We start from the raw sequence: 49,121 nt of genomic DNA on the forward strand, positions 1-49,121 counted from the left end.
GGCGGCCTGGCGGTCGCGCTCGCGTTCGCGCTTGTCGCGGGGCTGGGACGGCGGGCCGCGGTAGGGGCCGGCGCCGCGCGGAGGACGGTTGTCGTTCATGCCGCCAGTCTAGCGGACGGCCCGGGGTCCCGGGCCGCCCGCGCCGGCTCAGGCGTGGCCGCCGACGACCGGGGTGTCGCGTTCGAGCTGCTCGAGCTTGCGCGCCACCGCGTCCGGCGAACGCGTGTAGGGCGCCAGCAGGGCATAGAAGGCCGGCACCACGAACAGCGACAGCAGGGTCGAGAAAGCCACGCCCGAGATGATGACGATGCCGATGGTGGCGCGGCTGGCCGAACCCGGGCCGCCGGCCACGACCAGCGGCACGGCGCCCATGATGGTGGCGATGGAGGTCATCAGGATCGGCCGCATGCGCACCGACGCCGATTCCAGGATGGCGTCGCGGATGGCCATGCCCTCGTCGCGCAGCTGGTTGGCGAACTCGACGATCAGGATGCCGTTCTTGGCCGCCAGCCCCACCAGCATCACGATGCCGATCTGGCTGAACAGGTTGAGCGAGCTGCCGAACAGCCACAGGCCGATCAGCGCGCCCAGCACCGCCAGCGGCACCGTCAGCATGATCACCAGCGGGTGCAGGAAGCTTTCGAACTGCGCCGCCAGCACCAGGTAGACCACCAGCAGCGCCATCGCGAAGGTGAACAGCACCGCGCCGCCGGCGCGCTGGTATTCGCGCGACTCGCCCTTGTAGTCGAGCTGGGCGCGGTCGGGCAGCTCCTCGTCGGCGGTCTTGCGCACCCACTCCAGCGCCTCGCCCAGCGTGTAGCCGGGCGCCAGCGCCGCCGAGATGGTGATCGCGCGCAGGCGGTTGAATCGGTTGTACTGGCCGGGCTCGGCGAGCTCGCTGAGCGTCACCAGGTTCGACAGCGGCACCAGCTCGCGGGTCGTGGTGGAGCGCACGTAGAGGTTGTTGAGGTCGGCCGGGGAACCGCGGTCCTCCTGCTGCGCCTGCAGGATGACGTCGTACTCCTCGCCGTCCTCGACGTAGGTGGTGACGCGGCGCGAACCCATCATGGTCTCGAGTGTGCGGCCGATTTCCTGCACCGGCACGCCCAGGTCGGCGGCGCGGTCGCGGTCGATTTCCACGCGCAGCTGCGGGCGGGTTTCCTTGTAGTCGGAGTCGGCGGCGAACAACCTGGGGTTCTCCTCCATGCGCGCCAGCATGCGGTCGCGCCACTCCGCCAGTTCCTGGTAGTCGGGGCCGCCCAGGACCACCTGCAGCGGCTGGCCGCCGCTGCGCACCAGGCCGGTGCGCACCTGCGGGCGCGCCACCACGCCGGGCAGCGCGGCCAGGTCGGCGCGCACCTTCTCCACCAGCTCGGCCGTACTCTCCTGGCGCTCGTTCCAGGGCTTGAGCAGCACGATGGCCTGGCCGGTGTGCATGTCGCCGCCCGGGCCGAAGCCGCCGGGCACGCGGGTGTTGGCGCGGTCGATGGCCTGGCCTTCGCCGATGTACTTGAACAGCTTCTGCTCCACCTGCTGCATCTGCTGCACGGTGTAGTCGAAGCCCGCGCCCTCGGGGCCCGACACGCTCACGAAGAAGGCGCCGCGGTCCTCGGGCGGCGCCAGCTCGGCGGGAATGCGCTGGAGCAGGAAGAAGGACGCGCCCAGCGTACCCAGCAGCACCAGGCCGAACAGCAGCGGCCGGCCGACGGTGCGCGCCACCGCGCCGCGGTAGGCGCGGCCCAGCGAATCCAGGTGCCCCTGCACCCAGGCGTTGAACCCCTTGGGCGCCTCGTGCGGCCGCACCAGCAGCGAGCACATCATCGGCGTCAGCGTCAGCGCCACGAAGGCCGAGATGATGACCGCGCCGGCCAGCGCCACCGAGAGTTCCCGGAACAACCGGCCGGTATTGCCTTCCATGAAGCCGATGGGCAGGAACACCGCCGCCAGCACCGCCGTGGTGGCGATGACCGCGAACGCCACCTGCTGGGTGCCGCGGCGCGCCGCCACCAGCGGGGGTTCGCCCAGGTCGGCGCGGCGCTGCACGTTTTCCAGCACCACGATGGCATCGTCCACCACCAGGCCGATGCACAGCACCAGCGCCAGCAGGGTGAGCAGGTTGATGGTGAAGCCGAAGGCCCACAGCGCGATGAAGGCGGTGACCAGGCACACCGGCACGGTCACCGCCGGGATGAGCGCGGCGCGCACGCTGCCCAGGAACAGGTAGATCACCACCAGCACCAGCAGCACGGCTTCGGCCAGCGTCCAGTACACGCGGTCCACCGCCGCGTCGATGAAGATGGTGCTGTCGAAGGCCACGAAGATGTTGGTGCCCTCGGGCAGCGTGGCCTGGATGGCCGGCAGCGCCGCCTTCACCGAGCGCGCCACGTCCAGGCTGTTGGCGGTGGAGGTCTTGATGATGCCCAGGCCGATGTTCGGCTGGCCGTTGCCGCGGAAATAGGCGCGGCGCTCGGACGAGCCGCGCTCCACCCGCGCCACGTCGCCCAGGCGCACGAGGTAGCCGTCCTCGCCCTTGGCCAGGGTGAGCTGGGCGAAGTCGGCGGGCTCCTGGTAGCCGCGCATCACGCGCAGGGTGAAGTCGCGATCCTGCGATTCGATGCTGCCGGCCGGCAGTTCGACGTTCTCGCGGCGGAGCGCGTTCTCCACGTCGTTCACCGTCAGCCCGCGCGCGGCCAGGGCCTCGCGGTCGAGCCAGACGCGCATCGAATAGCGCTGCTGGCCGCCGACGCGCACCTGGGCGACGCCGTCGACGCTCGACAGGCGGTCCACCACGTAGCGTTCGGCGTAGTCGCTGAGCTCGAGCGTGTCGAGCCGCTCGGAGTTCATGTTGAGCCAGAGGATGACCTCGGCGTCGGCCTCGACCTTCTCGATTTCCGGCGGGTCGGCCTCGTCCGGCATGCGGTCGCCGACGCGGCTGATGGCGTCGCGCACGTCGTTGGCCGCGGCCTCGATGTCGCGCCCCAGCGAGAACTCGATGGTGACGCTGGCCTCGCCGTTGCGGCTGCGCGATTCCACCGTCTCGATGCCCTCGATGCCGGCCACGGCGTCCTCGAGGATCTGGGTGATGCGCGTTTCCACCACCGCCGCCGAGGCGCCGGGATAGGCCACCTGCACCGAGACGATGGGCGGGTCGATGTTGGGCAATTCGCGCAGCGTGAGCCGGGTGAAGGCGATCAGGCCCAGCACCACCAGCAGCAGGCTCATGACGGTCGCCAGGACCGGGCGCTTGATCGAGATGTCGGACAGGACCATGGGCGGCCTCCGGGATCAGCCGGCGTTGCCGGCGGCAGGCTCGGGCGCCTTGGCGGCGGGCGGCGCTTCGGCCACCTTCTGGCCGGGGCGCAGCTTGACGGTGCCGTCCACGACCACGCGGTCGCCGGCCGACAGGCCCTCGAGCACTTCCACCTCGCCGCGGCGGCGCTGGCCCAGGCGCACGTCCACCTGCTCCACCGTGCCGTCGTCCTTCACCCGGAACACGTGCGCCTGGCGCGCGACCTGGATGACCGAGATCTCGGGCACCACCAGCGCCTGGCGCTCGGGCTGGAACACGCGCACGGTGAGCAGCATGCCCGGGCGCAACTTGCGCTCGGGGTTGGGCAGCATGGCGCGCACCGTCACCGCGCGGGTGACCGGGTCGACGCGCGAGTCGAGCGTGGCCACTTCGCCGGTGAATTCCTCGCCCGGGTAGGCGGCGCTGTGCGCGGTGATGGCCTGGCCGGGGGCCAGCACCGACAGGAAGGCTTCGGGCACGCTGAAATCGAGCTTGATCACCGACACGTCGTCGAGGCTGGCGATGGTGGTGCCGGGCGTCACCAGGGTGCCGGGGCTGACCTGGCGGAAACCCAGCACGCCGGCGAAGGGCGCGGTGATCACGCGGTCGGACAGGCGGGCGCGGGTGGCGTCGAGGCGGGCGCGGGTGGATTCCATGGTGGCGCGCTGGGCGTCGAGCTGCCCGGCCGGGATCAGCTTGCGGGTGGCCAGCTGCTGCTGGCGCTGGTACTGGGCCTGGGCCTCGCGGTAGGCCGCGGCGGCTTCTTCCAGCCCGGCCAGTTCGGCGCGGCCGGAAAGGTCCACCAGCACCGCGCCCGCCTCGACCAGGTCGCCGTCCTCGAAATTCACCCGCACCACGGTCTCGGTGACCTTGGCCGTGACCAGCACCGATTCGTTGGCGCGGGCCGTGCCCAGGGCCTCGAGCGTGTCGCTCCAGGGCCGGCTGGCCACCACCGCCGTGGTGACGGTGGCGGGCGGCGGGGCGCTCCCGGCGGCCGGTTCGTCGCCACAGGCGGACAGCAGCAGGGCGAGCAGGAGCGGGAGCAGGATTCGACGGCCGGACGTCATCTCGGGGGCATTCCTTCAAGGGGTGGCGGCGCCGCGCGCGCGGAGTGGCCTGACAGGGACCGGGCGGATCGGCGAAAGTTCGCCGGGGCACGGCCGGCGCGAACCGGTTCATGATTGTATGCGCCGGGCGTCATGCGTGTGTGCAGGGGATGTCGCGACGGGGGGACGGGGGCATGAAGGCGATCAGCAGGGACGACGGCACCGGCCTGGCCGGCATCCTGGGGGCGAACGCGCTGACCCTGGTGCTGGCCCTGTGGCAGGACTGGAGCGTGGCCCTGCTGGCCTGGCCGTTCTGGCTGCAGAGCGTGGTGATCGGCTGGTATGCCCGCCGCCGCATGCTGGCGCTGAAGGACTTCAGCGTCGAAGGCTTCCGGGTCAACGGCCGCCAGGCCGAGGCCACGCCGGAAACGCTGCGCAGCACCGCCAACTTCTTCCTGATGCACTACGGCTTCTTCCACCTGGGCTACCTGGTGTTCCTGCTGGCCGAGGGCGACCGGCTGGCGCCGCTGGACATGGCGCTGGTGGCCGGCACCACGGTGGCGTTCTGGCTGGGCCACCGGCGCTCGCACGAACTCAACCTCGAGGCCGACACCCGCAGCCGGCGCAACCTGGGCGCGCTGATGTTCCTGCCCTACGTGCGGGTGGTGCCCATGCACCTGGCCATCCTGCTGGGCGCGGCCAGCGGTGATTCGGCCTGGGCGCTGGTGTTCTTCACCGGCCTCAAGACCGCCGCCGACGCGGCCCTGCATGCGGTGGAACACCGCTGGCTGCGGGCGCCGGCGAAAACCTAGGCCCGGAAACGGAAACGCCGGCGCGAGGCCGGCGTTCCGATGATGCTTTGGCGCGCGGGCGCCCCGGCGATTACGCTTTCTTCCACTTGCCCAGCGCGGCCAGGCCGTTGTCGCGGGCGCGGGCGTAGACGGTCTGCTGCGCGGCGGCGACGTTGCCCACCAGGTCCTTGGACCAGATCTTGAGCGCGGCCGACTGCATGGCGCGGCCGTAGCTGAAGCTCAGCGGCCACGGGTTCGGGCCCATCTGGTTCATGGCGTTGAGGTGCGCGGTGGCGTCCTCGTCGCTCTGGCCACCCGACAGGAACACGATGCCCGGCAGGGTGGCCGGCACCGACGACTTCAGGCAGCGCAGGGTCATCTCGGCCACTTCCTCGATGCCGGCCTGCTCGGCGCAGTCCTTGCCGGACACGACCATGCTGGCCTTGAGGATGGTGCCCTCGAGCATGATGTTGTGCTCGTACAGCGAGCCGAACAGCGAGCGCAGGGTGACTTCGGTGATCTCGTAGCAGGTGTCGATGTCGTGGCTGCCGTCCATCAGCACTTCCGGCTCCACCATCGGCACGATGCCGGCTTCCTGGCACAGCGCGGCGTAGCGGGCCAGGGCGTGGCAGTTGGCCTCGATGCAGGTGCCCGACGGCATGTCTTCGCCGATGGTGATGACGGCGCGCCACTTGGCGAACTTCGCGCCGAGCTTGGCGTATTCCTTCAGGCGGTCGCGCAGGCCGTCGAGGCCCTCGGTGACCAGCTCGCCGGGGAAGCCGGCCAGCGGCATGGCGCCCTTGTCGACCTTGATGCCCGGCAGGATGCCGTTGTCCATCATGACCTTGGTGAAGGGCACGCCGGCCTTGGTGGACTGGCGCAGGGTCTCGTCGTACAGGATGGCGCCGGAGATGTAGTCGCCGAGCTTCGGGGTGGTGAGCAGCATCTCGCGGTAGGCGCGGCGGTTCTCTTCCGTGCACTCGATGCCGACGCCGTCGAAGCGCTTCTTGATGGTCGCGTTGGACTCATCGATGGCGATGATGCCCTTGCCGGCGGCCACCATGGCCTGGGCGGTTTCGGCGAGTTGGTCGATGCTCATGGCGGGATCCCGGGGGTTGTGGCTGGGTAGCTTTCCATTATAGCCCATCCGGTTTTTCGCGCCGGGATCGGCCTTGGCGCCGGGACCGGTCCTGGCGAGGGGCCGCCGCAAGCAAGCGCCCATGCCTGGGACGCCGTGAACCCATCCATGGGGGCTTTTCGAAAACGTCCCTGTTTTCGAAACCCCGGCATGGGCGCTTGCTTACGACGGCCCCCGGCGGGATGTCAGGACCGGAAGATCGACTTTGAGGAACTCGCGAGCCGAGAAATTTTCAGCCCTCCCCGCCCCGGGCTGCCCGCCACTCCCGGGCTGGCGATTCCCCAGCCGAATGCCATCAACCGGCCCATACAAGTCGGAGGGTCGTCGTGCGCGAGGGCGCGTGCCGGGGTTTCGAAAACAGGGATGTTTTCGAAAAGCCTACATGGACGTATCCACGGCGTCCCCGGCACGCGCCCTCGCGCGCGGCGACCCATCGCCGGGAACGATCCCGGCGCAGAAGCGCCAACCACCAAGGTCAGAGTTCGCCCAGGCCTTCGGCCTTGCCGCCCGGGCCCACCTGCAGCAGGCGCAGGGTGTTGGTGGCGCCGTGCAGTTCCATGTGGTCGCCGCTGGTGATGATGACGCGGTCGCCCTCGGCCAGCAGGCCCAGGTCGAACAGGTGGCGGATGGCGCCGCGGGCGGCTTCGCGGGTGGCCTGGCCGGCGCTGTCGTAGTTCACCGGGAACACGTCGCGCACCAGGGCCATGCGCCGGCGCGCGCCGTCGTGGCGGGACAGGCCGTAGATGGGCACCGCGGAGCGGAAGCGCGACAGGTAGCGCGCCGTGCCGCCCGACTCGGTGAGCGCGATGATGGCGCGCACCTGGATGTGTTCGGTCAGGAACATGCTGGCCATGGCGATGGCCTGGTCGGCGCGCTCGAGGTTGCGCGGCGCCTTTTCGAAATCGGTGTCGTGGTCGAACTGGCGCTCGGCGCCCAGGCAGATGCGCACCATCGCCTCCACGGCCTTCACCGGGTAGCTGCCGGAGGCCGTTTCCGCCGACAGCATCACCGCATCGGTGCCGTCGATGACCGAGTTGGCCACGTCCAGCACTTCGGCGCGGGTCGGGATGGGGTTGTCCACCATCGACTGCAGCATCTGCGTGGCGGTGATGACCGTGCGGTTGAGCTCGAGCGCGGTGCGGATGATCTTCTTCTGCAGGCCGGGCAACTCGGCGTCGCCGATCTCCACGCCCAGGTCGCCGCGCGCCACCATCACCACGTCGGACGCCAGGGTGATTTCCACCAGGTTCTCGATGGCTTCCGCGCGCTCGATCTTGGCCACCATGAAGGCGTCGGAACCCGCGGCGCGGGCCAGTGCGCGGGCTTCTTCCATGTCGGCCGCCGAGCGGCAGAAGGAGACCGCGATGAAGTCGACGCCCAGGCCCGCGGCGATGCGGATGTGCTGCTTGTCCTGCTCGGTCAGCGCGCCCAGCGACAGGCCGCCGCCCAGGCGGTTGAGCCCCTTGCGGTTCGACAGCGTGCCGTCGGTGAGCACGCGGGTGCGGATGTTCGCGCCCTCGATGGCCAGCACTTCCACCGCCATCAGGCCGTCGTCGAGCAGCAGGGTGTCGCCGGCGTGCACGTCGTTGACCAGGCCCAGGTAGCTCACGCCCACCTGGCGCGCGTCGCCGTCGGGCGCGTCGGCGCGGCAGACCAGGGTGAATTCCTGGCCGGCGGAGAGCAGCACCTTGCCCTCCTCGAACTTCTCGATGCGGATCTTCGGGCCCTGCAGGTCGGCCAGGATACCGACCTCGCGGCCCAGCTTCGCCGCCGCCTCGCGCACCGCGGCCACGCGCGCGGCGTGGTGCTCGGGGCTGCCGTGGCTGAAGTTCAGGCGCACCACGTTGACGCCGGCGCGCACCAGCTCCTCGAGCACGCCCGGGGCGTCGGTGGCGGGGCCGAGGGTGGCGAGGATCTTGGTGCGGCGAAGCGTCTGGCTCATGGCGTGTCGTGTGGTCCGGATGGCGACACGCTAGCACACCGCTGTGGCGGCGAATCAGCCGAAAAGCGCGGCCAATTCCCGCGGCGCGGCGGCCAGCCGGGTGGCGCCGGCCCCGCGCAGTTCGGCCTCGCCGCCGAAGCCCCAGAGCACGCCCACCGACGGCATGCCGTGGTGGCGGGCGCCGTGGATGTCCATGTGGCGGTCGCCGATCATCCAGCAGCCGTCGGGCGGCAGGCCCAGGCGCGCCAGGGCTTCGCCGATGAGTTCGGGCTTGTGGCTCAGGCGGCCGCAGGGCGTGGCGCCCACCACGTCCTCGAAATGGTGGCCGAACGGCAGGTGGCCGATGATGCGGCGCGCGTGCGGTTCGTTCTTCGCCGTGACCACCGCCAGGCGGTGTCCGGCCGCGGCCAGGCCGGCCACGGTTTCGCCGATGCCTTCGTAGACCTCGTGCTCAAGCCAGCCGTGCGTGTCGAAACGCTCGCGGTAGTACTCCACCGCGCGTTCGGTTCGGCCGGCGTCGCCCAGCAGCGGCCCGAAGCTGTCGCGCAGCGGCGGGCCGATCCAGCGGCGCAGCTCGTGTTCGGCCGGCACCGGTTCGCCCAGGCGCTCGAAGGCGTGGGCGACGCAGCGGGTGATGCCGACGGCGGAATCGATCAGGGTGCCGTCGAGGTCGAAGAACAGGGTCGCCACGTCAGGCCGCGCGCGCCTTCAGGGCCGCCACCGCCGGCAGTTCCTTGCCCTCGCAGAATTCGAGGAAGGCGCCGCCGCCGGTGCTGATGTAGCTGATGCCGGCTTCGACGCCGTACTTGTCCACCGCCGCCAGCGTGTCGCCGCCGCCGGCGATGGAGAACGCGCTGGACGCGGCGATGGCGCGCGCCAGGGTTTCGGTGCCCTTGCCGAAGGCGTCGAATTCGAACACGCCGACCGGGCCGTTCCAGATCACGCTGCCCGCCTTGGCGATCATGGCCGCGTAGGCGGCGGCCGTGTCCGGGCCGATGTCGAGGATCATGTCGTCGGGGCCGACCTCGGAGACCTTCTTCACCGTGGCGGGGGCGTCGGCGGCGAAGGCCGGGGCCACCACCACGTCGGTGGGCAGCGGGATGTCGGCGCCGCGGGCCTTGGCGTCGGCCATGATCTGGCGCGCGGTGTCGAGCAGGTCGGCTTCGCAAAGCGACTTGCCCACCGGGTGGCCCATGGCCGCGATGAAGGTATTGGCGATGCCGCCGCCGACGATCAGCTGGTCCACCTTCGACACCAGGTTCGACAGCAGCTCGAGCTTGGTGCTGACCTTGGAGCCGGCGACGATGGCCATCAGCGGCCGCGCCGGCGCGTGCAGGGCCTTGGCCAGGGCGTCGAGCTCGGCCATCAGCAGCGGCCCGCCGCAGGCCACCTTGGCGAAGCGGATGGCGCCGTGGGTGGAGGCCTGGGCGCGGTGCGCGGTGCCGAAGGCGTCCATGACGAACACGTCGCAGAGCGCGGCGTACTTGCGGGCCAGGGTTTCGTCGTCGGACTTCTCGCCGACGTTCATGCGGCAGTTTTCAAGCAGCACCAGCTGGCCCGGCTGCACCTGCACGCCGTCCACCCAGTCCTTCACCAGCGGCACCTCGCGGCCCAGCAGCTCGGACAGCCGCGCGGCCACCGGCGCCAGCGAATCCTCGGCGGTCCAGGTGCCCTCCTTCGGGCGGCCCAGGTGCGAGGTGACCATCACGGCGGCGCCCTTCTCCAGCGCCAGCTTCATCGTCGGCAGGGCGGCGGTGATGCGCTGCTCGGAGGTGATGTGGCCGTCCTTGACCGGCACGTTGAGGTCTTCGCGGATCAGCACGCGCTTGCCGGCCAGGTCGAGGTCGGCCATGCGGAGGATGGACATGGGGGGCAGCTCCGGAGCGGGAAAGCCGGCATTTTCCCCCGCCCGGGCCGGCGGCGGCAAACGCCGCGGCCGCATGGGAGAATGCCGGCATGTCCACGCCCCCGCTGCCCACGCTGGAAAGCCCGCGCCTGCGCCTGCGCCCCTACCGCCAGGACGACGCCCGGGCCATCTACGCCCTCTACAGCGACCCGGTGGTGACGCGTTACTGGAGCTTCCCGGCCTGGACCCGGCGCGAACAGGCCAGCGACTACCTCGCCGCGCGCATGGCGCTGGAAACCCCCGCGGTCTACGCCTGGGCCCTGGCCGAGCGCGAATGCGACCGGCTGATCGGCACCACCACCCTGTTTTCGCTCAGCGGCCCGCACAAGCGCGCCGAGATCGGCTATTCGCTGCTGCCGGCCCGCCAGGGCCAGGGCCTGGCCACCGAGGCGCTGCGCACCGTGCTCGGACACGCCTTCGGGCCGCTGGGCCTGGAACGCATCGAGGCCGACGTGGACCCGCGCAACGAGCCGTCCTGGCGCCTGCTGGAAAAACTCGGCTTCCGCCGCGAGGGCCTGCTGCGCAACCGCTGGCGGGTGGACGGCGAGGTCTGCGATTCCTTCCTGTACGGCCTGCTGCGCGAGGATTACGTCGCATGAACGCGCGCACGGAACTCGACGAGGCCCTGGCCGCGCTGCGCCGCGGCGAGGCCATCGGCCTGCCCACCGAAACCGTGTACGGCCTGGCCGCCGATGCCTCCAACGCCGCCGCGGTGCGCCGCATCTTCGCGCTCAAGGGCCGGCCGGCCGACCACCCGCTGATCGTGCACGTGGCCGGCGCGGAGGCGCTGGACGACTGGGCGCGCGACATCCCGCCCGCGGCGCGCACCCTGGCCGCCGCCTGCTGGCCCGGCCCGCTCACGCTCATCCTGCGCAAGCAGCCCCGGGTGCCCGACGAAGTAACCGGCGGCCAGCCCACCGTGGGCCTGCGCTGCCCCGACCACCCGCTGGCGCTGGAACTGCTGCGCGCCTTCGGCGGCGGCCTGGCCGCGCCCTCGGCCAACCGTTTCGGCCACGTCAGCCCCACCCGCGCCGCGCACGTGCGCGCCGAGTTCGGCGAGGCGGTGCCGGTGGTGCTCGACGGCGGCGACTGCGCGGTGGGCATCGAGAGCACCATCCTCGACCTTTCCGGCGCCACGCCGCGCATCCTGCGCCCCGGCATGCTGCCGCGCGAGCGCATCGAGGCGCTGGTCGGCCCGGTGGAAATGGGCGTGGCCGGCGACAGTCCGCGCGCCTCGGGCACGCTCGACGCGCACTACGCGCCGCGCACGCCGCTGCTGCTGCTGCCGCGCGCCGCACTCGTGGCCGAAGTGGCGGAGCAACAGGCGCTGGGCAAGCGCGTGCAGGCGCTGGTGCTGGGGCAACTGCCGGAGGGCGTGGACGGCCTGGCGCTGCCGGCCTCGCCGGCGGGTTATGCGCACGACCTGTACGCCGCGCTGCGCACGCTGGACCGGCGCGGCGCCAACCTGCTGGTGGCGGAGCGGCCGCCGGAGTCCGGCGACTGGGTGGCCATCCACGACCGGCTGCGGCGGTCGGCGGCGGGCGCTGGGCTGGACGCCGAGGCAACCTGAAAAGCAGAAGCCCCGGCGGGGCCGGGGCTTCTGGTCGCGGCTGAAGCCGCTCCTACGGGGGAGCGGCGGGGCCGCAGTTCCGCATCAGCGGATTACTTGGCGGCCACCAGCGCCAGGGTGGTGTCGAGCATGCGGTTCGAGAAGCCCCACTCGTTGTCGTACCACGAGCAGACCTTCACCAGCGTGCCGCCCATGACCTGGGTCAGGGTGGAGTCGTAGACCGAGCTGTGCGGGTCGTGGTTGAAGTCGATCGACACCAGCGGCTTGTCGTTGAAGCCCAGGATGCCCTTGAGCGCGCCCTCGGAAGCGGCCTTCACCACGGCGTCGATCTCGGCCTTGGTGGTTTCGCGGGCGGCGACGAAGGACAGGTCGACGACGGACACGTTGATGGTCGGCACGCGCATCGAGAAGCCGGTGAGCTTGCCGTTGAGCTCCGGCAGCACCAGGCCCACGGCGGCGGCGGCACCGGTCTTGGTCGGGATCTGCGACATGGTGGCCGAACGGGCGCGGCGCAGGTCCTTGTGGAAGACGTCGGTGAGCACCTGGTCGTTGGTGTAGGCGTGGATGGTGGTCATCAGGCCGTGCACGATGCCGATCTTCTCGTGCAGCACCTTGGCCAGCGGCGCCAGGCAGTTGGTGGTGCAGGACGCGTTCGAGATGACGGTGTCGCTGCCGCGCAGCACGCCGTGGTTCACGCCGAAGACGACGGTGTTGTCCACGTCCTTCTCGCCCGGGGCCGAGATGATGACCTTCTTCGCGCCGGCGGCGAGGTGGGCCGAGGCCTTGGCCTTGGAGGTGAACAGGCCGGTGCACTCGAGCACCACGTCCACGCCCAGCGCGCCCCAGGGCAGCTTGGCCGGGTCGCGCTCGGCGCAGACCTTGATGCGGTCGCCGTTGACGATCAGGTCGCCGCCGTCCACCGACACGGTGCCCGGGAACTTGCCGTGGGCGGTGTCGTACTGGGTGAGGTGGGCGTTGGTCTCGGCGTCGCCCAGGTCGTTGATGGCCACCACCTGGATCTCGTGGGTACGGTTGGACTCGTACAGGGCGCGGAGGATGTTGCGACCGATGCGGCCGTAGCCGTTGATGGCGACCTTGATGGACATGACTGCTCCTGGAGACCGGCCCTGGCCGGATAGGGGGTGGGTGGAAACCCCGCATTTTAGCAACCCCGGGGCCCCGGTCCCAGCCGGTGGCCGATTTGACCATTCTCAAGGCCGGGCCCGCGGACCGGGGGGAGACTGTGCCCAGTTTCCCGACCCTCCAACGGAGTTCCAACATGCGTACCGCCCTGCTTGCCCCGCTCGCCGCCGCCGCGGCCCTCGCCTTCGCCACCCCCGCCCTGGCCCAGGAGGCCGGTGACTGGACCTTCTCGGTCGGCGCCCACGTGGTGGCCCCGAAGTCCGGCAACGGCAGCCTCGCCGGCGGCGCCCTGGACGCCGACGTGGGCAACGACTGGAAGCCGACCATCACCGCCGAGTACTTCTTCAGCCCGAACCTGGGCCTGGAGATCCTGGCCGCGCTGCCGTTCAAGCACGACATCGAGCTCAACGGCGCCAAGGCCGGCTCCACCAAGCACCTGCCGCCGACCGTGACCCTGCAGTACCACTTCCGCAACGACTCCAAGGTGACGCCGTTCGTGGGCGCGGGCGTGAACTACACCCGCTTCTTCTCGACCGACTCCACCGGCCCGATCGACGGCACCGACCTCGACCTGTCGAGCTCGTGGGGCCTGGCCGCCCACGCCGGCCTCGACTTCGCGATCGCCGACAACAAGTGGATCCGCGTCGACGCCCGCTACATGGACATCGACACCGGCGTGAAGGTGAACGGCGCCGACGTCGGCACCGTCAACATCGACCCGATGGTGTACGGCGCGGCCTTCGTCTGGTCGTTCTGAACCCCGTGATGGCGAAGTTCATGGCCGCTGGCGTAAAGTCCGCGGCCATGAACCGCAGCCTCCTTGTTTCCGCGCTGGCGCTCGCGCTGGCCACCCCCGTCGCCCACGCCTGGAGCCGCCAGGGCCACCAGCTGGTGGGCGAACTGGCCGAGCGCCAGCTCACGCCCGAAGCGCTCGCCGAAGCCCGCGACCTGATGGAAGGCGAAGCCGATCCGAACCTGGCCGGCGTCTCCACCTGGGCCGACGAAATCCGCGCCGAGGAAAACGAGCTCGGCAAGCTCAGCAAGCGCTGGCACTACGTCAACATCCCCGGCAAGCACTGCGACTACGCCCCGGCGCGCGACTGCCCGGACGGCGAATGCATCATCGGCGCCATCAACGCGCAGGCCGCCGTGCTGGCCGACCGCGGCCAGCCGCGCCAGAAGCGCCTGGAAGCGCTGAAGTTCGTGGTGCACTTCGTGGGCGACGCGCACCAACCCATGCACGCCGGCTACCCGCACGACCGCGGCGGCAACGACTACCAGCTCAACTACCGCGGCAAGGGCGCGCCCGACGGCCAGGGCACCAACCTGCACGGCACCTGGGACTACTGGCTGCTGCAGAGCGCCGGCCTGGACAATGCCGCCTACGCCGACCGCCTGATGGCCCTGCCGCCGCCGGCCGACACCGCCACCGGCGCCGAAAACCGCCCGCTGGCCTGGACCCTGGAGTCCTGCCGGCTGATCCATTCCCAGGCGCTCTACCCGCGCGGCCACCGCATCACCGACGCCTACCTCGACCAGCACCGCCCGCTGGCCGAAGCGCGGGTGCAGCTTGCCGGCGCGCGGCTGGCGGCGCTGCTGAACCAGGCGCTGGCACCGGGCGGCTGACGCCGCCTGCACGGCGCCGGAAGATATACTCCCCGGGGTACCCATCGGAGCCAGGCCATGCGCCATCCCCTCGTCCAGCCCTACTACCACGATGAATCCGGCACCTGGAGCTACGTGGTCAGCGACCCGGAGACCCGGCGCGCGGCCATCATCGACCCGGTGCTCGATTTCGACCCCAAGGCCGGCCGCACCAGCACGCCCACCGTGGAAAAGCTGCTGGCCGACGTGCGCGCCGCCGGCCTGCAGGTGGACTGGATCCTCGAGACCCACGCCCACGCCGACCACCTCAGCTCCGGCCACTGGCTCAAGCAGCATTTCCCGCAGGCGCGGCTGTCGATCGGCCAGGGCATCCGCAAGGTGCAGAAGACCTTCCGGCCCATCTTCAACCTCGGCGACCACTTCCCGGTGGACGGCTCGCAGTTCGACCACCTGTTCGCCGACGACGAGATCTTCGCGGTCGGCGACATTTCCGCGCGCGTGATCCCGGTGCCGGGCCACACCAACGACAGCGTCGCCTACCTGGTCGGCGACGCGCTGTTCGTGGGTGATTCGCTGTTCATGCCCGACGGCGGCACCGCGCGCTGCGACTTCCCGGGCGGCGACGCGGCCACGCTCTACCACTCCATCCAGCGCCTGTACCTGCTGCCCGACGAGACCCGCGTCTTCGTCTGCCACGACTACGGCCCGGGCGGCCGCGAGCCGCGCTGCGAAACGACCATCGGCGAGCAGAAGCACAAGAACATCCACGTGCGCGTCGGCGTGGACGAGGCCGCGTTCGTGAAGATGCGCACCGAGCGCGACGCCACCCTGTCCATGCCCGTGCTGATCCTGCCGGCCGTGCAGGTGAACATGCGCGCCGGCGAACTGCCGGAGCCCGAATCGAACGGCGTGCGTTACCTCAAGCTGCCGATCGACGCGCTATAAGGGCGGCTCGCCGCCGCCCGGCGAGGGCCGCTTGGCGAGCTTTCGCTGCAGGGTGCGGCGGTGCATGCCCAGGGCACGGGCGGTGGCCGCCACGTTGCCGCCGTGTTCGGCCAGCACGCGCTGGATGTGTTCCCACTCGATGCGGTTCCAGGGAATCGGCCGCGGCGCCCCGGGCGCCGGGGCCTGCGCTTCGGCGTCGGCCAGGCCCAGCGCGCGCAGCACGGCGGCGGCATCGGCCGGCTTGGCCAGGTAGTCGTCGGCGCCCTGCTTGATGGCTTCGACGGCGGTGGCGATGCTGGCGTAGCCGGTGAGCAGCAGCACGCGCAGGCCCGGCGCGCGTTCGCGCAGGCGGCGCATCAGGCGCAGGCCGTCGTCGCCGCCGCCCAGCATCAGGTCCAGCACGGCATGGGTGGGCGTCGCTTCGGCGCAGGCGGCCAGTGCTTCCTCCGCGCCGCCGACCGCGCGCGCCGCGAAACCGCGCCGCTGCAGCGAGCGCGCCAGCACCTTGCCGAAGCTGGCGTCGTCGTCCACCACCAGGATGTCCACGCGCGGGCTCACGCGCCCTGCCCCAGCCGCGCCACCGAAAGCGTGGCTTCGACGCCGCCCGGCACCGGCGCCAACGCGCCGCCATGCTGTTCGCACACGCGCGTCGCCAGCGCGAAGCCGAGGCCCAGGCCGCCGGGTTTGTCCGAGCGGAAGCCGGGCGGGCTTTCGGCCAGGCCCGGGCCTTCGTCCAGGAATGCCAGCGCCAGGACATCGCCGCGGCGCCGCACCCGCAGCGCCACGCGGTCGCTCCCGGCCGAGCGCGAGGCGTCGGCGGCGTTGTCGAGCAGGTTCAGCACCAGGTAGTCGAAACCGCGGTCGGCGGTGACGGGCAGCGCGGCCGCGTCATCGGCCACGTCGAGCCGGGCCTCGAAGCCGGGGCGCAGCAGCTGCCAGCGCGCGAGCGCCTGCCCCAGGCGCGCGTCAAGCCGCGACGGCGGCACGCTGCCGGCATCGGCGCGCGCGTCCGACACCAGCTGGCCCACGGCGCTGCGGCAGGCGTCCACCTGCGCGGCCATCAGGGCCAGGTCGTCCTGCAGCGATTCCCGGTCGAGCCCGGCGACGCCGTCGCGCAGGTCCGACAGCACCACCGACAGCGTCGCCAGCGGCGTGTTGAGCGCGTGCGCGGCGCCGGCGGCCAGCGTGGCCACGGCCATCAGCCCTTCGTCGCGCGCGCCGCGTTCGCGTTCGGCCGCCAGCGCCGCGCGCTGCCGCGCCAGCTCCGCCGCGATGCGCGTGCCGAAAAAGGCCAGCACCGCCGCCGTGAGCAGGAAGTTGAGCCACATGCCGAACAGGTGCAGGTCGAATTCGCCGTGCACGTGCGGCAGCGGCTGGTGGCCCAGCCAAAGCAGGCTGTAGGCCAGCACCGCCAACGCCGCGGTGGCCAGCACGCCGCGCGCCGGCAGCAGCGACGTGGCCAGTGCGATCGGCACGATGAACAGCGACACGAACGGGTTCGCCGGCCCGCCGCTCCAGTACAGCTGCCAGGCCAGCACGGCGATGTCCACGGCCAGGTGCCCCAGCACCGCGGCGGGCGACGCGGCGCCCGCACGACGCCGTGCCCAGAGGTTGAACGCGAGCAGCGCGGCCACGCCCGCCGCCATCGGCGGCCAGGGCAGGTGCAGCGGCAGCGCCAGCGGCACGCCCGCGATCGCCAGCGCCTGGCCGGCGACCGACAGCCAGCGCAGGCGCACCAGCGTCGCCAGCGCGCCCGGGTGCGACATCTTGTCGCTCCCGGCCAGCGGCCCCGCTTCCCTAAGCTTCGCGCCCGACGCCACGCCCGCCTCCTTCCCCTGCTTCGCGTGCATTGTCGCGCAGCCGCGGGCGGGGCGTCGCCTTCCCCACTTGCCGGAGCCGCCCATGCTGTCGTTCGCCATCGCCGCCGCCCTCGCCGCCCAGGGCGCGGACCTTCCGCCGCAACTGCCCCAGGTCGAAGTGATCGGCCAGCGCATCGACGTGCCCGGCGAGGAAGCGGTGGCGGGCGACGACCTGCGTTCGCCCGCGGCCGGCGACCTGGCCGAGCTGCTGCGCGACGTGAACGGCGTGTCCGCCGGCCGCATGGGCGGCCACGGCCTGGAGCCGGTGATCCGCGGCCAGTCGCAGGGCCAGCTCAATGTCCGCACCGACGGCGGCCTGGTGGTGGGCGCCTGCCCGAACCGCATGGACCCGCCCAGCGCCTTCACCGTGGCCGCGGCGGTGGACCGGGTCATCGTGGTCAAGGGCGTGCAGAGCCTGGCCCATGGCACGGGCGGCACCGGCGGCACGATCCTGGTCGAACGCGAACTGCCGTGGTCGGCGACCGCGGGTGTTACCGGCCGCGCGGGTGCCGGCGCCGGCGACAACGGCCTGGACTGGCGCGCCGATTCGCAGCTGCTGTGGCGCGGTGAACGCGCCGCGCTGCGCCTGGACGCCAATGCCGCCGAGTACGGCGATTACGTGGACGGCGACGGCGAAGCCGTGCGCAGCGGCTTCCGCCGCCGTTCGCTGCACGCCATGGCCGGCCACGACTTCGGCGACGCGGGCGTGCTGGAAGTCGGCGTCGAACGCGCCGAAACCCTGGACGCGCGTTTCGCCGGCGCCGGCATGGACGCGCCGCTCGACCGCATGACCGGCGCCCGCCTGGCCTGGCGCCGCGAACTGGCCGGCGGCGACTTCTCGCTGCGCGCCTGGCGCAACGAGGTCGACCACGTGATGGACAACTTCAGCCTGCGCCCGCAGCCGGCGATGGCCATGCGCGTGCCGGCCGAATCCGACACCCAAGGCGGCGACCTGCGCTTCGAAACCATCGTCGGCGCGTGGTCGCTGACCACCGGCCTGGACATCAGCGCGAACCGCCGCCAGGCCACGCGTTACGCCGGTCCCAACCCCGCCATGCTGTCGATGGTCAACGCCTTCCTCTGGCCCGATGCGCGGCTGGACCAGGCAGGCCTGTACGGCGAAGGCAGCCGTGCGCTCGGCGACGGCACGCTCACCGCCGGCCTGCGCGTGGACCGCTTCCGCGCCGAAGCCCGCCGCGCCGACGTGCGCCCCTCGCCCATGGCGATGGCGCCGTCCGCCTTCTACGCGATGTATTACGGCGGCACCGACGAACGCTGGGACGACACCGGCGTGTCCGGCCTGCTGCGCTTCGAGCAGCCGCTGGCCGAAGGCCTCACCGCCTTCGCCGGCCTCAGCCGCACCGTGCGCGCCGCCGACGCCACCGAGCGTTACCTGGCGTCCCCGGCGGCGATGCCCTCGGGCCGCTGGATCGGCAATCCGTCCCTCGCGCTGGAAAAGCACACGCAGCTCGACCTGGGCCTGGCCTGGGAAGGCGAGCGCGCCACGGCCAGCGCCGTGGCCTTCGTCGACCGCGTCGGCGACTACATCCTGCGCGACCGCGCCCGCGGCCAGGACGGCGTGCTGCTCGCCGACGGCGCGTCCGTCTACCGCAACGTGGACGCCAGACTGCACGGCCTCGAGCTCGAAGCGCGCTGGCAGTGGACGCAAACGCTGTCGCTGGAGGCCGAGGCGGCCTGGGTGCGCGGCCAGAACCGCAGCGACGACCGACCGCTGGCGCAGATGCCGCCGCTCAACGGCGCGCTGGCGCTGGCCTGGGACACCCGCGCCGGCGAATGGACGGCGCGCCTGCGCGGTGCCTCGCGCCAGGACCGCGTGGACGCCAGCGTGCTCACCGGCAGCGGCCTCGACGCCCGCAGCACGCCCGGCTTCGGCGTGCTCGACCTGGGCTGGAGCCGCCCGTTCGGCGCGCACCGCCTGCGCCTGGACCTGAAGAACGTGTTCGATCGCACCTATGCCGAACACCTCAACCGCGCCAACCTCGACCCCTTCAACCCGGACCCGGTGCAGGTGAACGAGCCCGGCCGCGGCGTGTTCCTGGCCTGGGAGTGGACCCCGGCCGGCTGAACCGCCCCTCGCCCGGGACCCCGGGCCCCGCTTGCGCGTCGGCCCGGGGAGGCGTAAAGATAGTAATCACTTACTTTTTTTCAGCCCCGCCATGGCCATGCCCAGCGCCAAGTACCTGCCCGCCGAAGCCCGCCGCGCCGAAACCGTCGAGGCCGTGGTCGCCCTGGCCGCCGAGCAAAACCCCGGCGACATCACCACCGCGGCCATCGCCAGCCGGCTGGGCCTGACCCAGGGCGCGCTGTTCCGGCACTTCCCGAACAAGGACGCCATCCTCGAAGCCGTCATGGCCTGGGTGTCCGACCGGCTGCTGTCGCGCGTCGACACCGCCATGGCCGGCGCCACCACGCCGCTGGCCGCCATGGAGGCCGCGTTCCTTGCGCACGCGGCCTTCGTCAGCGAACACCCCGGCGTGCCGCGCATGCTGTTCGGCGAACTGCAGCGCAGCGAGGACACCGCCGCCAAGCGCCTGGTTCGCACCCTGCTCGGACGCTACCGCGAGCGGCTGGCGCGGCTGGTCGAACAGGGCAAGCGCGAAGGCAGCATCGCCGCCGACGTGGACACCGGCGTCGCCCTGTCCGGCTTCATCGGTACGCTGCAGGGCCTGGTGATCCAGTCGCTGCTGTCCGGCGAACCGGGCCGCATCCGCGAGGGCGCGCCGGCCGCGTTCGCACTTTACCGTCGCGGCATCGGGAGCCAAGCATGAAACGTTCCCCGCTTCCCCGCTCGCTGCTGGTCGCCGCGGCCCTGGTGCCGCTGGCCCTGCTGCTGGCCTACGTGGCCCTGCGCGCCGGGCCGCTGGCCCCGGTCGAAGTGACGGTGGCCGAAGTGCGCACGACGGAACTGACGCCGGCGCTGTTCGGCATCGGCACGGTCGAAGCCAGGCAGCGCCACCGCATCGGGCCGACGCTGGCCGGGCGCCTCGCCAGCGTGGACGTGGACGTCGGCGACGCCGTCACTCGCGGCCACGTGGTCGCGCGCCTGGACCCGGTGGACCTGGACGACCGCCTGCGCGCCGCCGCGAGTGCCCTGGATCGCCTGGCCGCCGAGCGCCGCCAGGCCGAATCGCGCGCGCGCACCGCGCGTTCGCAGGCACGGCGCTTCGAAGCCCTGCGCGAGCGCCAGTTGGTGGCCGAAGACGCCGCCCAGGCCCGCCGCGAGGAGGCCACCGCGGCCGATGCCGCCCTGGCCGCCACCACCGCCGAGGCCGCGCGCCTGCAGGCCGAACTCGACGCCCTGCGCAGCCAGCGCGACAACCTCGCACTGGTGTCGCCGATAGACGGCCTGGTGATCAGCCGCCTTGCCGACTCGGGCACCACCCTGGTCGCCGGCCAGGCCGCGCTGGAAGTGATGGCCGCCGACGGCGCCTGGGTGCATGCGCGCTTCGACCAGGCCACGGCCCTGGGCCTCGGGCGCGGGCTGCCGGCGGAAATCACGCTGCGCTCCGCGCCGGGGGAACGCCTGCCGGCCCGCGTCGCCCGCGTCGAGCCGGTGGCCGACGCCGTCACCGAAGAACTGCTGGCCAAGTTCGCCTTCGAACCTGCGCTGGCCTCGCCGCCGCCGATCGGCGAACTGGCCGAGGTCACCGTGCGCCTCGCCACGCTCCCCGCCACGCCGGTGATCGACAACGCCAGCGTGTTCCATGTCGCGGGCGAAACCGGCGCCTGGCGGATCGTCGACGGCGAGCTGGCCTGGACACCGGTCAAGCTCGGCCGCGCCGACCTCGATGGCCACGTGCAGGTGCTCGAAGGCCTGTCGCCCGGCGACACCGTGGTTCGCCACGCCGCCGCACCGCTGCGCGCGGGCAGCGCCGTGGACGTGGTGGAAACGCTCAAGGGCCGCCAGCCGTGATCAGCCTCGCCGGCCGCGACATCCTGCATGCCTGGGGGAAGTTCGTGTTCACCGGCGTCGGCCTCGGCCTGCTCATCGGCGTGACGCTGACCATGGCCGGCGTCTACCGCGGCATGGTGGACGATGCGCGGGTGCTGCTCGACAACAGCGGCGCCGACCTGTGGGTCGTGCAGAAGGACACCCTGGGCCCCTACGCCGAACCCTCGAGCGTTCCCGACGATGCCTGGCGCAGCCTGCGCGCCCTGCCCGGCGTCGCCGAGGCCGCCAACATCACCTACCTGACGATGCAGGTCGGCCATGCGGGGCGCGATTTCCGGGCCATGGTCACAGGCATCGCCGATGGCGGCCCCGGTACGCCGGGCTGGCCGCCGCGTCTCGTGGCCGGGCGGCACCTGACGCGCGGCCACTACGAAGTCGTCGCCGACGAAGCCTCCGGCCTGGCGCTGGGCGACGTGGTGCGCATCCGCCGCAACGACTACCGCGTGGTCGGCCTGACCCGGCGCATGGTGTCCTCGAACGGCGACCCGATGCTGTTCATCCCCTTCCGCGACGCCCAGCAGGCGCAGTTCCAGAAGGACAACGACGCGCTGCTGGCCCAGCGCCGCCGCACCGCGCTCAACCCCGCCTTCGACCGCCCCGGCGTACCCGGCCTGCGCGAAGCCGTGGACGCGCTGCAGTCGGGCAACCACCAGGCCAACGCGGTGCTGGTGCGCGTCGCGCCCGGCACCGCGCCGGCCGAACTGGCCGCGCGCATCCGCCGCTGGACCCACCTGGGCGTGCACGACCGCGCGCAGATGGACGCCATCCTGGTCGGCAAGCTCATCGCCACCGCCGCGCGACAGATCGGCATGTTCCTGGTGATCCTGGCGGTGGTGAGCGCGGCGGTGGTGGCCTTCATCATCTACACGCTGACGATGGGCAAGGTGCGCGAGATCGCCGTGCTCAAGCTGATCGGCACGCGCGACCGCACCATCGCCGGCATGATCCTGCAGCAGGCGATCGCGCTGGGCCTGATCGGCTTCGCGGTGGGCAAGATCGTGGCCACGTTCTGGGGCCCGCATTTCCCGAAGTACGTGCTGCTGCTGCCGCAGGACGCCGTGACCGGCCTGCTGGCGGTGGTCGCGATCTGCACGCTGTCGAGCCTGGTGGCGATCCGCGCCGCCCTGCGCGTGGACCCCGCGGAGGCCATCGGTGGCTGAGCCCCTGCCCGGCGGCATCGTGATCGAGGGCCTGCGCAAGCGCTACGGCCACGGCGACACCGCGGTGGACGCGCTCAAGGGCGTGGACATGCGCGTGGCGCCCGGCGAGGTGGTCGGACTGGTGGGACCGTCGGGCTCGGGCAAGACCACCCTGCTCAAGTGCCTGGGCGCGGTGATCGAACCCACCGCCGGCCGCATGACCATCGGCGACCGCCTGATCTACGACGACCACTGGAAGATCCGAGACCTCCGCGCGCTGCGCCGCGACCTGATCGGCTTCGTGTTCCAGGCGCCCTACCTGATCCCCTTCCTCGACGTGACCGACAACGTGGCGCTGCTGCCGATGCTGGCCGGCGTGCCCAATGCCGAGGCGCGGCGGCGGGCGCTGGAACTGCTGGACGCGCTGCAGGTGGCGCACCGCGCCAAGGCCATGCCTTCGCAGCTTTCAGGGGGCGAGCAGCAGCGCGTGGCGATCGCGCGCGGGCTGGTCAACCGCCCGCCGGTGATCCTGGCCGACGAACCGACCGCGCCGCTCGACAGCGAACGGGCGCTGGCGGTGGTGCGCATCCTCAACGACATGGCGGCGCAGTTCCGCACGGCCATCATCGTGGTCACCCACGACGAAAAGATCATCCCGACCTTCCGCCGCATCTACCACATCCGCGACGGCGTGACCCACGAAGAGCCCGGCGAAGGGCGGCTGCCCGCGCCGGCCTGAGCGGTTCAGGCGCCGGCGTCGGCCGGCGGCGCCAGTTCGTCGAAGGCACGCAGCGCCTCGGAGGCGTAGATCATCGACGGGCCGGCGCCCATGTAGATCGCCATCGAAATGGTCTCCAGCACTTCCTCGCGGCTGGCGCCGGCGCGGATGGCGGCCTTGGCGTGGAAGCCGATGCAGCCGTCGCAGCGGGTGGCGATGGCGATGGCGATCGCGATCAGTTCCTTGGTCTTGACGTCGAGCTGGCCCGGCGCGAGCGCCTCGCGCGCCAGGCCGCTGAAGGCCTTCATGGTGCCGGGCGCGCCGGCGCGCAGCCGGGCGATGGCGGCGTTGAGGTCGTCGATCAGTTCGGGGTAGGACTGGCTCACGGGAACTCCCTTTCTCGGCGGGCGCTCAAGCGCCCAGGTGTTGGCGGGTCCAGCGCACGATGCCATTGGCATCCATGGCGCCGGACTGGCGCGCGATCTCGCGGCCCTGGCGCATCAGCACCAGGGTGGGAATGCTGCGGATGCCGTGGCGCTGGCCGAGCGTGGGCTCGACCTGGGTGTCCACCTTGGCCAGGCGCACCTGCGGCTCGAGCATGGCCGCGGCGCGCTCGAAGTGCGGCGCCATCATCTGGCACGGCCCGCACCACGGCGCCCAGAAATCGACCAGCAGCGGCAGTTCGCTGCGGTCGGCGTGGGCGGCGAAATGGTCCACGCCCAGCGCCACCGGATGGCCGGTGAACAGGGGCTTGTGGCAATGGCCGCAGTTGGGCTGGGCGGACAGCCGCTCCGACGGCACGCGGTTCATGCCGTGGCAGTGCGGACAGGCCAGGACGAGGTTTTCGCTCATGGCGTGGTTCCCGGGTTGGCGGGCACTTCGGCCCAGATCAGTCCGCGCAGGTCGCCTTCCTTGAAGCCGGTGGCGCGGTCCCCCGGGTAGTGTTCGGCCAGGCGGGCGGCGATTTCGGGGGCGATGTTGTCGCCGTGGCACATCAGGCAGGCGGCCTCGACGCGGATGCCGCGCGCCATGCGCAACTCGATGCCGGGCGGCACGTCTTCGCGCAGCACGGCCACCTGCGCCTCGGGCGCGCCGCCGGTGTCCACCGCGGCCTGGAAGGACACGGCCAGTTCCTGCAGCCAGCCCTCGGCCACGTTGCCGGGATTGCGGTTGCGGCCGGGCACCGCCACGCGGCCCAGGCGCACGCCGTGTTCGGCCATCACCTGTTCGGCGATGCGCGGCGCCTCGAGGTGGCAGAAATCCACCGCGGCCGGCGCGCCGTCGCGGGTCATGGCCTCGCGCAGCCGGCCGCGCAGGCGTTCGGCGAAGTCCTTCATCGCGGCCTGGGCGCGGGCCTGGGCATCGGGCGCCGCGACCACGGTCCCCGGGGCCGGCGCCGTGGCCTCGGGCGCAGTCTCCGGCACCGGACCGGGTTCGACGGCGACCGGCGCCGGCGCGGGCTCGCTGCCGCACGCGGCCAACATACCCAAGGCAAGCGCCGGGGCGAAACGATGGCGGGTCTTCATGCACGGGCTCCCTGTTTGCCGGCGCGGGCGTTGAGCAGCACGAAATACAGCAGCGGGATCACCACCAGCGTGAGCACCGTGGAGACCAGGATGCCGAAGATCAGCGCGATCGCCAGGCCGTTGAAGATCGGGTCGTCGAGGATGAAGAAGGCGCCGGCCATGGCCGCCAGGCCGGTCAGCGCGATCGGCTGCGCGCGCACGGCGCAGGCCTCCACCACCGAATCGGCCAGCGCATGGCCCTCGGCGATCGACTGGTTGATGAAGTCCACCAGCAGGATGGAGTTGCGCACGATGATGCCCGCCAGCGCGATCATGCCGATCATGCTGGTGGCGGTGAACTGCGCGCCCAGCAGCGCGTGGCCCGGCATCACGCCGATCACGGTGAGCGGGATCGGCGCCATGATCACCAGCGGCACCACGTAGTCGCGGAACTGCGCCACCACCAGCAGGTAGATCAGCAGCAGGCCCACGGAATACGCCAGGCCCATGTCGCGGAAGGTTTCGTAGGTGATCTGCCACTCGCCGTCCCACTTGAGCGAGAAGCCCTGGGTGGCGACGGGCGCGGACAGGAAGCGCTGCTCCACCTCGGTGCCGGCCAGCGGCGCGTCGCCGACCTGGCCGACCAGGTCGAACATTCCGTACAGCGGGCTGTCGATGTCACTGGCCTCGTCGCCGGTGACGTAAACCACCGGCAGCAGGTCCTTGCGGTAGATGACCGGCTCCCAGGGCAGGCGCTGAACCGTGACCAGCTCCGACAGCGGCACCAGGCGGCCGTCGCCGGCGCGCACGCGCAGCGTGAGCAGCTGGTCGAGGCTGGCCTGGTCGCCGGCCGGCAGGCGCAGGCGCACCGGCACCGGGTACTTGGAGGCGCCGTCGCGCAGGTAGGTGGCGTCGCGGCCGCTCACGCCCAGCTGCAGCGCCTGGGCGATGGCGGCCTGGCTCACGCCCAGGCGCGCGGCGCGGTCGCGGTCCACCAGCACGAGCTCGCGCTCGGCTTCGGCCTCGACCGTGCTGTCCACGTCCACGATGCCTTCGGTGGCGCTGAAGCGGGCCTGCAGGTCGCGGGCGATCTCGCGGGCGCGCGCCAGGTCGGGGCCGTAGATCTCGGCCACCAGCGGCGCCATCACCGGCGGGCCGGGCGGCACTTCCACCACCTTCACCGAGGCGCCGTAGGCCCGGCCGATGGCGGCCAGCGCGGGGCGCACCGCCAGCGCGATCTCGTGGCTCTGGCGGTCGCGCTCGTGCTTGTCCACCAGGTTCACCTGCAGGTCGCCCACGTTCGCGCCCTGGCGCAGGTAGTACTGGCGCACCAGGCCGTTGAAGTTCACCGGCGCCGAGGTGCCGGCGTAACCCTGGATGTCCATCACTTCGGGCACGGTGGCCAGCGACTGCGCCAGCTCCAGCAGCAGCGCGTTGGTGCGCTCGAGCGGCGTGCCCTCGGGCAGGTCCACCACCACCTGGAATTCGGACTTGTTGTCGAAGGGCAGCATCTTCAGCACCACCAGCTGCACCACCGCCAGGCTGGCGGCGGCGAGCACGGCGATGCCGATGCCCAGGAACAGGCTGCGCCGGCGCTTGCAGCCCTTGGCCGGGTCGAGGAAAGGCCGCAGCACGCGCTCGAACAGGCCGCGCACCTTCGCCGACAGCGCCGATTCGTGGCCGCCCTCGCCCGCCGGGTGCGCATGGTGCGAAAGCAGCTTGAGCGACAGCCAGGGCGTGACGGTGAGCGCGATGGCCAGCGAGAGCAGCATGCCCACCGAGGCGTTGATGGGGATGGGCCGCATGTACGGGCCCATCAGGCCCGACACGAAGGCCATCGGCAGCAGGGCCGCGATGACGGTGAAGGTGGCCAGGATGGTCGGGCTGCCCACTTCGTCCACGGCCGGGGGAATGGCCTCGAGCAGGGTCTTGCCGCCCAGGCGCATGTGCCGGTGGATGTTCTCGACCACCACGATGGCGTCGTCCACCAGGATGCCGATCGAGAAGATCAGCGCGAACAGCGACACGCGGTTGATGGTGAAACCCATCGCCCAGGAGGCGAACAGCGTGATGGCCAGCGTCAGGATGACCGCGCTGCCGACCACGATGGCCTCGCGCCAGCCCAGGGTGAACAGCACCAGCAGCACCACCGACAGCGTGGCGAACACCAGCTTCTGGATCAGCTTCATCGCCTTGTCGTTGGCGGTGTAGCCGTAGTCGCGGGTGATGGTGGCGCGGATGCCTTCGGGAATGACGGTGGCCTTGAGGCCCTCGAGGCGGTCGGCGATGGCCGTGGTGATGTCGGCGGCGTTCGAGCCCGGCTTCTTGGCGATGGCGATGGTGACCGCGGGCGCGACGCCGCCGTCCGGGCGCACGCGGCCTTCCGGCGCGGTGTACCAGGCGTACTGCGTGGGCAGGTCGGCGCCGCGGCGGATGTCGGCCACGTCGGCCAGGTAGAGCGGGCGGCCGCCCTGCAGGCCGATGACCAGTTCGGCGACCTGCTGGGCGTCGGCCAGGTAACGGCCGGCGGTGAGCGGGCGCACGCCGTCGGCGGCGACGCGGTCGCCGGCCTGGGTGACGAGGTTCGCCGCGCCGAGCGCACCGGCCAGGTCGTCTGCGGTCATGCCGTAGGTGGCCAGGCGGTTGGCGTCGAGCTCGACCACCACCGCGCGCTCCGGCGCGCCAATGGTGTACACGTCGCGCGTGCCGGGCACGCGCTTGAGTTCGGACTCCAGCGTGTGCGCCACTTCGGCCAGTTCGACGCCGCCGCGGGCGGGGTCGTCGGTCCACAGCGTCACCGCCATCACCGGCACGTCGTCGATGCCCATCGGCCGCACCAGCGGCTGGCCGACGCCGAGGCCGGGCGGCGCCCAGTCGGCGTTGGAATAGACCTGGTTGTAAAGGCGCACCAGGGCGTCCTGGCGCGGCACTCCGACGGCGAATTCCACGGTGATCAGCGAGGAACCCGCGCGGCTCACCGAATACACGTGCTTGACGCCGTCGATCTCGGAAAGCACCTGCTCCAGCGGCACGCTGACCAGGTTCTCCACGTCCTCGGCCGGCGCGCCCGGGAACGGGACGATGATGTTGGCCATCGTAACGTCGATCTGCGGCTCTTCCTCGCGCGGCGTGATCATGGTGGCGAACAGGCCCAGCAGCAGGCCCGCGACCGCCAGCACCGGCGTCAGCGGATTGGCCTGGAAGGCGCGGGCGAGGCGCCCCGAGAGGCCGAAGCGCGGCTCAGCCATCGTTGGACTCCCCCGCCAGGTGGGCCAGCGCCGCCAGCGGATCGGCGGCGATGCGGTCGCCCTTGGCCAGGCCGGCCAGCACCTCCACTTCGCCTTCGCGGCGGTGGCCCAGGCGCACCTGGCGCAGCGCCACGCGGTTGTCGGCGCCGACCACGTAGACCGCGGTCACTTCGCTGCGCGTCACCAGGGCCGAGGTCGGGATCCACAGGTTCTCCGCTTCGCCGGTCTTGAAGGCCACCTTCACCGTCATGCCGGGCTGCAGGCCGGTCTCGACCTCGGGCAGCTCGACGCGGATCTTGAAGCTGTGCGTCGCCGGGTCGGCGTAGGGAAACACGATCACCTTCTCGGCGGCGATGCGGCCGCCGCCGGGCAGGATGACGGTGGCCTCGGCGTACTGGCGGATGGCGGCGATGTCGCTCTGCGGTACCTCGACGGCCAGGCGCAGGTTCTGCAGCGACAGGCCGGAAATCAGCGGCTGGCCCGGCTGCACCGATTCGCCCACCTCGACGTGGCGCTCGACCAGGATGCCCGAGTACGGCGACCGGATGACCGTGTAATCGACCTGCTCGCCGGCGGCGCTGACGCCGGCGCGCGCGGCCTCGAGCGCGGCGCGGGCGGCGTCGCGGCGGGCGCGGGCCTGGTCGAGCGCGGCCTTGGCCAGCAATTGCTTGGCCACCAGTTCCTCGGTGCGGCGGAAGGCCGATTCGGCCTCGGTGTAATCGGCCTGGGCGGCATTGAGCGCCGCCGAGGCGCGACGCTGCGCCGACACCTGCTCCACGTCGGTGAAGCGCACCACCACCTGACCCGCCTCGACGTAGTCGTTCACGTCGAAGGGCAGCTCCAGCACGCGGCCGGCGGTCTGCGCCGACAGCGTGGCCTGGTTCACCGCCTCCACCACGCCGTCCCAGCTGCGCTCGCGCGCGGAAGTGCGCGGCTCCACTTCCAGGGTCTGGAAGGACACCGGCGGCGCGGCCGCGGGGGCGGGCGGTTCTCCGCCGCAGGCCGCCAGCAGGAGCGTGGCGAGGGCGACGGGCAGCAGGGCGCGGGACGGGGACATGCGCTTACCTCACTTGAAGGCGCAGCCGGCCGAAAAGCCGAGCTTGCGGAACACGATCGCCGCCGGGCAGAAGCCGGTGAAGGAGGACTGGATGAGGTTCAGGCCGATGAAGGCGGTGAACAGCAGCCACCAGGGCGAGACGAAATACACGAGGGCGGCGCTGATCAGGATCATCACGCCGGCGAAGGCCATCACGGCACGGTCGAGGTTCATGGGGTTTCTCCTTGAGGTCATTTGAGCTTGACGATGCCCAGCAGCTTGAGCACGTACTTTTCGTACACGGGCTCGGTGTTGCCGGTCTTCATCTTGCGCAGGAAGTATTTTTCGAAGGCCACCTTGGCCAGGTGCACCCACTTGCCGACCTTGGCCCAGGTCACGTTGCGCGGCGGGTTCTGCGGCAGCGCCACGAAGGCGGCGCCGGTGTCGCCCATGTCGGCCAGGCAGATCGCGTTCCAGGTGGCCTTTTCCTCGGCCGGCTTGCCGGCGAGTTCGGAGGCGATGTTGTGGGCGATGGCGGTGACCATCGACTCGATCATGAAACCGGTCTTGGGCGCGCCCACCGGCAGCGGCGTGGGCTCGACCGGCGGGATGGCGACGCAGACGCCGGCGGAATAGATGTTCGGGTACTTCGTGTTGCGCTGGTGGGCGTCGATCAGCACGAAGCCGCGCGGGTTGCACATTTCCTTGGCCGAACGGACGGCGTCCACGCCGGTGAAGGCCGGCAGCACCATCGAGTACTTGAACGGCAGCTGGTGGCTGGCCAGGGTCTGGGCGCGCGCGTCGACTTCATCGACGTGCATCAGGCCGGCTTCCACCTTGGTGATCTTCGCGTTGGCGATCCACTTGATGTGGCGCTGGCGGAACTCGGCCTCGAGCAGGCCCTTGGAGTCGCCGACGCCGCCCAGGCCCATGTGCCCGACGTAGGGCTCGGGGCTGACGTAGGTGATGGGCACGCGGTCGCGCAGCTTGCGCTTGCGCAGGTCGGCGTCGAGGATCATGGCGAACTCGTAGGCCGGGCCGAAGCAGCTGGCGCCGGCGGCGGCGCCGACCACGATCGGGCCGGGATCCTTCAGGAAGGCCTCGTAGGCCGCCCAGGCGGTGTGGGCATGCTCGGTGGTGCAGATGGATTGGGTGAAGCCGCCCTCGGGGCCGAGGCCCGGCACTTCGTCGAAGGCCAGGCGCGGGCCGGTGGCGATCACCAGGTAGTCGTAGGCCAGGTCGCGGCCGTCGCGCAGGCGGATGCGGTTCTCGGCCGGCAGTACTTCGGCCGCGCCGGCGTTTTCGAATTCGATGCCCTTCTTGGCCAGGTGCGGCCGCACGCCGATCTGGATGTCCTTGGGCTTGCGCCAGCCCACCGCCACCCACGGGTTCGACGGGGTGAAGCTGAAGAGGTCGCCGTCGCCGACGACGGTGACGCGGTGTTCCTTGCCGATTTCGGCGCGGATTTCATAGGCGGCGCTCATGCCCCCGATGCCTGCGCCCAGTACCACGATGTTGGCCATGACGTCCTCCCGGCGGCCGGGATATCCGGCGCTGCTAATTTAGTTGTAGCTTAATTAGCATTGTGGCATAATGTCAACATTACCCCGGAGCCCGTCATGGCCAGCCCCGCCCGTCAAATGGAAACACAGTCAGAAGCCGCGGCCGAGTTGCTCAAGGCCATGGCGAACCCGCAGCGCCTGCGGGTGCTGTGCCTTCTCATCGAACGGGAAATGTCGGTGGGCGAGATCAACGCCCTGGTGCCGCTGAGCCAGTCGGCGCTGTCGCAGCACCTGGCGGTGCTGCGCGAGAAGGGCCTGGTGAACACCCGGCGCGAGGCGCAGGCGGTGTTCTACTCCGTGGCCGACGGCACGGTGCACGACGTCATCGAGGCGCTGCACCGCAATCTTTGCGTGCCCGGGACCGCCTGATCCCGGGCCTTCCGGGGCGGGTCAGCGCAGGGCTTTCGCCGCGTCCACCACCGCCTCGACGGTGATGCCGAAGTGCTTGTACAGCTGTTCGGCCGGGGCCGAGGCGCCGAACTGGTCGATGCCGACGACGGCGCCGTCCAGGCCGACGAACTGGCGCCAGTAACCGGTGACGCCGGCTTCCACGGCCACGCGCTTGCGGCACCAGGAAGGCAGGACGCCCTCGCGCCACTCCAGCGGCTGGCGCGCGAACACCTCGGCGCAGGGCATGGACACCACGCGGGCGCGCACGCCCTCGCCCGCCAGGCGGCGCATGGCCTCCATGGCCAGCTCCACTTCCGAGCCGGTGGCGACCAGGATCAGGTCGAACGTGCCCTCGCCCGGGTCCGACAGCACGTAACCGCCGCGGGCGATGTCGGCCACCTGCTGCGCCGTGCGCGGCTGGTGCGCCAGGTTCTGGCGGCTGAACACCAGGCAGCTCGGGCCGTCGGTGCGCTCGATGGCGGCCTGCCAGCACACGGCCGATTCCACCGCGTCGCAGGGGCGCCAGACGTCGTTGTTCGGGATGTAGCGCAGCGACGCCAGGTGCTCGACCGGCTGGTGGGTCGGGCCGTCTTCGCCCAGGCCGATCGAGTCGTGGGTGAACACGTGGATCGTGCGGGTCGGGATCAGCGCCGACATGCGCAGCGCGTTGCGCGAGTAGTCCGAGAACACCAGGAAGGTCGCGTCGTAGGGAATGAAGCCGCCGTGCAGCGCGATGCCGTTGCAGATGGCGCTCATGCCGAACTCGCGCACGCCGAAGTGCACGTAGTTGGCGTTGGCGTCGTTCGTGGTGACCGACTTGCTGCCCTTCCAGAGCGTGAGGTTGGAGTGCGCGAGGTCGGCCGAGCCGCCCACCAGCTCCGGCAGCAGCGGGCCGAAGGCGTCCAGCGCCATCTGCGAGGCCTTGCGCGAGGCGACCACCGGGCCCTCGAGCTGCAGCCTGGCGGCATAGGCGCGGGCGGCGTCGGCGAAGCCTTCCGGCAGTTCGCCGTGCGAACGGCGCACCAGCTCGGCGGCCAGCTCCGGGTAGGCCTTGGCGTAGGCGTCGAACAGGCGGTTCCACTGCTCCTCGCGCACCAGGCCGGCGTTGCCGGCGCGCCAGCCATCGGCGATGGCGGCGGGGATCTCGAAGGGCGCGTGCGGCCAGCCCAGGGCTTCGCGGGTGGCGGCCACCTCGTCCTTGCCCAGCGGGGCGCCGTGGCTCGATTCCTTGCCCGCCTTGCCCGGCGAACCGAAGCCGATGGTGGTGCGGCAGCAGATCAGGGTCGGCTTGCCGGTTTCGGCCTGCGCGGTCTTGATGGCCTGGATGATTTCCTGCGGGTCGTGGCCGTCCACCTTGCGGATCACCTGCCAGCCATAGGCCTCGAAGCGCGCCGGGGTGTCGTCGGTGAACCAGCCGCTGGTGTCGCCGTCGATCGAGATGCGGTTGTCGTCCCAGAAGGCGATCAGCTTGCCCAGGCCCCAGGTGCCAGCCAGCGAGGCGGCTTCGTGCGACACGCCTTCCATCAGGCAGCCGTCGCCCAGGAACACCCAGGTGTGGTGGTCGACCACGTCGAACTCGGGTCGGTTGAAGCGCTGCGCCAGCAGGCGCTCGGCCAGCGCCATGCCCACCGCGTTGGCCAGGCCCTGGCCCAGCGGGCCGGTGGTGGTTTCGATGCCCGGCGTGTGGCCGTATTCGGGGTGGCCGGCAGTCTTGCTGTGCAGCTGGCGGAACCGGCGCAGCTGCTCCATCGGCAGGTCGTAGCCCGACAGGTGCAGGAGCGCGTAGACCAGCATCGAGCCGTGGCCGTTGGACAGCACGAAGCGGTCGCGGTTGAACCACTTCGGGTTGTTCGGGTTGTGGCTCAGGAAGTCGTTCCAGAGCACCTCGGCGATGTCGGCCATGCCCATGGGCATGCCGGGGTGGCCGGACTTGGCGGCCTCGACGGCGTCAATGGCCAGGAAGCGGATGGCGTTGGCGAGGTCGCGGCGGGAAGGCGTCGTCATGAGGGCGTCCAGAACGGGGCCCGGGGCCGGGCCGACGGGGCGCTATTGTCGCCGACCGGGCGCCCGCTGTCGCCCTTGCGGGTGCCGGACCCGGGGTGTTACGGCACCGGGGACGGCTCGGCGGCCGGCTCGCTGCGGCCGATGACCACCGAGCCGACCATGTCGCCGCCCACGTTCACGACGGTGCGGCACATGTCGAGCAGCCGGTCCACGCCCAGGATCAGGCCGATGCCTTCGGGCGGGATGCCGAACAGGGCCAGGATCATGGCGATCACCGGCAGCGAGCCACCCGGCACGCCGGCCGCGCCGATGCCGCCCAGGATGCACATGGCCAGCACCAGCGCCTGCTGCAGCAGGCCCAGCTCGACCCCGAAGAACTGGGCCAGGAACAGCACCGTGATGCCTTCGAACAGGGCCGTGCCGTTCATGTTGGCGGTGGCGCCCAGCGTGCAGACGAAGCGGGCCACCCGACGCGGCACGCCCAGGCCCTGTTCGACCACCTTCAGCGTCGTCGGCAGCGTGGCGCTGGACGAGGACGTAGAGAACGCCGTCAGTAGCGCCGGCTGGGCTCCGCGGAAGAAGGCCAGCGGCGACATGCCGCCGAACACCCGCAGCAGCACCGGGAACACCACGAAGAAGTGGATGCCCAGCGCCAGCAGCACCGTGGCCACGAAGCGCGCCAGTTGCACCAGCACGTCGAAGCCGAGCTTGGCGGTGATCGAGAACAACAGGGCGGCCACGGCATAGGGCGCCAGCCGGATCACCCAGTCGATCAGCTTCAGGCAGATTTCGTACACGCCCTGCACCGTGGCCACGAAGGCGCGGGTACCCTCGCTGCGGATGACGGTGGCGGCGATGCCGAACACCAGCGCGAAGAACATCACCGCGATCAGGTCGCCATTGGCGGCGGCCTGCACGGGGTTGCGCGGGACGATGTTGAGCAGGACGCTGATGCCCGAAACAGCCTCGCGCCCCGCGGCGATCTGGGCGCCGCGTTCGCCGGCCTGGGCGATCAGCGACTGGCCCAGTTCCGGCGGCAGGCCGCGGCCGGGCTGGATGATGTTGACCACCACCAGCCCGATCGTCACCGCGATGGTGGTGACGATGAGGATCCACGCCAGGGTCTTGCCGCCGATGCGTCCCAGCGACTTCGGATCGCCGATCTCCACCACGCCCAGCACCAGGGCCGAGAACACCAGCGGGATCACCAGCATGAAGAGCAGGCGCAGGAACAACTGGCCGATCGGGTCGGCGACGTAGTGCACCAGTGCGTCGAGCCAGCCGGCGTCGGCGGCGAAGACGTTCGCCGCCAGGCCGAAGCCGACGCCGGCCACGAAACCGACCAGCATGCGGGTGTGCAGGGACATCGTGGCCATGGGCTTCCTCCGGTTATGGCCGGGCGGCCGGGCGGATCTCTCCCGAGCGCAGGCGCGCCAGGTAGCTTTCGAGTTCGCGCCTGACCACCGGCATCAGCAGGTAGACGCCGATGAGGTTGGGAACCGACATCAGCAGCAGCAGCGCATCGGCGATGCCGACGATGCTGCCGAGCTGCATCGAGCAACCCACCACCGTCATGGCCAGGAAGGCCAGCTTGAAGAGGTTCTGGGCCAGGGTGGATTCGCCGGTGAGGTAGCCGATGGCCTTCGAGCCGTAGTAGGCCCACGTGATCATGGTCGAGTAGGCGAACAGGAACACGACCACCGTCAGCACGTACGGGAACCAGGCGAAGACCGACGCGAAGGCATCGGACGTGAGCGCCACGCCGTCGGGGCCGGGCTGCAGGTACTCGCCGGAGACGATGATGATCAGCGCCGTCATCGTGCAGATCACCACCGTGTCGATGAACGGCTCCCAGAGGGCCACGAAGCCCTCGGTCACCGGCTCGCGCGTGCGCACGGCGGAGTGCGCGATGGCCGCGGAGCCCAGGCCGGCTTCGTTCGAAAAGGCCGCGCGGCGGAAGCCGACGATGATCGCGCCCAGCACGCCACCATAGGCCGCTTCGCCGCTGAAGGCACCGCGCACGATGGCCAGCAGGGCGTCGGGGATGCGGTCGGCATGTACCAGCAGCACGGCCACGCCGGCCGCCAGGTAGAGCAAGGCCATGCCGGGCACCAGGCGCGCCGTGACCTGGCCCACCCGCTTCACGCCGCCCACCACCACGATGGCGGTCAGCGCGGCCAGCACCAGGCCGAACAACCAGCCGCGCCCGGCCAGCGGGCCGTCGGCGCCACCGGTGACGTTCAGCACCTGGGCGAAAGTCTGGTTGGCCTGGAACAGGGCGCCCGAGCCCACCGCGCCCGCCACGATGCACGCGGCATAGAAGACAGCGAGTCCGCGCCCCACGCCGGCCAGCCCCGGCCGGTGTTTCGCCAATCCGTCGCGCAGGTAGTACATCGGCCCGCCTGACACGGTGCCATCCGGGTTCTGCCTGCGGAACATCACGCCCAGGGTGCACTCCACGAACTTGGTGGACATGCCCAGCAGGCCGGCCACGATCATCCAGAACGTGGCGCCCGGGCCACCTACCGTGATCGCCACGGCCACCCCGGCGATGTTGCCCAGGCCCACCGTGCCGGAAACCGCCGCGGTTAGCGCCTGGAAGTGGCTGACCTCGCCGGGGCCGTTGGGCTCGGCGAAATCCCCCCGGATCAGGCGGAAGCCATGGCCGAAGCCGCGCACGTTGATGAAGCCGAAATAGACCGTGAAAAAGCAGGCTGCCGCGGCCAGCCACAACACGATCAAGGGCGCGCTCAGGCCGCCGGGCAGTGGCACTTCCACGAACACGAACCTGGCGAGCGTATCGGCCACGGGGCCGAATACGGACTGGATGCGGTCATCGAACGTGGGGGCGGCGGCAGCCTCGGACGCCGCGAGGGCAGCCAGGGCGCCGGCGGGGCGCATGAGCGTCTTCGTCACCGGAGGTGCCTGTTGGTGGGTCTGCGCCAGCTTACCGCAGGTGGCCCGGCAGGCAATTCAGATGGCGTGAAACGAAACAGGGCCGCTTTCGCGGCCCTGTCCGGTCAGCACGTTGTTTCCAGCAGCGGGCTTCAGCCCTTGTGCGCAACCTGCAGGATGCGCGGGGTCACGAAGATAAGCAGCTCGGCCTTCTCCATGCCCTTGGACTTGTTCTTGAACAGGTTGCCGAGCACCGGCAGGTCGCCGAGGAACGGAACCTTGCGCAGGTCGTCGCGGCTCTTGAACTCGTAGACGCCGCCGACCACGACCGTCTGGCCGTTGTCGATCAGCACCGCAGTGCTGACCTCGCGCTTGGCGATCTGCGGGATGAAGCCGCCGGCCGGGTTCGCGATCAGCTCGCTGACCTCGTCCTTCTTCACCGCGAGGTTCAGGTAGACGCGGCCGTCCTGGGTGATGGTCGGGGTGACCTTGAGCTCAAGCAGCACTTCCTTGAACTCGACCGTGGCCGTCGCGACCGCACCCGGCGTGGTGGCCGGCTGGATAGTCAGGTAGGCCACTTCGTCGCCCTGGCGGATGACGGCCTCCCGCTGGTTGGCGGTGATCACGCGCGGGTTCGACACCACTTCGCCGCGGCCTTCTTCCTCGAGCGCGGAGAGCTCGAGCTCGAGCGCGATGTCCTGGCGCAGGATGCTCAGGTTCAGGGCACCGGCCGGGGTCGTCGCCGGCAGGTCGACAGCGAAGCCGGAGTCGGTGGTGGTTTCGTTGCTGTTGGCCAGCGTGCCGGTGCGGTCCTGCACGCCGAAGATGACGCCCAGTTCGCGGGCAAACACTTCGGTGGCCACCACGATGCGGGCCTCGATCAGGACCTGGTCGACGGGGCGGTCAAGCGTGGCCAGCAGGTTGCGCACTTCGGCCACCTTGCTCGCGATGTCGATCAGCAGCAGGGTGTTGGTGCGGTTGTCGAAGCTGACGCTACCGCGCGGGGAGAGGAAACCGCGGGTACGCTGGCTGCCGCTACTGCCGCCGCCGCCACCGCCGCCGCCGCTGGCACTCTTGCTGTCTTCCGTCAGCAGGCTGGCGATTTCCTCGGCATTGCCGTAGTTGATCGGGATGTACTCGGTGATCAGCGGTTCGCGCTCTTCATTGGCGATGCGGGCATCGGCCACCGCCTTCTCGAATTCGGCGATTTCCTTCTGCGGCGCGACCCAGATGACGTTGCCGTCGCGGCGCTTGTCGAGCTGCTTGGCGCGCAGGACGATGTCCATCGCCTGGTCCCAGGGCACGTTGATCAGGCGCAGCGTGACGTTGCCCTGAACGGTGTCGGCGGCGACCACGTTCAGGCCGGACTCTTCGGCGATCAGCTGCAGGACGGTGCGCACCGGCACATCCTGGAAGTTGAAGGTCACCGGGCGGCCGGAGTAGCGCTTGGCCTCGGCATCGCCGGCCACCGCGCCGGCGGCACGGCCGGGAGCGCCGGCGACCACGGCCGCGGGAGCGGCGCGCTTGGGCGTCACTTCGATGACGTACTCGTTGCCGGTCTGGTAGGCCATCGACTCGAAGGCACCGTTGGTGTTGATCACCAGGCGGGTGCTGCCGGCGTTCGCGTTCGGTTCGAGGCTCTGGACCGGCGTGGCGAAGTCGGTGACGTCGAGGCGGCGGCGCAGCGACTCCGGGATGCTCGCGTTGGCCACGTCGACCACCACGCGGGAACCTTCATTGCGCATGTCGGCGGCGGCGCCGTCACCGGTGAACCGGAGGATGACGCGGCCGGAACCGTTCTCACCGCGGCGGAAGTCGATGTTGGCGACCTCGATGTCCGAGGCGACCTTCTTGGTCGGGTCGGATCCGGTGGCCAGGCTGCTGGGCTGGGCGCCGGCGTCCACGGTCAGGACCAGCAGGTTGCCGGCGCTGCGGGTGGTGTAGCCCGCGGGTCGGAACAGGTCCACGACCACGCGGGTGCGGCCGCCGGCTTCCACGGCGGAAACCGCCGAAGTCGCGCCACTGCCGATGACGACGCGGCGCTGGCTCAGCCCGTTGGTGGTCCCCGGGATGTCCACCGCGATGCGCGGCGGCGTGTCCGTGGTGAAGGCCTGCACGTCGCCCACCGGTTCGGCGAACTGCAGCGTGATGTCCACTTTGCCCCCGGGGGCCGAGGCGTAACGCACGTCCTGGAGGACGTTCGCCGCCATCGCGGACAGGGACGTCGCCAGGCCGACGGCGAGCGCTCCCATGGTCAGCACCCAGTGACGCTTGGTGCCCATCCCCTCGCCGATCGTTTTATTCGCGGTCATCGTGCATTCCCCCAATCAATTGTCTTCAAGGGCGATCTTGGCCGGACGTTCCAGCCAGCCACCTGCCCCATCCGGTACGAGTTCGACAATCTCGATGCGGTCTTCGAACACCGCGGTGATGCGACCGTCGTTGAGTCCCAAGTAGTTCCCCGACCGGACCCGATGCGTCACCCGGTCCGGCCCCATCACAAGGCCCACCACGCCACCGCCTTCGCCGATCGTGCCGACCATGTCGAGGCTGTCGAGCGGGAAGGCCTCGAGGACCTCCTTGCGGCGATTCGGATCCGGGCGCAGCGCGTTGCCGCCATCGCGGTCGGCGGTGGGCTGGCTGAACGGGTCGCGCAGGTCCTGCGCGGCGTATTCGAAAGTCTCGAACTGCTTCATCACCGGCAGCGGGTCCAGCGGCGGCGCCGGGCGCGCCTTGACCTCGGCCACCCAGGCCTCGAGGTCGCGGCTGCCGCGCGTGCAGGCCGAGAGGGACAGGGCCACGGCGGCGACGAGCAGGGCGCTCATGGCGTTCCGGGTCATGGACGGGACCATCACTTGGCGCCTCCCGCGGTGGTGTTCGATTCCTCGTCGTCGAGGTAACGATAGGTCTTGACCGTACCCGAAAGGACCAGGGTGCCGTCCGTACCCGACCGCGGCTGCAGCGAGATGTCGTGCATGGTCATGATGACCACGCGCGGCAGCGACGCGACGCCGCTGACGAAGGCGCCGAACTGGTGGTAGGTGCCCACCATGCGCAGCTGGATCGGCTTCTCGGCGTAGAACTCGCGCTGGCTCTCGGCGCCGGGCTGGAACAGTTCGTTGTTGATACCGGCGGCCAGGGCGGTCTGCGAGATGTCGACGATCAGGTCGGGCATTTCGTTCTTGCTGGGCAACTGGCGGAGCATCTGCTGCAGCATGACCTCCATCTGCGCCAGCTGCTGCTTCAGCGGCTCGAGGTTGGCGGCGCGGCCTTGCTTGCCCTGGAACTCTTCGCGCAGGGTGATTTCAGTGCGCTCTTCCTTCTCGAGCATCACGCGCTGGTCGCTGACGAACAGGTACCAGGCGATGCCGATGATGACCGCGCCCAGCAGCACGCAGGCGCCGAGCTTCACCTGGATGGGCCAGGCCCCGGCGTTGTTGAAATCGAGGTTGCGGAGATCAACCTTCTTGCTGCTCATCGCGCACCTCCCGCCACGTCGGCGGCATCAGCCTCTTCGCCTTCCTTCTTCGGGGTCTGCAGCTTCACCTTGAGGGTGAAGGCATTCGGCAGGCCCTTGTCGTCACCCTTGGCCTCGATGATCGAGAGGTCGGGGTTGGCCATCCAGCCGGATTCCTCGAGGTTGCGCATGTACGAGCTGACGCGGGCGTTGGACTGCGCCTGGCCGGTCAGGGTCAGGGATTGGCCCGACTGCGCGATCGAATTCAGGCGCACGCCCTCGGGGATGGTCCGGACCAGCTGGTCGAACAGGTGCACCATCTGCGAACGGCTGGCCTGCAGCTCTTCGATCACCTGCTTGCGGGCAAGCAGGTTGGCCTTCTTCTTGTCGAGGGCCTCGATTTCCTTGATCTGCTCGTCGACGAGCTTGATCTGGTCGCGCAGGTACTCGTTGCGATTCTGCTGGCCCTCGATCTGACCGTTGTAATACATGACGATCAGGAAGCTCAGGAGCAGCGCCGCACCGGCCGCGAGGCCGAGCATGGTCATGAATTCCTTCTGGCGCTGCTTGCGCCGCTCGGCGCGCCAGGGAAGCAGGTTGATTCTGGCCATCAGTCGAAGCTCCTCAGGGCCAGGCCGCAGGCGATCATGAGCGCCGGCGCGTCCTGCGCCAGGGCATGGGCCTGGACACGGGGGCCGAGCGCCATGTTGGCGAGCGGGTTAGCGATCACGGTCGGGACGCCGAGCTGTTCCTCGACCAGGTTTCCGATGCCGGCGATCGAGGCGCAGCCACCGGCCAGCACGACCTGGTCAACCCGGTTGAAGTCGCTGCCGGCGTAGAAGAACTGCAGCAGGCGGCTGACCTGCTGGACCAGCGCTTCCTTGAACGGCTCGAGCACTTCGACCTCGTAGCTCTCCGGCAGGCCGCCCTGGCGCTTGGCCAGGCCCGCCTCGTCGTAGCTCAGGCCGTAGCGGCGCATCACCTCGTCGGTGAGCTGCTTGCCGCCGAACACCTGCTCGCGGGTGTAGATGCTGCGCTGGCCGCGCAGCACGTTCAGGGTGGTCATGGTCGCGCCGATGTCCACCAGGGCCACGATCGCGTCCTTGGGCACCGACAGCTGGTCGGCGACCAGCTTGAAGGCGTTCTCCATCGCGAAGGCCTCGACGTCGATGACCTTGGCGGTGAGCCCGCCGAGCTCGAGCGCGGACTGCCGCAGCTCGACGTTCTCGGTGCGGGAGGCCGCCAGCATCACCTGGATCATCTCGGGGTTGTTCGGCACCGGGCCGATCACCTCGAAGTCGATGCTGACCTCGTCGATCGGGTACGGGATGTAGTTCGAGGCCTCCAGCTGGACCTGGTCCTCGAGCGCGTCCTCGTCCAGGTCACCCTGGATGGGGATCACCTTGGTGATCACCGAGGAGCCGGAAACCGCGGCCGCGGCGTGCTTGGCCTTGGTGCCCGAGCGCGCGACGGCACGCTTGATGGCCTCGCCGACGGCTTCGACCTCGACGATGTTCTTCTCGACGACGGCGTTGGGAGGCAGGGGCTCAACCGCGTAGTGCTCGACGCGATACCGCCCGCCGGACTCGGTGAGCTGCAAAAGCTTGACGGCCGTGGAGCTGATGTCCAGGCCGACCAGCGGTGTCTTGGCATTTCCGAAAAGACCCACGGTTTCTCCCCTTCCGACGGGCGCTTACACACGAATGGTGCGCCATTACATTAAATAACGAAAAATTCCCAAATGGCAATGCCCCCCCGGACCGGATGCCCCTCGCCGTCCCCTGGCCGACCCCACGCTTCCCTATCAAGACGCAATCAGGGCCGGGAACCGGCCGCCCCCACGGCGCAGCCCGACCATGCCACGTTCTATACTCCCTGCCCCACGTCGATGTAAACCTCGGGAGAGGCCCTGGATGGCCCGATTCAAACGCCTGCTGCGCCGGGCACTGATCCTTTTCGCCGGACTGGCCGTGCTGGGCGTGGCTGCCATCGGCATCCTCTACTGGCTCATCTCCCCCCGCCTGCCCGACGTCCAGGAGCTCCGCAACGTCCAGCTCCAGGTACCCCTGAGCATCTATTCCCGGGACGGCAAGCTGATCGCCCTGATCGGCGAGACCCGCCGTTTCCCGGTGGAAATCGAGGACGTGCCGGAGCGGGTCAAGCAGACCTTCATCGCCATCGAGGATGCCCGCTTCTACGAGCACCCCGGCGTGGACTGGCGCGGCATCGGCCGCGCGGTCTGGCTGCTGGCCACCACGGACGACCGCCGCGTCCCGGGCGGCAGCACCATCACCCAGCAGGTGGCCAGGCAGTTCTTCCTCAGCGCCGAGTACTCCTACACCCGCAAGATCACCGAGATCTTCCTGGCCCTGAAGATGGAGCGCGAACTCAGCAAGGACGAGATCCTCGAGCTCTACCTCAACAAGAGCTTCTTCGGGAACCGCGCCTACGGCGTGGCCGCGGCCGCCGAGTACTACTACGGCAAGCCGCTCGACCAGCTGACCCTGGCCGAGGCCGCCACCCTGGCCTCCATCCCCAAGTTCCCCTCCAGCGGCAACCCGATCATCAATCCCGAGCGCGCGCTGATCCGCCGCAACTACGTGATCCAGCGCATGCGCGAGGAGGGGATGATCACCGAGGCGGAGGAGCGCGCGGCCCAGGCCGAGCCCATGAACGCCAGCCCGCACGAGCCCAAGGTCGAGGTCGAGGCGCCCTACGTGGCCGAGATGGTGCGCGCCGAGATGGAGCAGCGCTACGGCGCCGACGCCACCACCAGCGGCCTGCGGGTCTATACGACGCTCGATTCCGAGGACCAGACGGCGGCCGTGCGCTCGCTGCAATCAGGCCTGCTCGAATACGACCGGCGCCACGGTTACCGCGGCCCGGAAGCCCGGCTGGACCTGCCTGCGGACGAGCCCGTGGACGCCCTGCGCAAGCGCCTGCGCCCCTTCCCCACGGTCGGCAGCCTCTCGGCCGTCCTGGTCACCGGCGTGGCCGACGGCAAGGCCCAGGTGCTGACGGCGGCCGGCACGGCGCTGGAGCTCGACGCCGAAGCCACCCGCTGGACCGGCAAGCAGCCCACCCAGCTGTTCAAGCGCGGCGACGTGGTGCGGCTGGCGCTGGACGCCGAAACCGGCAAGCTGCGACTCGCCCAGGTACCGCTCGCCCAGGCCGCCCTGGTCTCGCTGCAGCCCGAAGACGGCGCGGTGCGCGCCCTCGTCGGCGGCTTCAGCTTCGGACTGAACAAGTTCAACCGGGCCACCCAGGCGCAGCGGCTGCCCGGCTCGAGCTTCAAGCCCTTCGTCTACGCCGCGGCCTTCGAACGTGGTTTTTCGCCGGCCAGCATCGTGCTCGACGCGCCGGTGGTGTTCCGCGACCGCGCCGGCAACGTCTGGCGGCCGCAGAACGACGCCGGCAATTTCGCCGGCCCCATGCGCCTGCGCGAGGCCATGGTGCAGTCCCGCAACCTGGTGTCGGTGCGCCTGCTCGACGCGATCGGCGTGGACTTCGCCAGCCGCTACATCACCCAGTTCGGCTTCAGCCAGGAAAGCCTGCCGCCCAACCTGTCGATGTCGCTGGGCACGTCCTCGCTGACGCCGCTGTCCATCGCCCGCGGCTACACGGTGTTCGCCAACGGCGGCTACCTGGTCGACCCCTGGTTCATCGAGAAAGTCCTCGACCGCAACGGCGAAGTGCTGAGCGAGGCCAAGCCGCTGCATGCCTGCCGCCGCTGCCCGGGCCGGGGCACGGCCGGGGCGCCGGGTGGCCAGCGCGACCCCGCGGTGGTGGACGGCTTCGATTTCGGCCCCTCGCAGGCCGCGGCGCCGGCCGCCGGGGAAACCACGCCCGAGGCCCAGGCCGAGGAGGCGCAGGCGCTGGCCGACCGGGCCATGGCCCCGCGCGCGATCGACGAGCGCACGGCCTTCCTGGTGCACTCGCTGATGCGCGACGTGGTGCGCCGCGGCACCGGCCGCGCCGCCACCGTGCTGGGTCGCGACGACCTGGGCGGCAAGACCGGCTCCACCAACGACCACCGCGATGCCTGGTTCTCCGGCTTCGGCGGCGACCTGGTGACCACGGTCTGGGTCGGCAAGGACGACTTCTCCACGCTTGGCCGCGGCGAATACGGCGGCAAGGCCGCGCTGCCGATCTGGATCGGCTACATGCGCACCGCGCTCAAGGACGTGCCCGTCGTCGAGCCGGAGGTCCCCGCCGGCATGGTCACCGCCTGGGTCAGCGCCGAGTCCGGCCGCCTGGTGCCGGAAGGCACGCCCGGCGCCGTCCGCGACTATTTCAAGAGCGAAGACTACGACCGCATCAGTGCCTCCGGCTTCGACCTCGACCCGGTGCTGAGCAATGAAGAGGCGTTCGACATCTTCTGATTCCGCGGGCGCCCGCCAGCGACGCCTCCAGGTCGCCGCCGAGGCCGCCCGGCTGCTCGCCGAACAGGGCGGCGACCCGGTGGTCGCCCGGCGCAAGGCCGCCGAGCGCCTGGGCTTCCGCGACCCGGCCTCGCTGCCCTCGGGCGACGAGATCCGCGAGGCGCTGGCGGCGCACCGGCGGCTGTTCGCGGCGGGCGGCGACGAACCACGGTTGCGCCAGCAGCGCGAGGCCGCGCTGGCGGCGATGGATTTCTTCGCGGAATTCTCGCCCCGCCTGGCCGGCGCGGTGCTGGACGGCAGCGCCGACGCCCGCAGCGCGATCGAGCTGCACCTGCACGCCGACGACCCCGACGCGGTGGCGCGAAAACTGATCGAACGTGCCATCCCCGCCGTGCAGCGGCCGCGGCGCCTGCGCCTGGAACGCGGCCCGGCGCGGGAGTTCGCGGCCTGGCATTTCGAAGCCGACGGCCTGCCCTTCGAACTGGTCGTGCTGCCGCGCCAGGCCGAGCGCCAGGGCCCGCTCGACCCGCTCGACGACGCGCCCATGGCCCGCGCCAACCGCGGTGCGCTGGCGCGCCTGCTGGCCGGCCAGCCCTGAAACGCGAACGCCCCGCGCGGGGCGGGGCGTCCGGTCAAACAGGCCTGGCGTCGCGCCTCAGCGCTTTTCCATGCCCACGTAGTCGCGCGCGGCGGAACCGGTGTAGATCTGGCGCGGACGACCGATCTTGGCTTCCGGGTCGGTCTGCTGCTCGAGCCAGTGCGAGACCCAGCCGGCGGTGCGGGCGATGGCGAACATCACCGTGAACATCTCGGTCGGGATGCCCAGCGCCTTGTAGATGATGCCCGAGTAGAAGTCGACGTTCGGGTAGAGCTTGCGCTGCACGAAGTACTCGTCCTTCAGCGCGGCCTCTTCCAGGCGCATCGCCACTTCCAGCATCGGGTCGTCCACGCCGAGCTCGCTCAGCACCTTGTGGCACATCTCGCGGATGATGGTCGCGCGCGGGTCGAAGTTCTTGTACACGCGGTGGCCGAAGCCCATCAGGCGGAAGCCCGAGTTCTTGTCCTTGGCGCGGTCGACGGCCTTGGAGACGTCTTCCGGGCGGCCGATCTCGGCCAGCATCTTGAGCACGGCCTCGTTGGCGCCGCCGTGCGCCGGGCCCCAGAGCGCGGCCACGCCGGCGGCGACGCAGGCGTAGGGGTTCGCACCGGTGGAACCGACCAGGCGGACGGTGGAGGTCGAGGCGTTCTGCTCGTGGTCGGCGTGCAGGATGAACAGCAGGTCGAGCGCCTTGGCGGCGACCGGCTTGAGCTGCAGCGGCTCGCTCGGCACCTCGAACATCATGTGCAGGAAGCGCTCGACGTACTCGAGGTTGTTGCGCGGGTAACGCACCGGCCAGCCGATCGAATAGCGGTAGCAGGCCGCGGCGATGGTGGGCACCTTCGCCAGCAGGCGGATGGCGGCCATGCGGCGCTGTTCCGGGTCCTCGAGGTCGAGGTCGTCGTGGTAGAACGCGGCCAGCGAACCGATCATGCCGCAGAGCATGGCCATCGGGTGCGCGTCGTGGCGGAAGCCGCCCAGGAAGCCCTTGAAGGCCTCGTGCATCATCGTGTGGTGGGTGACTTCGTGCTCGAACTTGTCGAACTGCGCGGTGTTGGGCAGTTCGCCGTTCATCAGCAGGTAGCTGACTTCGAGGAAGTTCGAGTGCTTGGCGAGCTGTTCGATCGGGTAGCCGCGGTACAGCAGCACGCCCTCGTCGCCGTCGATGTAGGTCACCGCGCTGCGGCAGCTGGCGGTCGCCACGAAGCCTGGGTCGTAGGTGAACAGGCCCGTTTCCTTGGGCAGGCGGGTGATGTCGACGCAGGGGGCGCCAAGCGTGCCCTGGTGGACGGGAAGCTCGACGTTCTTGCCGGCGGCGTTGAGCACGACGCTCTTGTTGTCGGACACGGGCTGACTCCTTTCAGGGATGTGCGGGCCGCATCCGGGAAGGTCTTGGCGCGACGCACGCAACGCGAAACGGAAGATGCCGCGCCGGGGGCGGGCACCATTCGCGGAAGTATCGCATAGGCCCCGCCGCGAAGTCAGTGACGAAGGCGTGGACTTTGGTACGGTTCCCGCAACGCAAAAGGCCACCCCGGGGGGTGGCCTTCCTTGCGAACCGCGTGCCCGGCGACGCCGGGCCGGCGCTTACTTGGCGTAGCGCTTGCGGAAGCGGTCGACGCGGCCGCCGGTGTCCATCACCTTCTGCTTGCCGGTGTAGAACGGGTGCGACGCCGAGCTGATGTCGATCTTGATCAGCGGGTATTCGTTGCCGTCTTCCCACTTGACCGTTTCCTTGCTGGAAAGGGTCGAACGGGTGAGGAACGCGAAGTCGGAGGACAGGTCCTGGAAGACGACTGCCTTGTAGTTCGGATGGATGTCGGCCTTCATGGCTGGAGTTCCGCCGTGGATTCGTGGGAAAGACCGGGATTATAGGCCGGAACCGCCGCCTGCCGCAAGCCCGCCCCCGCCCTGCCCGTCACGCCCCCAGGGCGGCGCGGACCTGGGCCTCGAACCGGGCCTGGTCGTATTCGAGCAGGATCCAGGCGTTCTCGGGCCGCCCGGTGCGGCGCTGCCAGTCTACCAGGGTGGCGCCGCGGCTGAGGCGGCCCTCCAGCTCGACCGCCAGGTAGCGCTCTTCGGCCCGCCGCACCCCGTCGGGCTGCAGGGCCACGGCCATGGCCAGGGCGTCGGCGCTGTGGAAAAGCCCACCGCGCCGGCCCTTCGACCAGTCGCGCGTGTAGCGCGAGATGGCCTCGTAGAACCGCCCGCGCCCGTCCCCCGCCTGCAGCCAGCGGTCGAAATCCTGGTGCTGGAAACCGTGCCGGACCACCGCCTCCCAATCCACCACCTCGGCCCGGGGGAAGGCGCGGAACACCACGTCGGCCGCCTCCGGGTCGAAGGCGATGTTGAACTCGGCCGGGATCGACGTGTTGCCCTGTCCCGTGACCGCGCCACCCATGATCACCAGCCGCCCCACGCGCGACGGCAGGTCGGGATCCAGGCGCAGGGCCAGGGCCAGGTTGGTCAGCGGCCCCAGGGTGACCAGCAGCAGCTTGCCGGCCTGCTCGCGGGCGATGCGGATGATCGCCAGCGCGGCGTGTTCGTCTTCGGCCCGGGCCGCGGCGGGCTCGTAGCCGGTGTCGCCGAAGCCGTCGTTGCCGTGCACGTAGGCGGCATCCTCGGCCGGGTGCACCAGCGGCACCGGGCAGCCGGCGTAGACCGGCACGTCCACGCCCGCGACCTCGCAGAGCTTGAGCGCGTTGGCCACGGTGTGGCGCAGGCCGACGTTGCCGGCGGCGATGGTCAGGCCCAGCAACTCGTGGCGGGTGTCGGCGAAGGCCATCAGCAGGGCCAGCGCGTCGTCCACGCCCGGGTCGGTGTCGATCAACAGCGGGATGCGTTCGTCCATCGGCCGATTATGGCCGAATCGCGCTTCGCCGCGCTCAGGCGCCGGCGAAGCGGGCCGCGCCGCCCACCCAGCGCGCGACGACGCGCTCGGCCAGCGCCGGCGCTTCGGCCAGCAGCGAATCGGCGGCGCGGTGCACTTCGGGCAACAGGTCGGCGTCGCGCGCCAGGTCGGCGACGCGGAAGCTGGCCAGGCCGGTCTGGCGCGTGCCAAGCAGCTCGCCCGGGCCGCGCAGCTCCAGGTCCTTTTCGGCGATCAGGAAGCCGTCGGTGCTGGCGCGCATCACTTCCAGCCGCTCGCGCGCCAGCGCCGACAGCGGCGGCTTGTAAATCAGCACGCAGCTCGACGCCGCCGCGCCGCGGCCCACGCGCCCGCGCAGCTGGTGCAGCTGGGCCAGGCCCAGGCGCTCGGCGTTTTCGATGATCATCAGGCTGGCATTGGGTACGTCCACGCCGACCTCGATCACCGTCGTGGCGACCAGGAGGTTCAGTTCGCCGGCCTTGAAGCGCGCCATCACGGCCTGTTTCTCCGCCGGCTTCATGCGCCCGTGCAGCAGGCCCAGCCGCAGTTCGGGCAAGGCGGCGCCGAGCTGTTCGTAGGTACTTTGCGCAGCCTGGCCCTCGACCTCCTCGCTGTCCTCGATGAGCGTGCACACCCAATAGGCCTGCCGGCCTTCGGCGCACGCGGCGCGGATGCGTTCCACGACCTCGGCGCGGCGTTCGCCGCTGACCGCCACCGTCGTCACCGGCGTGCGGCCGGGTGGCATTTCGTCGATCACCGACACGTCGAGGTCGGCGTAGGCCGACATGGCCAGCGTGCGCGGGATGGGCGTGGCCGTCATCACCAGCTGGTGCGGCACCTGGCTGCCGGAGAGGCCCTTGTCGCGCAGCGCCAGGCGCTGGTGCACGCCGAAGCGGTGCTGCTCGTCCACGATCGCCAGCGCCAGGCTGGCGAAGGCCACGCCCTCCTGCATCAGCGCGTGCGTGCCCACGACCACCTGCGCCTGTCCGGAGGCGATCTCGGCCAGGGCCGCGGCGCGCGCCTTGCCGGTGACCTTGCCGGCCAGCCAGGCCACGCGCAGGCCCAGCGGTTCCAACCAGGCGCGGAAATTCGACAGGTGCTGCTCGGCCAGCAGCTCGGTGGGCGCCATCAGCGCCACCTGGCGCCCGGCCTCGACCGCGTTGGCCGCGGCCAGCGCCGCCACCACCGTCTTGCCACTGCCGACGTCGCCCTGCACCAGGCGCAGCATCGGCTCGGGGCGCGCCATGTCCCTGGAAACCTCGTCGAGCACGCGCTGCTGCGCTCCGGTCAGGTCGAAGGAAAGGCGATTGCGCAACGCGGCTGCCAGCTTGCCCTTGGGCCGCACCGGCATCGCGCCGTGCGCGCGCAGTGCGATGCGCTGGCGGCGCAGGCTCAGGTGGTGGGCCAGCAGCTCTTCCAGCGCCAGCCGTCGCTGCGCGGGATGGCGGCCGGCGGAGAACAGCGCCAGGTCGGCGTCGGGCGGCGGACGGTGCGCGGTCAGCAGCGCTTCGCGCAGGGTCGGCAGGCCGAGGCGGTCGCGCAGTCCTGACGGCAGCAGTTCGAGCTCTTCGGCCGGCGGCAGCCGTTTCAGCGCCTCGCCCACCAGCTTCGCCACCGAGGCGGGGCCCAGGCCTTCGACGGCCGGGTACACGGGATCGAGGCGGTCGCGCGGCGTCGCATCGGCGTCGTCGGCGAGCAGGCGGTAGCTCGGGTGCACCATCTCCAGGCCGTGCTGGCCCGGGCGCGCCTCGCCGTAGCAGACCAGCCGCCGCCCCGGCACGAACTGCGCCACCTGCGCCTTGCCGAAATGGAAGAAACGCAGCACCAACGTGCCGCGCGATTCGTCCCCCACCGCCACCCGAAGCAGCGGGCGGTAGCGGAAGCTGCGTTCGACCGCCACCACCCGCGCCTCGACCTGGGCCGGCTGGCCCGGCACGAGGTCGGCGATGGCGGTGATGCGGGTGCGGTCCTCGTAGCGCAGCGGCAGGTGCAGCCAGAGGTCCTGCACGGTTTCCAGCCCGCGTGCGGCGAGCTTTTCGGCCACCTTGGGGCCGACGCCGGGCAGCGTGCCCACGCGCGCCCCGCCGCCCGCGGCCAGCGAGGGCGCGGCG

The 49,121-nt window shown here is 70.8% G+C and carries 41 protein-coding genes and 1 pseudogene; 14 read left to right on the forward strand and 28 right to left on the reverse strand.

Going from position 1 to position 49,121, the window contains the following annotated elements; genetic code table 11:
- Positions 1 to 147: 147 nt before the first annotated feature.
- Positions 148 to 3,270, reverse strand: coding sequence for an efflux RND transporter permease subunit (locus N790_RS03090; RefSeq protein WP_043800597.1), 3,123 nt, complete (start codon positions 3,268 to 3,270; stop codon positions 148 to 150).
- A 15-nt stretch (positions 3,271 to 3,285) separates the two neighbouring features.
- Complete coding sequence (locus tag N790_RS03095) at positions 3,286 to 4,356, reverse strand: efflux RND transporter periplasmic adaptor subunit (protein ID WP_043800599.1); 1,071 nt, start codon at positions 4,354 to 4,356, stop codon at positions 3,286 to 3,288.
- Positions 4,357 to 4,529: 173 nt separating this feature from the next.
- Between N790_RS03095 and N790_RS03100 the strand changes: the two genes are divergently transcribed.
- Entirely contained in the window at positions 4,530 to 5,147 is a 618-nt protein-coding gene (locus N790_RS03100) for a DUF6498-containing protein (protein ID WP_043800601.1), read from the forward strand.
- 70 nt (positions 5,148 to 5,217) lie between these two features.
- On the opposite strand, the gene N790_RS03105 is transcribed toward N790_RS03100, so the two are convergent.
- From N790_RS03105 to N790_RS03120, 4 genes are all read right to left on the reverse strand, one after another.
- The gene (locus N790_RS03105; protein WP_043800604.1) at positions 5,218 to 6,225 is read right to left on the reverse strand and encodes a class I fructose-bisphosphate aldolase; all 1,008 of its coding nucleotides are present in this window, start codon (positions 6,223 to 6,225) and stop codon (positions 5,218 to 5,220) included.
- A 514-nt stretch (positions 6,226 to 6,739) separates the two neighbouring features.
- The gene (pyk, locus tag N790_RS03110) at positions 6,740 to 8,206 is read right to left on the reverse strand and encodes a pyruvate kinase (protein WP_043800606.1); all 1,467 of its coding nucleotides are present in this window, start codon (positions 8,204 to 8,206) and stop codon (positions 6,740 to 6,742) included.
- Between the two features lie 54 nt (positions 8,207 to 8,260).
- Positions 8,261 to 8,896 (reverse strand): HAD hydrolase-like protein, encoded by a 636-nt coding sequence (locus tag N790_RS03115; RefSeq protein ID WP_043800609.1) that lies wholly within the window; start codon positions 8,894 to 8,896, stop codon positions 8,261 to 8,263.
- Between the two features lies 1 nt (position 8,897).
- Complete coding sequence (locus N790_RS03120) at positions 8,898 to 10,073, reverse strand: phosphoglycerate kinase (RefSeq protein ID WP_043800611.1); 1,176 nt, start codon at positions 10,071 to 10,073, stop codon at positions 8,898 to 8,900.
- An 89-nt stretch (positions 10,074 to 10,162) separates the two neighbouring features.
- Here N790_RS03120 and N790_RS03125 point away from each other — a divergent pair, with 89 nt between their 5' ends.
- On the forward strand, positions 10,163 to 10,711 hold the full coding sequence (locus N790_RS03125; protein WP_043800614.1) for a GNAT family N-acetyltransferase: 549 nt from the start codon (positions 10,163 to 10,165) through the stop codon (positions 10,709 to 10,711).
- The gene (locus tag N790_RS03130) at positions 10,708 to 11,682 is read left to right on the forward strand and encodes an L-threonylcarbamoyladenylate synthase (protein WP_043800615.1); all 975 of its coding nucleotides are present in this window, start codon (positions 10,708 to 10,710) and stop codon (positions 11,680 to 11,682) included. Before N790_RS03125 ends, N790_RS03130 begins: the two co-directional genes overlap by 4 nt.
- A 92-nt stretch (positions 11,683 to 11,774) precedes the next feature.
- On the opposite strand, the gene gap is transcribed toward N790_RS03130, so the two are convergent.
- Complete coding sequence (gene gap, locus N790_RS03135; protein WP_043800617.1) at positions 11,775 to 12,788, reverse strand: type I glyceraldehyde-3-phosphate dehydrogenase; 1,014 nt, start codon at positions 12,786 to 12,788, stop codon at positions 11,775 to 11,777.
- A 173-nt stretch (positions 12,789 to 12,961) separates the two neighbouring features.
- On the opposite strand from gap, the gene N790_RS03140 reads away from it, so the two are divergent.
- Genes N790_RS03140 through N790_RS03150 form a run of 3 tightly spaced genes read left to right on the forward strand, consistent with a single transcriptional unit; the run spans position 12,962 to position 15,375 of the window.
- Entirely contained in the window at positions 12,962 to 13,582 is a 621-nt protein-coding gene (locus N790_RS03140) for an OmpW/AlkL family protein (protein WP_043800620.1), read from the forward strand.
- Between the two features lie 47 nt (positions 13,583 to 13,629).
- A complete protein-coding gene (locus tag N790_RS03145) occupies positions 13,630 to 14,451 on the forward strand; it encodes a S1/P1 nuclease (protein WP_043800622.1) in 822 nt (273 codons plus the stop codon).
- A gap of 57 nt (positions 14,452 to 14,508) precedes the next feature.
- On the forward strand, positions 14,509 to 15,375 hold the full coding sequence (locus tag N790_RS03150; RefSeq protein WP_043800624.1) for an MBL fold metallo-hydrolase: 867 nt from the start codon (positions 14,509 to 14,511) through the stop codon (positions 15,373 to 15,375).
- Here the strand turns inward: N790_RS03150 and N790_RS03155 are convergent.
- Both N790_RS03155 and N790_RS03160 read right to left on the reverse strand, forming a co-directional pair.
- Complete coding sequence (locus N790_RS03155; RefSeq protein ID WP_043800626.1) at positions 15,370 to 15,933, reverse strand: response regulator transcription factor; 564 nt, start codon at positions 15,931 to 15,933, stop codon at positions 15,370 to 15,372. The two genes, N790_RS03150 and N790_RS03155, sit on opposite strands and share 6 nt — an antisense overlap.
- Positions 15,930 to 17,141, reverse strand: coding sequence for an ATP-binding protein (locus N790_RS03160; protein WP_043800628.1), 1,212 nt, complete (start codon positions 17,139 to 17,141; stop codon positions 15,930 to 15,932). The genes N790_RS03155 and N790_RS03160 overlap by 4 nt, the downstream gene beginning before the upstream one ends.
- A 136-nt stretch (positions 17,142 to 17,277) precedes the next feature.
- Here N790_RS03160 and N790_RS03165 point away from each other — a divergent pair, with 136 nt between their 5' ends.
- The 5 genes from N790_RS03165 (at position 17,278) to N790_RS03185 (ending at position 23,085) form a co-directional block, all read left to right on the forward strand.
- Positions 17,278 to 19,320, forward strand: a complete 2,043-nt coding sequence (locus N790_RS03165; RefSeq protein WP_052385653.1) for a TonB-dependent receptor domain-containing protein — start codon at positions 17,278 to 17,280, stop codon at positions 19,318 to 19,320.
- A 97-nt stretch (positions 19,321 to 19,417) separates the two neighbouring features.
- On the forward strand, positions 19,418 to 20,023 hold the full coding sequence (locus N790_RS03170; RefSeq protein ID WP_043800668.1) for a TetR/AcrR family transcriptional regulator: 606 nt from the start codon (positions 19,418 to 19,420) through the stop codon (positions 20,021 to 20,023).
- Complete coding sequence (locus N790_RS03175; protein WP_043800630.1) at positions 20,020 to 21,168, forward strand: efflux RND transporter periplasmic adaptor subunit; 1,149 nt, start codon at positions 20,020 to 20,022, stop codon at positions 21,166 to 21,168. Before N790_RS03170 ends, N790_RS03175 begins: the two co-directional genes overlap by 4 nt.
- A complete protein-coding gene (locus N790_RS03180; protein WP_043800632.1) occupies positions 21,165 to 22,367 on the forward strand; it encodes an ABC transporter permease in 1,203 nt (400 codons plus the stop codon). Before N790_RS03175 ends, N790_RS03180 begins: the two co-directional genes overlap by 4 nt.
- Positions 22,360 to 23,085, forward strand: coding sequence for an ABC transporter ATP-binding protein (locus N790_RS03185; protein ID WP_245593733.1), 726 nt, complete (start codon positions 22,360 to 22,362; stop codon positions 23,083 to 23,085). Before N790_RS03180 ends, N790_RS03185 begins: the two co-directional genes overlap by 8 nt.
- Positions 23,086 to 23,090: 5 nt before the next feature.
- Here N790_RS03185 and N790_RS03190 read toward each other — a convergent pair whose 3' ends face one another.
- Genes N790_RS03190 through N790_RS03220 form a run of 7 tightly spaced genes read right to left on the reverse strand, consistent with a single transcriptional unit; the run spans position 23,091 to position 30,376 of the window.
- Entirely contained in the window at positions 23,091 to 23,450 is a 360-nt protein-coding gene (locus N790_RS03190) for a carboxymuconolactone decarboxylase family protein (protein WP_043800634.1), read from the reverse strand.
- Positions 23,451 to 23,475: 25 nt separating this feature from the next.
- Complete coding sequence (gene trxC / locus N790_RS03195) at positions 23,476 to 23,916, reverse strand: thioredoxin TrxC (RefSeq protein ID WP_043800637.1); 441 nt, start codon at positions 23,914 to 23,916, stop codon at positions 23,476 to 23,478.
- Positions 23,913 to 24,590 carry a c-type heme family protein gene (locus N790_RS15105; protein ID WP_084062587.1) on the reverse strand — a complete coding sequence of 226 codons (678 nt, stop codon included), beginning with the start codon at positions 24,588 to 24,590 and terminating at the stop codon, positions 23,913 to 23,915. The genes trxC and N790_RS15105 overlap by 4 nt, the downstream gene beginning before the upstream one ends.
- Entirely contained in the window at positions 24,587 to 27,817 is a 3,231-nt protein-coding gene (locus tag N790_RS03205) for an efflux RND transporter permease subunit (RefSeq protein ID WP_043800639.1), read from the reverse strand. The genes N790_RS15105 and N790_RS03205 overlap by 4 nt, the downstream gene beginning before the upstream one ends.
- Positions 27,810 to 28,874, reverse strand: coding sequence for an efflux RND transporter periplasmic adaptor subunit (locus N790_RS03210; protein WP_043800640.1), 1,065 nt, complete (start codon positions 28,872 to 28,874; stop codon positions 27,810 to 27,812). Before N790_RS03210 ends, N790_RS03205 begins: the two co-directional genes overlap by 8 nt.
- Before the next feature lie 9 nt (positions 28,875 to 28,883).
- Entirely contained in the window at positions 28,884 to 29,087 is a 204-nt protein-coding gene (locus N790_RS03215; protein ID WP_043800644.1) for a YgaP family membrane protein, read from the reverse strand.
- A gap of 17 nt (positions 29,088 to 29,104) precedes the next feature.
- Entirely contained in the window at positions 29,105 to 30,376 is a 1,272-nt protein-coding gene (locus N790_RS03220; protein WP_043800647.1) for an NAD(P)/FAD-dependent oxidoreductase, read from the reverse strand.
- A gap of 117 nt (positions 30,377 to 30,493) precedes the next feature.
- On the opposite strand from N790_RS03220, the gene N790_RS03225 reads away from it, so the two are divergent.
- Entirely contained in the window at positions 30,494 to 30,784 is a 291-nt protein-coding gene (locus tag N790_RS03225) for an ArsR/SmtB family transcription factor (protein WP_043800649.1), read from the forward strand.
- Between the two features lie 21 nt (positions 30,785 to 30,805).
- Here N790_RS03225 and tkt read toward each other — a convergent pair whose 3' ends face one another.
- The 8 genes and pseudogenes from tkt to N790_RS03265 all read right to left on the reverse strand — a co-directional run bounded on the left by tkt (position 30,806) and on the right by N790_RS03265 (position 40,830).
- Complete coding sequence (tkt, locus tag N790_RS03230) at positions 30,806 to 32,809, reverse strand: transketolase (RefSeq protein ID WP_043800652.1); 2,004 nt, start codon at positions 32,807 to 32,809, stop codon at positions 30,806 to 30,808.
- A 98-nt stretch (positions 32,810 to 32,907) separates the two neighbouring features.
- A complete protein-coding gene (locus tag N790_RS03235) occupies positions 32,908 to 34,185 on the reverse strand; it encodes a dicarboxylate/amino acid:cation symporter (RefSeq protein ID WP_211251941.1) in 1,278 nt (425 codons plus the stop codon).
- A gap of 13 nt (positions 34,186 to 34,198) precedes the next feature.
- Positions 34,199 to 35,725, reverse strand: coding sequence for an alanine/glycine:cation symporter family protein (locus N790_RS03240; protein ID WP_211251942.1), 1,527 nt, complete (start codon positions 35,723 to 35,725; stop codon positions 34,199 to 34,201).
- Positions 35,726 to 35,856: 131 nt separating this feature from the next.
- Positions 35,857 to 38,016, reverse strand: coding sequence for a type IV pilus secretin PilQ (locus tag N790_RS03245; protein WP_245593734.1), 2,160 nt, complete (start codon positions 38,014 to 38,016; stop codon positions 35,857 to 35,859).
- Positions 38,017 to 38,031: 15 nt separating this feature from the next.
- A complete protein-coding gene (locus tag N790_RS03250; protein WP_043800679.1) occupies positions 38,032 to 38,544 on the reverse strand; it encodes a pilus assembly protein PilP in 513 nt (170 codons plus the stop codon).
- Positions 38,545 to 38,555: 11 nt separating this feature from the next.
- Positions 38,556 to 39,182 (reverse strand): type IV pilus inner membrane component PilO, encoded by a 627-nt coding sequence (locus N790_RS03255; protein WP_043800656.1) that lies wholly within the window; start codon positions 39,180 to 39,182, stop codon positions 38,556 to 38,558.
- A gap of 2 nt (positions 39,183 to 39,184) precedes the next feature.
- Positions 39,185 to 39,772 (reverse strand): annotated as a pseudogene (locus tag N790_RS03260) (PilN domain-containing protein); the annotation flags it as partial.
- A complete protein-coding gene (locus tag N790_RS03265) occupies positions 39,772 to 40,830 on the reverse strand; it encodes a pilus assembly protein PilM (protein ID WP_043800657.1) in 1,059 nt (352 codons plus the stop codon). The pseudogene N790_RS03260 and the gene N790_RS03265, both read right to left, overlap by 1 nt.
- Before the next feature lie 244 nt (positions 40,831 to 41,074).
- On the opposite strand from N790_RS03265, the gene N790_RS03270 reads away from it, so the two are divergent.
- Both N790_RS03270 and N790_RS03275 read left to right on the forward strand, forming a co-directional pair.
- Entirely contained in the window at positions 41,075 to 43,543 is a 2,469-nt protein-coding gene (locus N790_RS03270) for a penicillin-binding protein 1A (RefSeq protein ID WP_043800659.1), read from the forward strand.
- Positions 43,518 to 44,141: a hypothetical protein gene (locus tag N790_RS03275; protein WP_043800661.1), complete on the forward strand. Its 624-nt coding sequence runs from the start codon at positions 43,518 to 43,520 to the stop codon at positions 44,139 to 44,141. The genes N790_RS03270 and N790_RS03275 overlap by 26 nt, the downstream gene beginning before the upstream one ends.
- Before the next feature lie 57 nt (positions 44,142 to 44,198).
- On the opposite strand, the gene N790_RS03280 is transcribed toward N790_RS03275, so the two are convergent.
- The 4 genes from N790_RS03280 to recG form a co-directional block, all read right to left on the reverse strand.
- Positions 44,199 to 45,488 carry a citrate synthase gene (locus tag N790_RS03280; RefSeq protein ID WP_043800662.1) on the reverse strand — a complete coding sequence of 430 codons (1,290 nt, stop codon included), beginning with the start codon at positions 45,486 to 45,488 and terminating at the stop codon, positions 44,199 to 44,201.
- A 240-nt stretch (positions 45,489 to 45,728) separates the two neighbouring features.
- Complete coding sequence (locus tag N790_RS03285) at positions 45,729 to 45,971, reverse strand: type B 50S ribosomal protein L31 (protein WP_043800663.1); 243 nt, start codon at positions 45,969 to 45,971, stop codon at positions 45,729 to 45,731.
- Positions 45,972 to 46,059: 88 nt separating this feature from the next.
- On the reverse strand, positions 46,060 to 46,992 hold the full coding sequence (locus N790_RS03290; protein WP_043800665.1) for a nucleoside hydrolase: 933 nt from the start codon (positions 46,990 to 46,992) through the stop codon (positions 46,060 to 46,062).
- A gap of 34 nt (positions 46,993 to 47,026) precedes the next feature.
- Positions 47,027 to 49,108: an ATP-dependent DNA helicase RecG gene (recG, locus tag N790_RS03295; protein ID WP_043800684.1), complete on the reverse strand. Its 2,082-nt coding sequence runs from the start codon at positions 49,106 to 49,108 to the stop codon at positions 47,027 to 47,029.
- Between the last annotated feature and the right edge of the window lie 13 nt (positions 49,109 to 49,121).

The sequence above is a fragment of the Arenimonas malthae CC-JY-1 genome, from assembly GCF_000747075.1.
Classification (GTDB): domain Bacteria; phylum Pseudomonadota; class Gammaproteobacteria; order Xanthomonadales; family Xanthomonadaceae; genus Arenimonas; species Arenimonas malthae.

Excerpts from the sequence above, each read along its gene's own strand:
- N790_RS03210 (WP_043800640.1), bottom strand. The coding sequence starts at position 28,874 with ATGTCCCCGTCCCGCGCCCTGCTGCCCGTCGCCCTCGCCACGCTCCTG.
- N790_RS03125 (WP_043800614.1), top strand. The coding sequence starts at position 10,163 with ATGTCCACGCCCCCGCTGCCCACGCTGGAAAGCCCGCGCCTGCGCCTG.
- N790_RS03130 (WP_043800615.1), top strand. The coding sequence starts at position 10,708 with ATGAACGCGCGCACGGAACTCGACGAGGCCCTGGCCGCGCTGCGCCGC.
- N790_RS03090 (WP_043800597.1), bottom strand. The coding sequence starts at position 3,270 with ATGGTCCTGTCCGACATCTCGATCAAGCGCCCGGTCCTGGCGACCGTC.
- N790_RS03100 (WP_043800601.1), top strand. The coding sequence starts at position 4,530 with ATGAAGGCGATCAGCAGGGACGACGGCACCGGCCTGGCCGGCATCCTG.
- N790_RS03255 (WP_043800656.1), bottom strand. The coding sequence starts at position 39,182 with ATGAGCAGCAAGAAGGTTGATCTCCGCAACCTCGATTTCAACAACGCC.
- trxC (WP_043800637.1), bottom strand. The coding sequence starts at position 23,916 with ATGAGCGAAAACCTCGTCCTGGCCTGTCCGCACTGCCACGGCATGAAC.
- N790_RS03165 (WP_052385653.1), top strand. The coding sequence starts at position 17,278 with ATGCTGTCGTTCGCCATCGCCGCCGCCCTCGCCGCCCAGGGCGCGGAC.
- N790_RS03160 (WP_043800628.1), bottom strand. The coding sequence starts at position 17,141 with ATGTCGCACCCGGGCGCGCTGGCGACGCTGGTGCGCCTGCGCTGGCTG.
- N790_RS03225 (WP_043800649.1), top strand. The coding sequence starts at position 30,494 with ATGGAAACACAGTCAGAAGCCGCGGCCGAGTTGCTCAAGGCCATGGCG.
- tkt (WP_043800652.1), bottom strand. The coding sequence starts at position 32,809 with ATGACGACGCCTTCCCGCCGCGACCTCGCCAACGCCATCCGCTTCCTG.
- N790_RS03290 (WP_043800665.1), bottom strand. The coding sequence starts at position 46,992 with ATGGACGAACGCATCCCGCTGTTGATCGACACCGACCCGGGCGTGGAC.
- N790_RS03245 (WP_245593734.1), bottom strand. The coding sequence starts at position 38,016 with ATGACCGCGAATAAAACGATCGGCGAGGGGATGGGCACCAAGCGTCAC.
- gap (WP_043800617.1), bottom strand. The coding sequence starts at position 12,788 with ATGTCCATCAAGGTCGCCATCAACGGCTACGGCCGCATCGGTCGCAAC.
- N790_RS03205 (WP_043800639.1), bottom strand. The coding sequence starts at position 27,817 with ATGGCTGAGCCGCGCTTCGGCCTCTCGGGGCGCCTCGCCCGCGCCTTC.
- N790_RS03275 (WP_043800661.1), top strand. The coding sequence starts at position 43,518 with ATGAAGAGGCGTTCGACATCTTCTGATTCCGCGGGCGCCCGCCAGCGA.
- N790_RS03220 (WP_043800647.1), bottom strand. The coding sequence starts at position 30,376 with ATGGCCAACATCGTGGTACTGGGCGCAGGCATCGGGGGCATGAGCGCC.
- N790_RS03235 (WP_211251941.1), bottom strand. The coding sequence starts at position 34,185 with ATGGCCACGATGTCCCTGCACACCCGCATGCTGGTCGGTTTCGTGGCC.
- N790_RS03145 (WP_043800622.1), top strand. The coding sequence starts at position 13,630 with ATGAACCGCAGCCTCCTTGTTTCCGCGCTGGCGCTCGCGCTGGCCACC.
- N790_RS03175 (WP_043800630.1), top strand. The coding sequence starts at position 20,020 with ATGAAACGTTCCCCGCTTCCCCGCTCGCTGCTGGTCGCCGCGGCCCTG.
- pyk (WP_043800606.1), bottom strand. The coding sequence starts at position 8,206 with ATGAGCCAGACGCTTCGCCGCACCAAGATCCTCGCCACCCTCGGCCCC.
- N790_RS03120 (WP_043800611.1), bottom strand. The coding sequence starts at position 10,073 with ATGTCCATCCTCCGCATGGCCGACCTCGACCTGGCCGGCAAGCGCGTG.
- N790_RS03285 (WP_043800663.1), bottom strand. The coding sequence starts at position 45,971 with ATGAAGGCCGACATCCATCCGAACTACAAGGCAGTCGTCTTCCAGGAC.
- N790_RS03150 (WP_043800624.1), top strand. The coding sequence starts at position 14,509 with ATGCGCCATCCCCTCGTCCAGCCCTACTACCACGATGAATCCGGCACC.
- N790_RS03250 (WP_043800679.1), bottom strand. The coding sequence starts at position 38,544 with ATGACCCGGAACGCCATGAGCGCCCTGCTCGTCGCCGCCGTGGCCCTG.
- N790_RS03270 (WP_043800659.1), top strand. The coding sequence starts at position 41,075 with ATGGCCCGATTCAAACGCCTGCTGCGCCGGGCACTGATCCTTTTCGCC.
- N790_RS03170 (WP_043800668.1), top strand. The coding sequence starts at position 19,418 with ATGCCCAGCGCCAAGTACCTGCCCGCCGAAGCCCGCCGCGCCGAAACC.
- N790_RS03215 (WP_043800644.1), bottom strand. The coding sequence starts at position 29,087 with ATGAACCTCGACCGTGCCGTGATGGCCTTCGCCGGCGTGATGATCCTG.
- N790_RS03095 (WP_043800599.1), bottom strand. The coding sequence starts at position 4,356 with ATGACGTCCGGCCGTCGAATCCTGCTCCCGCTCCTGCTCGCCCTGCTG.
- N790_RS15105 (WP_084062587.1), bottom strand. The coding sequence starts at position 24,590 with ATGAAGACCCGCCATCGTTTCGCCCCGGCGCTTGCCTTGGGTATGTTG.
- N790_RS03105 (WP_043800604.1), bottom strand. The coding sequence starts at position 6,225 with ATGAGCATCGACCAACTCGCCGAAACCGCCCAGGCCATGGTGGCCGCC.
- N790_RS03140 (WP_043800620.1), top strand. The coding sequence starts at position 12,962 with ATGCGTACCGCCCTGCTTGCCCCGCTCGCCGCCGCCGCGGCCCTCGCC.